This is a genomic window from Microvirga sp. GCM10011540 (genome assembly GCF_042650665.1).
Taxonomy (GTDB): Bacteria; Pseudomonadota; Alphaproteobacteria; order Rhizobiales; family Beijerinckiaceae; genus Microvirga; species Microvirga lenta.
On the sequence record NZ_JBHSBQ010000012.1, the window covers coordinates 1 to 57,671 of the forward strand.

Genomic DNA, 57,671 nt, shown 5'->3' on the forward strand with positions numbered 1-57,671 from the left:
ACGGCCAGACCGTGGCCGGGTTCCAGCAGAAGCGGGCGCAGGAGAAGGGGCTCAACCTGGTCGAGACGCTGCCGTACTCGGCCAAGTCGGTGGACCTGACGCCGGTGATCCTGCGGCTGAAGTCGGCGGGCGTGGACGTGGTGCTGCAGACCTCGTACCAGAACGACACGGTGCTGTTCTTCCGCCAGATGAAGGACCAGGGCTTCAAGCCCAAGGCGGTTATCGGTGCCGGCGGCGGTTATTCCCTCCGCGACACGGTCCAGGCGGTGGGCCCTGAGAACATGGAAGGGGCGCTGAACGTGGACTTCACCCAGTACCGCACCAATCCGGCGGCGGCCCCGGGGATCGACGCGTTCGAGAAGAAGTACCAGGCCAAGTACGGCACGCCGCCGCGCTCGGGCCACAGCCTGGCGAACTACATGGGCGCGAACGTGTTCCTGGACGCCATGGCTTCGGCCAAGGACCTGTCGGCGGATGCGATCCGCGAGGCGGTGATGAAGGTGGACGTGCCGGAGGGCACGACGCCGACCGGCTGGGGCGCCAAGTTCAACGAGCAGGGCCAGAACACGCGGGTGAGCCCGTTCCTGATGCAGTGGCAGGGGGGCGAGCTTGTGACGGTGTTCCCGGAGAAGGCGGCCGTGGCCAAGCTGAAGACGGGCGTGGGCGCGAACTGATCCCGTCCTGACCTCTGCCGGCCTCCGCCGCGCATCGCCGCGGAGGCCGCTCTCAATCACAAAAAGTGTTTCACGCCAGCGTCCCGGAGGCCTGACGATGGACGTCTTCGTACAGCTTATCCTCAACGGCATTCTGCTCGGCAGCATGTATGCCATCATCAGCGTCGGGTTGACGCTCATTTTCGGTATCGTCCGCGTCGTCAACTTCGCGCATGGCGAATTCCTGATGGTCGGCATGTATGCCGTGTATCTTCTCGCCGCGAATCTCGGGTTTCACCCCTATGTATCCGCGGTTCCCATCGTCATCCTGCTCTTTGCCATGGGTGCCCTGGTGCAGCGGTTCATCATCCAGCCGCTCCTGGGAGCAGACGAGCATATCCAGATCTTCGCGATGGTCGGTCTGTCGACCGCTCTCGTGAACCTCGCCCTGCTGATCTTCGGCGCCGACCTCTACTCGGTGAACACCCCGAGCGTGCGTCAGTCCATCGCCTTCGGCGGCTATACGCTCCTGATCGGCCAGCTGGTGATGTTCTTCTGCGCCCTCGCACTGGTCGCCGGGCTTCACTTCTTCATGCAGACGACCCCGCTCGGCCGCGCCATCCGCGCCACGGCGCAGAACCGGAACGCGGCGCTCCTCATGGGCGTCAGGGTCAATCGCATCTACATCTTCTCCTTCGGCCTCGGCGCCGCCTGCGTGGGCCTGGCCAGTGCCCTTCTGATGCCGCTCTACCCGGTGACCCCGACCATCGGCACGTACTTCGTTCTCACTGCCTTCGTGGTCGTGGTGCTTGGAGGCATGCGGAGCATGTACGGCGCGTTCGCCGGTGCGATGATCATCGGCATCGTGGACAGTCTTTCCGGCTACTACATCGCGCCGGACCTCAAGGAAGTGGTCTATTTCGCGATCTTCATCCTCATCCTGATCTTCAAGCCGACGGGCCTGTTCGGGCTCGGCCGCGGGACGGAGTGAACCCATGACCGCCAAAGCTCTTGCGACCCCGGCCGCAGCCCGTCGAAAGTCGGGCCTGCTGAGCCGCCTGACGGATCCGCGAGTCTACTGCTCGCTCCTGGCACTCTCGCTGCTCCTCATCATTCCGGTCGCCATCGACTCCCCGTTCATCGTGCACGTCTTCGTCACGATCTGCGTCTTCGCGGCCCTGTCCACGGCCTGGAACATCGTGGGCGGCTATGCCGGGCAGCTCTCGCTCGGCCACATGGTGTTCTACGGTATCGGCGGCTATACGACGGCGCTGTTGATCCAGCACTTCAGTCTGTCTCCCTGGATCGGTATGTGGGCCGGCGCGGCGCTCTCGGTGCTGGTCGGCATCGGGATCGGATACCCATGTTTCCGCCTGCGCGGACCGTTCTTCTCCCTCGCCACCATCGCGTTCCTGGAAGTGGTGCGTCTGCTCGCGATCCACTTCCATGGGGTCACGGGCGGCGCAGCCGGCTTGATCGTTCCCCTCAAGCTCGGATGGCAGTGGATGATCTTCCGGGAGAAGATCAACTATCTCTACATCGCGTTCGGACTGCTCCTCTTCGCGATGGCCGTGTCGTGGGCGATCCGCAATTCCAAGCTCGGCTTCTATCTGACCGCTGTGCGCGAGCGCGAGGACGCGGCCCTCGCGGCGGGCGTTTCCAATACGCGGGTCAAGTTGAAGGCCGTGATGATCTCCGCGGGTCTGACCTCCCTGGTCGGCTCCTTCCACGCCATGTACATCACCTTCCTCGAGCCGGCGACGATGTTCTCTCTCGCCACATCGATCGAGATCGCCATGTTCTCGCTGATCGGGGGCCTCGGCACGGTGGCGGGACCGCTCCTCGGGACAGTGCTGGTGGTGCCGCTCGCGGAGCTTGCCCGCGGCTGGCTGGGGGCTTCGGCCAACGGCCTGCACGGCTTCGTCTACGGAACGGTCCTCGTCCTCATCACGCTCACGCTGCCCGGCGGTCTCGCCGGAACGTTCGGACCATGGGTCGTGCGCTGGATCGACCGTCTGCCGGGCGGCGGCACGCGCCGGGAGGAGTACGAAGCCCCCGAAGCGCGCCCGATCACCGGCACGCCGGGAGAGCCGATCCTGACGGCGGAGAACCTCGTCATGAAGTTCGGCGGCCTGACGGCGACGGACAACGTCTCCATCACCCTCCACCGCGGCGAGATTCTCGGCATCATCGGCCCTAATGGCGCAGGTAAGACGACGATCTTCAATCAGATCTCGGGCTTCCTGAAGCCGACCTCCGGCAGTATCTCGGTCGTCGGACCCGATGGAGCCACGAGGGCGCCGGTTTCCGCCGACGAGTTCGCTCGCCTGGGCGTGGGCCGCACGTTCCAGATCGTGCAGCCCTTCGGGAAGCTGACCGTGCTCGAGAACATCATGGTGGGGGCGTTCATGCGCCATGCGAAGGTGGACGACGCCCGCGCCGCCGCCCTGAGGGTCGCACGCCTGGTCGGTCTCGAGGACATCAAGGACGTGGAGGCGCGCAATCTGCCGATCGGCGGCCTGAAGCGCCTGGAAGTCGCCCGCACCCTCGCAACGGAGCCCTCGATCCTGCTCCTGGACGAGGTCATGGCGGGCCAGAGCCAGTCCGACACGCAGCGCATGGTCCAGCTGATCCGGACCATTCGCGACAGCGGCGTCACGGTCATCGCCATCGAGCACAACATGCAGGCGATCATGAGCCTGTCCGATCGGATCGTCGTGGTGGATTCCGGGCGCGTGATCGCCCAGGGCGACCCACAGGAGGTCGTGAAGGACCGGCGCGTGATCGAGGCCTATCTCGGAGAGGATTTCGTCCATGCTCAAGGTATCTAACGTCACGGCGGGCTATGGTCGGACCGTCATTCTCCAGGATCTCTCCATCGAGGTCGGTCGGGGCGAGGTGGTCACGATCATCGGCTCCAACGGCGCCGGCAAGACGACGCTGCTGCGGACGATTTCCGGTCTCGTGAAACCCACCCGCGGCGAGATCGTCTTCGACGGAGAAAGGATCGACGGGCAGGAGCCTGCCGACATCGTCGGGCGCGGTCTCGTGATGGTTCCCGAGGCGCGCCAGCTCTTTCCGGTCATGACCGTCCGCGATAACGTCATGATGGGCTGCTACCACCCCAACGTCCGCGAGGGCGCGTCCCGGCGGTTCGAGGAGGTTCTCGACATCTTCCCGAGGGTGAGGGAGCGCCTCGATCAGCTGGCGGGCTCTCTCTCCGGCGGCGAGCAGCAGATGGTCGCCATCGCTCGCGGCCTGATGGCCTCCCCGAAGCTCCTGATGCTCGACGAGCCGTCGCTTGGACTGGCTCCCCTGATCGTGCAGCAGATGTTCGGAATCGTGGAGCGCATCTGCTCCATGGGCACCACGGTCCTTCTCGTGGAGCAGAAGGCGTTTCACGCCCTCAAGATCGCGGACCGCGCCTACGTCATCGAGAACGGCCGCATCGCCATGCAGAACACCGGGGCCGGTCTCCTGGCCGATCCTCACATCAAGACTGCGTATCTCGGAATCTAACGGACCAAAGCGGACATGCTGCATCGGAACTACATCGGCGGAGAATGGCTCGAAGGCGCCTCCGTCAACGTCAACCTCAATCCCTCCAATCTCGACGACGTCGTCGGGGAATACGCATCGGCGGATGCCGCGCAGACCGAGCAGGCCATCGAGGCCGCCCACGCGGCCTTTCCCGCTTGGGCCATGTCGAGCCCCGAGGTGCGCTCCGACGCGCTGGATCGGATCGGCACCGAGCTTCTCGCCCGGAAGGACGAACTCGGCGCTCTCCTGTCCCGCGAGGAGGGCAAGACGCTTCCCGAGGGGATCGGCGAGGTCGTCCGCGCCGGCCGCGTCTTCAAGTTCTTTGCCGGGGAGGCCCTGCGCCTGACCGGCGACCGTCTGCCTTCGGTGAGGGCAGGGGTGGACGTGGAGATCGTTCGCGAGCCGGAAGGCGTCGTGGGTCTGATCACGCCCTGGAACTTTCCCATCGCGATTCCGGCCTGGAAGATTGCCCCGGCGCTGGCCTACGGCAACACGGTGGTGTTCAAGCCGGCGGATCTCGTGCCTGGCTCCGGCTGGGCCCTGGCCGAGATCATCTCCCGGGCAGGCCTTCCGGCGGGGGTGTTCAACCTTGTGATGGGGCCGGGATCCCAGGTCGGCAACGCCATCGTGAAATCCCCGAAGGTTCGGGCGGTGAGCTTCACCGGCTCGGTGCCGGTCGGTCGCCGGCTGGCCGGAGACCTCGTGGCGCGCGGGGCCAAGATCCAGCTGGAGATGGGCGGCAAGAACCCCCTGATCGTTCTCGACGACGCCGACCTCAAGGTGGCGGTGGAATGCGCCGCCAACGGCGCCTTCTTCTCCACCGGGCAGCGTTGCACGGCTTCCTCGCGTCTCATCGTGCAGGAGGGCATCCACGACCGTTTCGTGGCGGCGCTTCGGGAGCGCATGGCGGGACTGAAGGTGGACGATGCCCTCAAGGCGGGCACGGATATCGGGCCGGTCGTGAGCCGTAACCAGCTGGAGCAGAATCTCGGCTATGTGAAGGTGGGCCAGGACGACGGAGCCAAAGTGGAAGCCGGCGGCGAAGTGCTCGAGCGCGGCACCCCGGGATATTACATGGCTCCGGCTCTCCTCACGGAGACAACCAACGAGATGCGGGTCAACCGCGAGGAAATCTTCGGGCCGGTCGCCACCGTGATCCGGGTGCGCGACTACGAGGAGGCCGTGTCGGTCGCCAACGACACGGAATTCGGTCTGTCCTCTGGTATCTGCACCACATCCCTCAAATATGCGAGCGACTTCAAGAAGCGGTCGAGCGCTGGGATGGTCATGGTCAACCTGCCGACGGCGGGCGTCGACTATCACACCCCGTTCGGCGGGCGGAAAGGCTCGTCCTACGGCCCGCGTGAGCAGGGCGCCTATGCCCGCGAGTTCTACACGGCGGTGAAAGTCGCCTACACGCTGGGGTGATGCGATGACGGAAATTACCGGACACACCAGGGTCTGGGCGATCCTGGCGGACCCGATCCACCACGTGAAGACGCCCCAGGCCCTGAACGCCCTCATGCGCAAGCGGGGTGTCGATGGTGTGCTCATCCCCATCCATGTCGGGGCGGACGATCTTTCAGGCCTCGTTTCAGGCCTCAGGACCATGCGCAACCTCGGCGGCCTCATCGTCACCGTGCCGCACAAGACGGCCATGGTGGCGCTCTGCGACGAGGTCAGCCCAGCGGCACGGGCCATCGGCGCGGTCAACACGGTTCGCCGCGAGACGGACGGCAGGCTGGTCGGGGAGATGCTCGACGGCGCCGGTTTCGTTGCGGGCCTGCGCCAGGCGGGGATCGAGCCGAAGGGGCGCAGCGCCTATCTCGCCGGTGCGGGCGGCGCGGCCAATGCGATTGCCTTCGCTCTTGCGGAAGCAGGCGTGTCCCGCCTGACGGTCGCCAACCGCACCCGGAGCAAGTGCGAGGATCTCGCGCAGCGGCTCGCAGAGGCCTATCCCGGCTTTGCGGTGGAGATCGGGTCTCCCGACCCGTCCGGACACGAGATCGTCGTCAATGCGACGTCGCTCGGCCTGCGCGAGAACGATCCGCTGCCGCTCGATGCCGACCGCCTCACGCCGGATCAGATCGTCGCCGAGATCATCATGCAGCCGGAGACGACGGCGCTGCTCGCCGCGGCGAAGGAGCGTGGATGCCGGACGCATCCGGGCGGGCCCATGCTGGCCTGCCAGCTCGAACTCATGGCGGACTTCACGGAGATGCGCCCGTGAACGGCGCGGGCAGCCTCCAGGGACGTTGTGCGCTGATTACGGGCGGCGCCTCCGGCATCGGCCTCGAAATCACGCGCGCGTTCAGGGCCCAGGGCGCCAGGATCGTTGTTTTCGACCGTGACCCCGCAGCCGGCGAGGCTCTGCGCGATTTCGACGATGTCCTGGTCGTTCAAGGCGACGTGACCGAACCGTCGGATCTCAAGGGGGCTTTCGATGCCGCCGAGGAGCGGTTCGGCGCCGTGGATGTGGCGGTGGCGAATGCCGGCGTGTCCCAGAACAGCCCGACGCTGGATCTGGACCTCGCCGCATGGCGCCGGGTGATGAGCATCAATCTTGACGGCGTCTTCCTCACCGCTCAGGAGGCCGGGCGGCGAATGATCCCACGCGGACAGGGGCGCATCCTGCTCATGGCGTCCATGTACGGTGTCGTCGCCGCGCCCGAACGGCTCGGGTACTGCGTTTCGAAGAGCGGCGTCGTCATGATGGCGAAGGCTTTGGCCGTCGAATGGGCCCGCCACGGAATCCGCGTGAACGCGATTGCACCCGGCTACGTGCGCACACCTTTCCTGGACGACCTCATCGCCCGTGGCCGCCTCGATTTGGAGAAGCTCCAGGAGCGCACGCCCATCGGACGCCTGATCGAAAGCCGCGAGGTGGCGGATATGGCGACCTTCCTCGCTTCCGACGCCTGCGGCGCCGTGACCGGGCAGGTGCTGGGCGTCGACGGCGGCTGGACCGCCTACGGATACATCTAGGAGGATCGCAATGCCGGAGCGGATCAAGCTTACCGCCGCAGCTCCCTGGATCGAGCTGAAGACCACCCGCAAGGACTGGCGCAGCGCCGATCCGGCGCTCCTCGGCGAAATGCTGACGCAGATGCATCTCATCCGCGCCTTCGAGGAAACGGTGCTCGATCTCGCCGGCGAAGGCCTGGTGCATGGCCCGGCGCACTCCTCCATCGGTCAGGAAGGCGGCGCAGTCGGCTCCATCGTCGGGTTGCGCGACAGCGATCAGATCAATGGCTCCCATCGTGGGCACCACCAGTTCCTCGCCAAGGCTCTATCCTATGCAGCCCGGGGCCTCGACCCGAAGACCGCCTTTCCTTCGGAGGTCGAGCCGGTCCTCCACCGGACGCTTGCGGAAATCCTGGGGCTGGAGCCCGGCTTCGGGCATGGCCGCGGCGGCTCCATGCATCTGCGCTGGGCGGAAGCGGGGGCCCTCGGCACCAACGCCATCGTGGGTGGCGGCGTGCCTCTCGCGGCCGGGGCCGCCATGGCCCACAAGCTTGCCGGAACGGGAGATGTGGCGGTCACCTATTTCGGGGACGGCGCCGTGAACATCGGCACGGCTCTGGAGACCATGAACCTCGCAGCGGCATGGTCCCTGCCGATGCTGTTCTTCATCGAGAACAATTTCTACGCCGTCGCGACAAGGGTCGAGGAGGTCACGCGCGAGGCCCGTCTGTCCGGACGCGGCTGCGGATTCGGGATTCCGTCCTGGCGGGTCGACGGGATGGACCCGCTGGCGGTTCACCTCGCCACCACGGAGGCCCTCCAGCTTCTACGCGAGGGGAAGGGGCCTGCGCTCATCGAGGTCGAGGTTTATCGCTTCTTCCACCAGAACGGACCGCTGCCGGGTTCCGCGTTCGGCTATCGCAGCAAGGACGAGGAGGCGGCCTGGCGCGCCCGCGACCCGCTCACCCGCGCGGCGACCGAAATGGTGGCGCGCGGTCTCCTGGAGGAGGCTGACGTGGCCGATCTTCGGGACCGGTCCAAGGCGCTCATGTCCGGCATCGCCGAGAAGCTCGTGGAGCCCCACCGCAATTCCCGCCGCGTCAGGCCGGAGCTATGGCCGGACACGGCCTTCGTCGATGTCGGCATTCGCGGCGACCTTCCCGACTTGCAGGATGCGAGGGTCGTGGAGGCGGACAGCCATGGCGGGACGACCCAGGAGCGCAAGTTCGTCGATGTCATCGCGGATGTCCTGCACCGGCGCTTCGAGACGGATTCGTCGCTGATCCTCATGGGCGAGGACATCCACCGTCTGAAAGGCGGCACCAACGGCGCCACGCGCGGGTTGGCCGCGGCCTTCCCGGGACGCGTGCTCGGAACCCCGATCAGCGAAGCCGCCTTTACGGGCTTAGCAGGCGGGCTGGCGATGGATGGCCGCTACAGGCCGATCATCGAGTTCATGTATCCCGACTTCATGTGGGTTGCCGCCGACCAGGTCTTCAATCAGATCGGCAAGGCCCGTCATATGTTCGGCGGCGATACCGACGTGCCTCTCGTGCTCCGCACCAAGATCGCCATGGGAACCGGCTACGGCTCGCAGCACTCCCTCGACCCCGCGGGTGTTTTCGCCACCTCGCCGGGCTGGCGCATCATTGCACCGTCCACGCCCTTTGACTACGTGGGCCTGATGAACGCGGCCCTCCGGTGCCGGGATCCGATTCTGGTGATCGAGCATGTCGATCTCTACCAGAGCATGGGCAGCGTACCGGCGGACGATCTCGACTATGTGATACCCCTGGGGCGGGCGCGGGTCGTTCGCCCCGGCCGGCACCTCACGGTGCTGACCTATTCCGCGATGGTCGCCAAAACCCTCGAAACGGTGGAGAAGCTCGGTCTCGATGCGGAGGTGATCGACCTTCGCAGCCTCGACCGCGCCTCCCTCGACTGGGACACCATCGGCGAGAGCATTCGCCGGACCAACAACGTGGTCATCGTCGAGCAGGGCTCCCTCGGCACCTCCTACGGCACGATGCTTGCGGACGAAATCCAGCGCCGCTATCTCGACTGGCTCGATCAGCCGGTGCAGCGCGTCCACGGCCGGGAGGCTTCGCCCACCATTTCCAAGGTGCTGGAGCGCGCCGCCTTCGCGGGGCATCAGGAAGTGGCCCGGGGCCTCGCATCCGCCATGGCCGCGAAAGGCATGCCCCTGGACCGTGCGGTTTTGGACGAGGCTTTCCGATGAGTGTTCCTGCCCCTGTTCTCGAACGTCTGCAGGGCGTTCTTGGTCCCGCCGGTCTTATCACCGAGGGGCCCGATCTCGAGCCCTTCGCCATCGACTGGCGCCGACTCTTTCCGGGCGTCCCGGCCTGTGTCGCGCGTCCCGCAACGACCGAACAGGTCGCGGCGATCGTCCGGGCCTGCCACGAAGCCGGAATCCCCATCGTTCCCCAGGGGGGAAACACGGGTCTGGCGGGTGGCGCTGTTCCGGACGCATCCGGCAGGCAGGTCGTTCTCTCCCTGACGCGGATGGCGGCGATCCGCGAGGTCGACCCGGTCGGGATGACCATCGAGGCGGAGGCCGGGTGCATCCTGAAGGTCGCACAGGATGCGGCCCTGAGGGAAAATCGCGTCCTGCCGATTAGCCTGGCGGCGGAAGGCTCCGCCACCATCGGTGGTGTCGTCGCGGCCAATGCGGGCGGCGTCAACGTTCTGCGCTACGGCATGACCCGCAGCCTCGTGCTCGGCCTCGAGGTGGTTCTGCCCGACGGCACGGTGGTCAACGGATTGCGACGTCTTCGCAAGGACAATGCCGGCTATGACTGGAAGCAGCTCTTCATCGGCAGCGAGGGCACCCTCGGAATCGTGACGGCGGCGGTCCTGCGGCTGCTGCCCAGGCCGCAGCACTCGGTCACGGCTCTCATGTCCGTGCCGGATCCGAATGCGGCGCTGCGGCTCCTGGAGCTGTCGCAGAACGAACTCGGCGACACGATCTCGGCTTTCGAGCTGATCTCGCGGACCTCCCTCCAGCTTGTGGAGAAGCACGCGGGGCTGAAGCCGCCCATCGGCGAGGGCGAGTGGTTCGTGCTGATCGAGGCCGCCTCCAGCCTGTCGGGCATGCGCGAGGCCGCGGAGACCGTGCTGGGAACGGCGCTGGAAAACGAACTGGCGCTCGATGGCGTGGTGGCGGAGTCCGGCAGCCAGGCCGCGCAGCTCTGGGCCCTGCGCGAGCACGTGACCGAGTCGGAGGCGCGGGAGGGCAAGAGCGTCAAGCACGACGTGTCGGTCCCCTTATCCGCGGCTCCGCAGTTCCTCGACGAGGCCGGAACGGCGCTCGCCGCAGGCGCACCCGGCACCCGGGTGAACGCCTTCGGGCACTTGGGCGACGGCAACATCCACTACAACGTGTTGGTAGGGGCTGAGCACGACGCGACGTCGGTGAACAGGATCGTGCACGATGTGGTGGCGCGGTTCGGCGGCAGCATTTCGGCCGAGCATGGCATCGGCCAGTACCGCGTCGGCGAACTCGCCCGGTACCGCTCCAAGGCGGAAATGGATTTGGCGGCACGCCTCAAGCGGACCCTCGATCCCGAGGGGCTGCTCAATCCCGGCAAGGTGCTTGCGTCTTCAACCGGTTCCTCCGGGCGGTCCTCGGCGCCCGACCATAACGAGTAACGTCATGGATTCCTTTGATTATGTCATTGTGGGTGGCGGCACGGCGGGTTGCGTGCTGGCAAACCGGTTGAGCGCATCCCCGCAGACCAGGGTGCTCGTGCTCGAGGCCGGAGGGCCCGATAGCGGCTTCTGGATTCCCATTCCCGCAGGCTTCAGCAAGCTCCTCACCAACGCCAAATACAATTGGCGTTTCCAGACCGAGCCCGAGGAGAACGTCCATAACCGGACGATCGTCGTGCCTCGCGGCAAGGGGCTCGGCGGGTCGACCCTGATCAACGGCATGATCTTCGTGCGCGGCCAGCCCCAGGACTACGACACCTGGGCACAGCTCGGCGCCACCGGCTGGAGCTTCGAGGACGTGCTGCCCTACTTCAAGAAGCTGGAGAACTTCGAGGACGGAGCGAGCGACCTGCGGGGGCAGGGCGGTCCCGTCAACGTCGTGCGCGTGTCCGAGCGTCCCGAGCTTTCCGAAGCCTTCATCGCGGCGGCGCAACAGGCAGGACTCCCTGCCAACCCGGATTATAACGGCGCCAGCCAGGAGGGCTTCGGCTATTATCAGGTCAACCAGCGGAAGGGCCGGCGCTGGAGCGCGGCGGATGCCTATCTGCGCCCGGCCATGTCCCGTCCGAACCTGACGGTGCAGACCAACGCCCACGTGACCCGGATCGATTTCGAGGGCCGCCGGGCCATTGGCGTGACCTACAAGATCGGGAACGAGGAGCGGACCGTCAGGGCGCGCGCCGAAGTGATCCTTACGGCAGGAGCCGTCCAGACGCCGCACCTGCTGGAACTGTCGGGTGTCGGCCAGCCGGAGGTGCTTGCAGCGGCCGGGATTCCCGTCCGGCACGCACTGCCCGGCGTCGGCAACAACTACATCGACCATTTCGCCACCCGGATGAACTGGCGGGTCAAGAAGCCGATCACGCTCAACGAGAAAACGCGTGGGTGGCGTCTCGGCATGGCCGTCGCCCAGTACTACCTGACCCGCAAGGGCATTCTCACCCTCGGCACCGGTCTCGCCCACGGTTTCGTCAAGACCAGGCCGGAACTCGAAACGCCGGACGTCCAGTACTTCTTCGTTCATGCGAGCTACGCCAATGCGGGCGAGCGAAAGCTGGATCGCCTGCCCGGCATGACCATAGGCGTGACGCAGCTGCGCCCCGAGTCGCGGGGCACGATCCACATCAAGAATCCCGACCCGCTCACGCCTCCGGCGATCCGGCCGAACTTCCTGGCGGTCCGGACGGATCAGGAAGCGCTCATCGAGGGTATGCGGATCGCCCGTCACATCATCGAGCAGCCGGCCATGGACCCGTACCGCGCCTATGAGATGAGCCCGGGCGTCGAGGTCAACACCGACGAGGAATGGCTGGACTTCGCGAGGCGCAACGGTCAGACCATCTATCACGCCATCGGGACCTGCAGCATGGGCAGGGGTCCCATGGCGGTGGTCGACGAGAGGCTGAGGGTCCGCGGACTCGACGGACTGAGGGTCGTCGACGCGTCCATCATGCCCACGATGGTTTCGGCCAACACCATGGCGGCCGTGCTGATGATCGCCGAGAAGGGGGCGGACCTCATCAAGGCCGATGCCCGGGTGGCCGCCTGATCGGCGCCGGTTTCCCGACATTCCGCTCGGCGATGGGACGTGCGATAAGCCCCGCAGCCCACCGTGACGCAAGCTTCCGGACTTAAACGGTGCGCAGACACCGGGGGAAGTCGCGACATGCTGGATGATCAAAATCTGGTGCTGAACCAGTTCTTCACGCTCTGGGCCATGCTGGATCCGTTGGGCCATCTGCCGCTCTTTCTCGGAGCGACCTCGGAACTCGAGCGCAAGGAACGGCGGCGTGCCGCCATGCTGGCGGTCTTTTTCGCATTCTGCATTCTCCTCTTCTTCGGAATCGCGGGGCAGTTCCTGCTCCACGCCATGGGGATCTCCCTCATTTCCTTCCAGATCGCTGGAGGCATCATCCTTCTGCTCTTCGCCATCTCGATGGTGCTGGGGGAGGGGCATTCGGCCGCGAAATCCGTCGACGAGCCCGCCGGGAACACCTTGAGCGTGGCCGTCTACCCCCTGGCGACGCCCATCATCGCCGGGCCGGGCGCCATGCTGGCCATCATCATCCTGACCGACAACAACCGCTTCACCCTGACCGAACAGGTCGAAACCTTCGGCGTTCTGGCCATCGTTTTGAGCGCGATGCTCGTGATTTTCACGCTCGGGGACTTCATCAGCAACATCATCGGCAAGGGCGGTACCAACATCCTGCGGCGGGTCATGGGGGTCATCCTGGCCGCCCTCTCGGTGAATCTGATCGTCAATGCCCTGGTGGAGTGGCTCCACCTGCCGGCCGTCTAAGGCAGCTCGGGCCGGGAAACCCCGGGAGTAAGGCTCGGGAAGGGCTGCCGCTCCCGTAATGGGTAGAGGATTTCTCTCCGTGGTCGCATAATTAGCCGGCAACCTGATTGCAGGATCGCCGATGGAGGACTAAGCAGAGCGATTGAGCCTTTCGCACGAACCAGAGGAATGAATGTCCGCCACCTCCGTCTTGATCCATCTCCTCGGTGAGATCGCCCTGCTGCTGTGGGGCATCAACATGGTCAATAGCGGGGTTCAACGGGCCTTCGGCAGCGATCTGCGCTGGATCCTCGGGGTCGGTCTGAGAACCCGCCTTCGGGCGTTCCTGGCCGGCGTCGGCGTGACGACGGTCCTTCAGAGCAGCACAGCCACGGCCCTGATGGTGGCCTCCTTCACGGCAGGCGGCGCGGTCGACGTCATTCCTGCCCTGGCCGTGATGCTCGGGGCGAATGTCGGCACCACGCTGATCGTCCAGGTTCTGTCCTTCGACATCACGCTGATCTTTCCGTTCCTGATCTTCGGCGGCTACATGGCCTACCGGCGCGGAACGTCCAGCAGGACCAAGGACTTGGGGCGGGTGACCATCGGCCTCGGCCTCATGCTCCTGTCGCTGCATCTCCTGTCGGAGACGATCCACCCGATCGAATCGTCGGACGTGCTCAAGAGCCTTCTGGCCGCGATCGCGCCGGACCCGCTCATTCTGGTCCTGTTGGCGGCCATTCTGGCCTGGGCGGCCCATTCCAGCGTCGCAGCGCTTCTGTTCATCATGTCCCTCGCCAGCGCCGGGGTCATCGATCCCCATTCGGCCCTCGCGATGGTTCTCGGCGCCAATCTCGGCAGCTCGCTGAACCCGCTGCTCGAGGGCACCGGAGGCGATCCGGTGAAGCTGCGCGTGCCGTTCGGGAACCTGGCGATGCGGGTGATCGGGTGCGCCCTCGCTCTGCCGCTGATCGGCCTGTTGCTGCCGTATCTGACCATGCTGGACCCCAACCCGGCCAGGATGTCGGCCAACTTCCATACGATCTTCAACCTCGCGGTGGCTGCGATCTTCATTCTGCCCCTGCCTTGGATCGCCCGCCTGCTGCTCAGGATGTTCCCGGAGCGGATTCGGGCCTCGGACCCGGGCGTGCCGCAATATCTCGACGCGGATGCGCTGGATACGCCGTCGGTCGCGCTCTCCAACGCGGCGCGCGAGGTGCTGCGCATGGCGGACACGGTCGAGACCATGCTGCGCGGCTCCCAGGATCTCTTCCATCAGGACGATATCAGCCGCGTGAGCGCGATCAGCCAGACCGACGACGTGGTGGATCGACTCTACACGGCGATCCGGCGCTATTTGAGCTCCATCAACCACGAGGCCCTGAGCGCAGCCGAGGCGAGGCGTCTTTCCGACATTCTCGCCTTCGCCATCAATCTGGAGCACGTCGGCGACATCATCGACAAGAACCTGATGGAGCTGGCCGCCAAGCGCATCAGGAACCATCTGCGGCTCCCGAAGGACAGCCTTGCCGACATCGACAGCATGCACGCCAAGCTCCTGGAGCACCTTCAGCTGGCGGCATCGGTCCTGATGTTCCAGGATCTCGGCTCCGCTCGCAGGTTGGTGGCCGAGAAGGAGCGCTTCCGCGAGATCGAGCGGACGATCACCCAGAGAAACCTCGAGCAGCTCCGCTCCGGCAAGTCGACGGGCGACACGAGCGCCTTGCAGCTCGATATCATCCGCGACCTGAAGCGGATCGAGGCCCACATCGCGGCGACCGGCCACTCGCTTCTGGAACAGAGCGGCGAGCTGAAACCCAGCCGCCTGACCTCCTGACGCGGATCAGCGCCAGCCATTCGCCCTGAGGGACTGCCAGTCCACATAACGAACCTCCTCCGGCAGACCGATGTCCCGTCGGTCATGCTCGTTCAGGTGGCTCAGATCCGTGATCATGGGCTTGTCCTTGCGGGGAGCGGGGCGGAGCCAGAGCTTCAGGCGCAGCCAAACGCTATCCACACCGCGAAGGCGGCGGACATCTTCGTGTTTCATGACAGCCTACCGATTTTCACCTTTGTCGGGGCGCGTCGGCCCTCGACGATGCAGCCTCAAGGTGCGCCTCCAGACGCGACTTGACAAAGCGAAAGCGGGAGGGCTGCCATAAGGCAGCCTTATGGATCAGCCATGTCTAAACTTCCTCCCATGAGCGCGATTCGCGCCTTCGAAGCGGCAGCCCGCCACCAGAGCTTTACCCGTGCCGCTCAGGAGCTCGGCATGACCCAGGCCGCCGTGAGCTATCAGATCAGAATGCTGGAGGACCGGATCGGCGCGCCCCTGTTCGTGCGCCTGCCGCGCCATGTCGAGCTGACCGCCAGGGGCCGCCAGCTCGCGCCGGCAGTGACCGAGGCTTTCGAAGCGCTGAGGGTGGCTTTCGCAGGGGTCGAGAACGCCGTCCAGACGGTGCTTTCGATCACGACCCTCACGACATTCGCGTCCAACTGGCTCGTGACGAGGCTGGGGCGCTTTCAGCAGCTTCACCCCAACATCGCGGTTCAGATCTCCGCCTCGTCGCAGATCGTGGACTTTGCGCAGAACGATTTCGACATCGGCATCCGCAGCGGGACCGGAGATTGGCCCGGGCTCGAGGCGCATCTTCTTTTCCCGAACCAGTTCACTCCTGTCTGCAGTCCGGACCTCCTGCGCCAGGTCGAGCTGCGGGAACCGGCGGATCTGCTGAAGCTCCCCATCCTCACGCCCAGCGATCCGTGGTGGAAGGACTGGTTCACCGCCGCAGGTCTGCCTGACGTGGATCTGTCCAACCGCCCCGACAACTCCCTCGGCGCACAGCAATTCGAGGGCATGGCGGCCATGGCGGGGCAGGGGGTCGCGATGATCAATCCCTACTTCTTCCCCAACGATCTTGCCGCCGGCCGGCTGGTCCAGCCGTTCGACCTCCTGGTCCAGGCCGACCGGAGCTACTGGCTGGTCTACCCGAAGGCGCGCAGGCGGTCGGCCAAGATCCTGGCCTTCCGCGACTGGGTGCTCAGCGAGATCGCCGGAGACATGGAGAAGGCGGGGGCACAGATGGCCGGGCAGGGGAGCGCCGGTTCCTGACGCCCCTATTCGGCGGCCTGGGCTTCCGGCGCCTTGTCCTTCAGGCGCACGAGCATGTCCAGGAGCGCGCGGTCGTGGAGCACGACCATCCGCTCCTTCTGCTTCAGCCAATGAAGGGCGTCGTCGATGGTTTCGGCATCGGCCAGTTTGGCCTCTGCGAGAGCCCTGTCCGCCTCGATCTCACCCCTCTTTCGGGGCGCGACCGGCGGAAGCATCTCCACGTGCCGATCCCTCAGATTCGGGTCGGCGTAGATTGCGCGAAGTGCGTCCTCGTCGTCGAATCCGAGGGTGGCGTTGCGAGCCTGCAATTCGTTGGCCCGCACAGCGATGGCAGGCGGCCGGTGCTCCTCCGGCGTCAGGAGCAGCCCCATGCGCTTCAGGGCAAGACCTGCTCCGAGCTGGCCGCTGAGCCAAGAGAGGGGGATCGCCAGAAGAAGGCCGAGGATCGTCGGTGACATCCAGAGGAAGAGGGAGGTGGCGATCATGAAGGCCGAGATACCCGCAAGGGCCCCCAGAACCGTGTGCGCCCGGTGGCGGCGCACGATGTCCCGCATGGGGATCGAGCCGTCGTCGCGCCGCTGGGGCTGCCAGCCGGTGTCGCGCCCGAGGAGGATCTGGAAGACCGAGCCGGACTGGATCAGCATCATGATCGGCGCCAGGAGGGCCGAGAGAACGATCTCGATGACGGAAGAGACGATCAGCCGGAAGCCGCCTCCGGATTCCCGGCGGTCCTTACCCCTCAGGAGCATCAGCAGCAGCCCGAAGAGCTTCGGTGCCAGCAGGATTCCCATGGTGAGCGCAAAGAGGGCCAAGGCGCGCTCGGGGTCGAACCGCGGCCAGATGGGATAGAGCCTGAAATCCCGGGCGAAGTATTCCGGGCGGATGTAAGTGGTCTGGAGGACCAGCGCGATACCGACGATGAGCTGGAACAGCCAGAACGGCGAGGCCAGATAGGACATGATGCCGGTGGCGAAGTGCTGGCGCGTCGCAAGCTTGAGCCCTTTTGCGGTGATCACCCGCATGTGCTGAAGGTTGCCCTGGCACCAGCGTCGGTCGCGGGCCGACAGGTCGATCAGAGAGGGCGGGCTCTCCTCGTAGGAGCCGCCGAGATCCGGCAGCATGTAGATGTCCCAGCCGGCGCGCCGCAACAGGGCCGCCTCGACGAAGTCATGGCTCAGGATGTGCCCTCCGAGCGGAGGTTTGCCGCGCAGGTCCGGCAGGCCGCCATGGGCGGCAAAGGCCTTGGTGCGGATGATCGCGTTGTGGCCCCAGTAATTGCCGTCGCGCCCCATCCAGACCGACAGTCCCATGGCGATGACCGGGCCTGTGACCCGCGCAGCGAATTGCTGCAGACGGGCGAAGAGGGTGTTCCGGTTGATGATCAGGGGCAGAGACTGAATGATGCCGGCATCGGGGTCGGCTTCCATCGCCGCCGCGAGCCGCACGATGCACTCGCCTGTCATCAGGCTGTCCGCATCGAGCACGAGCATGTGCTCGTAGTGCCCGCCCCAGCGCGAGACGAAGTCGGCGATGTTGCCCGCCTTGCGGTGATAGTTCTTGGGCCGGTGCCGGTAGAAGAAGCGGGCACCGCCCTCTCCGAGGCGCTTACGCAGGGCGAGGAAGGCCCGCTCCTCCGCGACCCACGCATCGGGCTGCGTGGTGTCGGAAAGGATGAAATAGTCGAAATGGGAGCCGAGCCCCGTGCGCTCGACCTCCTCATAGATGGCTTCGAGGGCCGCATAGGTCCGGGATGTCTGCTCGTTGTACACGGGCATGACGATGGCGGTGCGGTGGGCGAGCGCCGAGGGTAGGGCCGGCCCCTGGCGCGGCTTCCTCAGGAGAGCGAAGAACCCCAGCAACGCGCTCGTGAACGCGATCGCGATCCAGGAGAAATTGACGGTGAAGAGCGCCACGAGGGCCCACTGGAGAATCGTGGTCCGGCTGACCGACACCACCTGGTACATCTCGTAGGTGCCGTAGGCGGTCAGCAGCAATCCGCCGCCGAACACGAAGAGCCGCGCCAGCCATGTTCCCATCATAGGATGACGGTGGAGAGGGCGCCGCTCCTGAGCCGCCGACCACCGCCGAAGGTGCTGCGTCGGCATCTCCAGGTGCTTTTCAGGCGGCATCACAGGGGCGGGCCCTTCACGGCCCGCCGCATTCGAATCGGGACCTATGGTGTCCAACGATAAAGCCATGTCTCGCTAATCGGTTTCCCGCCTGCTTCAAGGATGAGGCGCATCTCACACGCGTTTTCGTTCCCGGGGTCAAGCTCGAATGCGACGCGTACCGTGTTCCGCTCCGGATAGACCCAGTTTTTGAGATCCTGGAACGTCCCGGGACTGACTGTCAGGACGGATCTAAGGTCTGCAGGCAGGTTTTCACCCAGGGTTTCGGTAGAGAAGTCCACGGCGAACCGCTGCCGGCGCCCCGCAGAGCCCCGCCCGACCCTGGTCGACGTGACCGTGGCAAGGGGAGGACGCTCCGGAGGGGTCCAACACCAGTACTGGCGGTAGGCGAAGGAGACCTCCGAGCCCGCAGCCATGGGAACTTTAGGGCGCCAATAGGTCAGAATGTTGTCGTTGATTTCCGCATCCGTCGGGATCTCGAGCAGTTGGACGCTCCCCTGTCCCCAGTCGCCGAGCGGCTCGATCCAGAGACTCGGCCGGAGTTCGAAGCGCTGGTTGTCGTCCTGGAAGGCCTCGTAGCTGCGATCCCGCTGCAGGAGCCCGAAGCCCCGGGGCGAGTTGTCGACGAAAGCGGAAATCTGGAGCGTCTCGGGATTGTGAAGGGGGCGCCAGAGCCACTCGCCTTGGCCGTTATGCATCTGAAGACCGGCGGATTCGTAGGCCGCCACCCGGATGTCGTCGGCGCTGCGGCGGTCGTTCGGCCCGTAGAAATACGTCGATCCGATCCCGCCGAGGCCCACATGCTCGAGATTGACACGGGGAAAGAGGGTCGTCTCCACGTCCACGATCGTCATGTCGCCGGGCCGGAACGTCATTCGGACGGCACCGGTGGTCGATTCGGAATCGACGACGGCATGAGCCGTGATGCTGTTGCTTCCGACTGCCGGCCTCTCGAGCCAGAAGGCCCGGAAGATCGGAAATTCCTCTCCCTTCGGATCGGCAGGCTTCAGGGTCAGCGCCCGCGCAATGGCTCCGAAGTTCTGCCCCCTGGCGCGGGCGCGGAAGAAGGTTGCGCCTTGAACCAGAGCGAAGTCGAAGGGCGTTCCGTCACCCGAGGTGGCGACGAGCCGGAAGCCCGAGAAGCCGATATCCCCGAGATTGTTCGGCGGGTTGGGCTGGCCGTAATCGAACTGCGACGGATCGTAGCCGACCCTGCGGACCGCCCCGTCCTCGACGAGGTAGAGGTCGACCGCGTTGGTGAAGACGAATCCCCGATGCAGCGGCTCGACGGCGATTCCCCGCGCCTCGTTGCCCCAGATCGGCGGCTGCCGCGACTTGATCGCGATATACTGTTCATAGGTCAGGTTCGAGAAGAAATCCGGCAGGTCGTTCGGCGGCTGCACGAATGGCTTTTTCGCCAGCTGCCGCGCCAGATCGACGACCGCCGCAGGATCGAAGCGCTGATTGTCCCCCATTCTTGCAAAGATCGTAGCCTGCGGCGTCTGCGCGCGCAGGTTAGGCGAAAAGCCAAGGGCGGCGACCGACACGCCGATATAGGCCAGCATGTCGCGCCGGCGGGGATGGGACGGGGAGGATGCCCCCAGCAGAACCGGCACAGCGAAACTCTTGTGTGAACGAGGCTGATAAAGCCAAACAATAGGAACCCGTATACATATCTGCAATCATGAGCGCGAAGTAAACGAGCAGAGGGCGCAATCTGCCCCTGCCCAGATGAACGATTGCCGAATTACCCACTCTGAGCTAGCTGCTCTCGAAACCGCCACCGGACCGATACACTATGACCTCTTCTCCCACGTCCCAGACGGCTTCCCCCCGTAGCTGCCTCGCCATCGTCCTGGCGGCAGGCGAAGGCACGCGGATGAAATCCGACAAGCCGAAGGTCCTGCATGAGATCGCCAATCGGACTCTGGTGAGTCACGTGGTCGCTACCGTCGTGGCGGCCGGCGCCACCGAGGTCGCCGTGGTGGTCGGCCCCGACAGGGACGATGTCGCAAGGGAAGCGCAAAAGATCATGCCGGCGGCCGGAATCTTCGTGCAGCGCGAGCGGCTCGGAACGGGCCATGCGGTGCTGAGCGCAAGGCCGGCGCTGGAAAAGAAGCCGGACGACATCATCGTGGTCTATGCGGATACGCCCCTCGTCAGCGTCGAGACGCTCGAGCGGCTGCGGAGCCCCCTCGCATCCGGAGCGTCGGTGGTGGCTCTCGGGTTCGAGGCGAAGGATCCGACCGGCTATGGCCGCTTCATCATGGCGGGCGATCAGATCCTCGACATCCGCGAGCACAAGGATGCCACCGAGGCGGAGCGGGCGATCTCCCTCTGCAATGGCGGGCTGATGGCCATCCGCGGCGATGTGGCGCTGACCCTTCTCGAAAGGGTCGGCAACAGCAATGCAAAGGGCGAATACTATCTCACGGATATCGTCGCCATCGCTCGCGAGCTCGGACATGCGACGGCTGCCGTCGTTGTCGCGGAGGAGGAGGTGCACGGGGTGAACGACCGCGCCCAGCTCGCGGCCGCCGAACGCATGATCCAGGACCGGCTGCGCCAGGCCGCCATGGCCTCGGGGGTGACCCTGATCGCTCCGGAGACCGTCTTCCTGAGCCACGATACCAAGCTCGGACGGGACGTGGTCGTCGAACCGCATGTGGTCTTCGGCCCCGGAGTCGTGGTGGAGGACCGCGTCGTGATCCACAGCTTCAGCCATCTGGAGGGAGCCCGCATCGCCTCGGGCGCCGCCGTCGGCCCCTATGCGCGCCTCCGTCCGGGCGCTTCCCTCGGCCCCAAGGCTAAGGTCGGCAACTTCGTCGAGATCAAGAACACCGAGCTCGGGGCAGGCGCCAAGGTCAGCCACCTGACCTATCTCGGCGACGCCAGTGTGGGGGCGGAGGTCAACATCGGCGCCGGCACAATCACCTGCAACTACGATGGCTTCGGCAAGTACAGGACCGAGATCGGGGAGGGAGCCTTCGTGGGGTCGAATTCCTCCCTCGTGGCGCCCATCCGGATCGGAAAGGGCGCCTTCGTGGGGTCGGGCTCCGTCATCACGGAGGACGTGCCCGACGATGCTCTCGGCCTCGGCCGCGGGCGTCAGGTCGTGAAGGAAGAGTGGGCAAGCGCCTTCCGCGAAAAAGCCCTGGCGGCGAAACAGAAGTGATACGAGGTGTCACAATCGGTCACGCAAGTTGATTTGAGAGGCCGTTGAAGCCTCGCTAGCAGAGCCACAAGCTTAACGTTCAGCAGTTGTAAGAAGGGCGCCTCGCAGTATGTGCGGAATCGTTGGAATCGTCGGCAAGACCCCCGTCGCGGCACAGATCGTCGAAGCGCTCAGGAGGCTGGAATACCGGGGTTACGATTCCGCGGGCGTCGCGACCCTCGAGGACGGCCGGCTCGACCGGCGGAGGGCCGAAGGGAAGCTGCGCAACCTCGAGGTCAAGCTCTCCCAGGCGCCGCTCTCCGGCATCATCGGGATCGGGCATACCCGGTGGGCGACCCACGGCAAGCCGAACGAGACCAACGCCCACCCCCATGCGACGGACAAGCTGGCCGTCGTCCACAACGGCATCATCGAGAACTTCCGCGAGCTGAAGACCGGGCTGGAGGCCAAGGGCGTCCGGTTCGAGACCGAAACGGATACCGAGGTCGTGGCCCAGCTGGTCACCTATGAAATGCGCCAGGGACGTCCGCCCGTCGAGGCGGTTGCGGTGACGCTTCCGCGCCTGCGTGGCGCCTTCGCCCTGGGCTTCCTGTTCTCCGGCGAGGACGACCTCCTGATCGGCGCCCGCCACGGCGCACCGCTTGCCCTGGGCTACGGCAACGGAGAGATGTATCTCGGTTCGGATGCGCTGGCTCTGGCGCCCTTCACCGACGAAATCACCTATCTGGAGGACGGGGACTGGGCGATCCTGCACCGGACGGGAGCCGATATCCGCGATGAGAGCGGACAGAGGGTGCAAAGGCCGCGCCACAGGATCCCTACCGGCTCCTTCATGGCCGACAAGGGCAATCACCGCCACTTCATGGTCAAGGAAATCCACGAGCAGCCGGAGGTCGTCGGCCGGACCCTCGCTCACTACGTGGATTTCAGCGCCGGACGCGTCGCTCTGCCCTTCGACCTGCCCTTCGACTTCAAGGATCTGAAGCGCCTGTCGATTTCCGCCTGCGGTACGGCCTATCTGGCGGGGCTGATCTCGAAATACTGGTTCGAGCGCCTGGCGCGCATTCCCGTCGAAATCGACGTGGCGTCCGAGTTCCGCTACCGCGAGGCCCCTCTCGAGCCGGGCAGCCTGGCGCTTTTCGTGTCCCAGTCCGGCGAGACTGCCGATACGCTGGCTTCGCTGCGCTATGCCTCCGCCGAGAAGCAGCACACGCTTTCCGTCGTCAACGTACCGACCTCCACCATGGCCCGCGAAAGCGCCGTAGTGGCGCCGACGCTGGCGGGCGTCGAGGTCGGCGTGGCCTCCACCAAGGCCTTCACCTGCCAGCTCTCCGTGCTCCTGTCCCTCGCCATCGCGGCGGGACGGGCGCGCGGCACCCTGAGCGCGGAGGAGGAAAAGGAACTCGTCGATGCCCTGATCGGCGTGCCGGGGCTCATGAGCGAGGCCATGAAGCGCGAACACCAGATCGAGCTTCTGTCCCGCGAGCTATCGAAGGCCAAGGACGTTCTCTATCTCGGCCGCGGCACGTCCTACCCCCTCGCCCTGGAAGGGGCGCTGAAGCTCAAGGAAATCTCCTACATCCACGCCGAAGGCTATGCAGCCGGCGAGCTGAAGCACGGACCCATCGCTCTCATCGACGAGACGATGCCGGTCATCGTCATCGCGCCTCACGATGCGATCTTCGAGAAGACCGTCTCCAACATGCAGGAGGTCGCCGCTCGCGGCGGGCGCATCATCCTGATCACCGACGAGAAGGGTGCCCTGGAGACCGATCTCGACACCATGGCGACCATCGTGATGCCCTCGGCTCACCCGATCGTCGCGCCGATCGTCCACTCGGTTCCGATCCAGCTGCTGGCCTACCACACGGCGGTCTTCATGGGCAAAGACGTGGACCAGCCGCGCAACCTGGCGAAGTCGGTGACGGTGGAGTGAGGATCAGCCCGCCCGCAACAGCCTGATCGCCGAGTCCCGCTCGAACAGGTAGAGCAGGACCCGCAAAGCCTTGCCCCGGTCGCTGACGAGATCGGGGTCGCGGTCGACGATGAGGCGCGCATCGTCGCGCGCCGCCCCCAGGAGGTCGCCGTCGGCTTCCAGGCGGGCGAGCTTGAAGCCCGGCGCGCCCGACTGGCGGGTGCCGAGCACCTCGCCTTCGCCGCGCAGGCGCAGGTCCTCCTCGGCGATCCGGAAGCCGTCCTCGGTCTGGCGCATCATTTCGAGGCGCGCCTGCGCCACCTGTCCGAGCGGCCCCTTGTAGATCAGGAGGCAGGTGGAGGACCGTGAGCCGCGTCCCACGCGCCCGCGCAGCTGATGCAGCTGGGCGAGGCCGAACCTCTCGGCGTGTTCGATCACCATGATGGTCGCGTTCGGCACGTCCACCCCGACCTCGATCACGGTGGTCGAGACGAGGATCTTCGTTTCCCCACGCGAGAAACGCTCCATCGCGGCGTCCTTGTCCCGCCCGGCCATCTTGCCATGCACGAGGCCGACCTCGTCCCCGAAAACCGACCGCAGCTGCTCGTGACGCTCCTCGGCGGCAGCCAGATCGACCGTTTCGGATTCGCCCACGAGGGGGCAGACCCAGTACACCTGATCGCCGTTGGCGATGGCGCGCCCCATGGCGCCGATCACCTCGTCCAGGCGCTCGATGGAGATCAGCTTGGTCGCGATGGGCTTGCGCCCTGCCGGCTTCTCGCTGAGCACCGAGACGTCCATGTCGCCGAAATAGGTCAGGGCCAGGGTTCGGGGGATCGGGGTTGCGGTCATGACGAGGATGTCGACGGCCTCGCCCTTGGAGCCGAGGGCCAGGCGCTGATGCACGCCGAACCGGTGCTGTTCGTCCACAACGGCGATGCCGAGATCGTTGAAGGCGACGCCCTCCTGGAACAGGGCATGGGTGCCGACCGCGATATCGATGCTGCCATCCGCCAGCCCCGCGAGAACCGCCTTGCGGGCCGAGCCCTTCTCGCGCCCCGTCAGCAGGGCCATCGTGAGGCCCGCCTCCTGCGCCAGGGGAGCGATCCGCTCATAATGCTGGCGCGCCAGAATCTCGGTCGGGGCCATGAGAGCCGCCTGCCGCCCGGCCTCGATGGCGCTCGCCATGGCGAGAAGGCCGACCACCGTCTTGCCGGAGCCGACATCCCCCTGGAGCAGGCGCAGCATCTTCTTGTCGGCCACCAGATCGCGGCGGATGTCCTCGACGGCGCTCGCCTGGGAGGCGGTGAGGCCGAAGGGCAGGGAGCGCTTGATCTTCTCGACGAGACGGCCATCGCCCGCATTCACCCGGCCCGGCAGGCGGCGCATCCGGCTGCGCACGAGGGTGAGGGCGAGTTGGGATGCAAGGAGTTCGTCATAGGCCAGACGCCGACGGGCGGGAGACTTGGCGAGAGCCTCCTCGGAGACCTGCGCGGCGCTACCCGGCTTGTGAATGGCGTGAAGGGCAGCGGAGAAATCGGGAAGCCCGTTGCGGTCGAGCCAGGCCGGGTCCTGCCACTCGGGCAGATGAGGCACTCTTTCGAGCGCCGCCCCGACATAGCGCGCGACCATGCGCGAGGAGAGGCCCTCGGTCAGCCCGTAGACGGCTTCGACCGCTGGCAGGTCCGCAATTCCCTTTTCGTCCAGGATACGGTCCGGATGCACCATCTGGCGCATGGATTCCCAGAGTTCGATCTTGCCCGAGACGTAGCGGCGCTCGCCCACCGGCAGCAGCTTTTCGAGCCGGGCCTTCTGGCCGTTGAAGAACACGAGGGTCACGTCGCCGGTCTCGTCCTCGACCAGGATCCGATACGGCGCCCGGCGGCCGGGAGGAGGGGGGCGATGCGCGACGACGGTCACGGAAAGCGTCACCGGTTCCCCGACGGGGGCATCCGCGATGGAGCCCTTCATCTCGCGTGAGACGCCGCCGCTGGGCAGATGAAACAGGAGATCCATCACCCGCGTCGGACGTCCCTGCTCCCCGAGCAGGCGGTCGAGCAGGGGCGCGATCTTGGGTCCGACCCCGGGAAGGGTGTTCGCCGGGGCAAAGAGCGGGTCGAGAATGGAAGGGCGCAAAGACATTCTTATGGGTGGCAAGACGGTTGGAGATGGTTATATAGCGGCCAAGCCGCCTTGAGGCGACGCTATTCATGAACAAATGGAGAATCTTCATGAGCGGAACCACGCGCACGAGCGCCGACCTCGATGTCCGCCGGCGGCAGATCCTGTACCGCGCCTGGCATCGCGGCATGCGGGAGATGGACCTGATCATGGGCCGCTTCGCCGACGCGGAGATCGGAACCCTGACCGACGATGAGCTCACCGAGTTCGAACGGCTGATCGAGGTGCCCGACCGCGACCTGCTCGGCTGGATCACGGGCGAGATTCCGACGCCCGAGAACTACGATACGCCTCTCTTCCGGCGCCTGAAGGGGTTCCACACCCACACCTCGCCGATCCACGTTTGATCCGACCGACCGTTCACGCCGACTGAACCGGGCCGAACGGCCCGCGTTTCCTTTCATCGATTCGACGATTTCCATCATGAAGCCTGCATTGATCCGTGCCTTGGACGCCCTGAAGAAGGGCCAGAGCCTGACGCTTTCCAGCGCGCCGGACGGGTTCGACGCACTCGCGGTCGCCGATCTGGCGCGCGGGCTGTCGGGCCATGTGGAAGGGCCTGCGGTTCTGGTCCATGTGGCGCGGGACGGCCAGCGGCAGCAGAACTTCGCCAACGCTCTCGGCTTCATCGCACCGGAAATCGAGATCCTTCCCTTCCCGGCCTGGGACTGCCAGCCCTACGACCGGGTGTCGCCGAACACCGCCGTCACGGCGCAGCGGATGACCACCCTGGCGCGGCTCGCCCGCTCCAAGACCTCCGAGGAAAAGCCGCGCATCCTCTCGACGACGGTCAACGCTCTCGTCCAGCGCGTGCCGCCCCGGGCGAGAATCGCAGCGGAGACCTTTTCGGCCGCGCCCGGCAACGTGGTCGACACCACCCTGCTGGTGAACTGGCTCGAGACCAACGGCTTCCTGCGGACCGGCACCGTCCGGGATACGGGCGAATACGCCGTGCGCGGCGGCATCATCGATCTCTATCCGGCCGGCCTGCCGAACCCCGTCCGCCTCGACTTCTTCGGCGACGCCCTGGAATCGATCCGGTCCTTCGATCCGGAAACCCAGCGCACCGTCGGCACCCTCCGGTCCCTCGACCTCGTGCCCATGAGCGAGGTCCAGCTCACCACGGAAACGATCAAGCGCTTCCGCCAGGCCTATGTGGCGGCCTTCGGCGCCCCTCGTCGGGACGACCGGCTCTACGAGGCGATCAGCGAAGGGCGGCGCTATCCGGGTCTGGAGCACTGGCTGCCTCTGTTCCACGACCACCTCGACACGCTGCTCGACTACGTGCCGGGCATTCCGGTGGTCTTCGATGCCCTCGCGGACGACGCGGCGGCCGAACGGCTGGCGCAGGTGAAGGATTACTACGACGCCCGGCAGGAGGGCATGGGCCAGAACCAGCCCGGCGTCGCGCCGTATCGCCCCCTGCCGCCGGACGCGCTCTATTTCGCCCCCGGAGAATGGGCGGAACGCACGGCTTCCGTGCCGCTCGCCCGCCTGACACCTTTTGCCCAGCCCGAGACGGAAAGCCGCCTCGTGATCGACTGCGAGGCGCGGCGAGGGCGCAACTTCATCGCCGAGCGGGCCGACGAGAACGCCAATGTCTTCGAGGCCGTGGTTCGCCATATCCGCGGCCTTCAGGGTTCGGGACGCCGCGTGATCCTCGGGGCCTGGTCGGAAGGCTCGCGGGAACGGCTCTGCCATGTCCTGCAGGACCACGATCTGCGGCAGACCCGGCCGATCTCGCGCCTCTCCGAGGCCATGGCCTATCCGCGCAACGAGACGCCCGTCGGCATCTGGCCCCTGGAAGCCGGCTTCGAGACCGGCGATCTCGCGGTCATCAGCGAACAGGACGTTCTCGGCGACCGGCTCGTGCGCCAGAAGCGCAAGTCCAAGCGCCCGCAGGACTTCTTGACCGAGGTCGCGGCCCTGACCCCGGGCGATCTGGTGGTGCATGTGGATCACGGCATCGGCCGCTTCGAAGGCCTGAAGACCATCGAGGCCGCGGGGGCGCCGCATGACTGCCTGGAACTCCACTATGCCGGCGGCGACCGCCTGTTCCTGCCTGTCGAGAACATCGAGCTCCTGACCCGCTACGGATCGGAAGAGACCGAGGTCCAGCTTGACAAGCTCGGCGGCGGCGCCTGGCAGGCGCGCAAGGCGCGCATGAAGCAGCGCATCCGTGAGATGGCGGGCGCCCTGATGAAGATCGCCGCCGCGCGCATCCTGAAGGATGCGCCGCGCCTCGTGCCGCCGGAAGGGCTCTACGACGAGTTCGCGGCCCGCTTCCCCTATGACGAGACCGAGGACCAGCAGAACGCCATCGACGCGGTTCTCGACGATCTCGGCACCGGCCGCCCCATGGACCGGCTCGTCTGCGGCGACGTGGGCTTCGGCAAGACCGAGGTGGCCCTGCGCGCCGCCTTCGTGGCGGCCATGAGCGGCAAGCAGGTGGCAGTCGTCGTGCCGACCACGCTCCTGTCGCGCCAGCACTACAAGACCTTCACGGAACGCTTCCGTGGCCTGCCGCTCAACGTGGCGCAGGCTTCCCGTTTCGTGCCCGCGGCCGAAATGAAGAAGGTGAAGGAAGGGCTGGCGGACGGCTCCGTCGACATCGTCGTCGGCACGCACGCGCTGCTCGGCAAGACGATCAAGTTCAAGGATCTCGGCCTCATCATCATCGACGAGGAGCAGCATTTCGGCGTCAGCCACAAGGAGCGCCTGAAGGAGCTGCGTGCCGAGGTCCATGTGCTGACCCTCTCCGCGACCCCGATCCCGCGCACCCTGCAGCTGGCGCTGACCGGCGTGCGCGAACTCTCGCTCATCACGACCCCGCCGGTGGACCGCCTCGCGGTCCGAACCTTCATCACGCCCTTCGACCCGCTCCTCATCCGCGAGGCGCTGCTGCGCGAGCGCTACAGGGGCGGGCAGGCGTTCTATGTCGTGCCGCGCCTCGACGATCTCGGCGAGGTCAAGGCCTTCCTCGACAAGGAGGTGCCGGAGGCGAAGGTGGCCGTGGCCCATGGACAGATGGCCGCCGGCCAGCTCGAGGACATCATGACCGCCTTCTACGAGGGCAAGTACGACGTCCTTCTCTCCACCACCATCGTGGAATCCGGCCTCGACATCCCGACCGCGAACACCCTCATCGTCCACAGGGCCGATATGTTCGGACTGTCCCAGCTCTACCAGCTGCGCGGACGGGTCGGTCGCTCCAAAACCCGCGCCTACGCCCTGTTCTCGGTGCCGGCCAACAAGCCCCTGACCGTGCAGGCGGAACGGCGCCTCAAGGTCCTCCAGACCCTCGACACGCTCGGAGCGGGCTTCCAGCTCGCATCGCACGACCTCGACATCCGCGGCGCCGGCAACCTGCTGGGCGAGGAGCAGTCGGGGCACATCAAGGAAGTCGGCTACGAGCTCTACCAGCAGATGCTGGAGGAGGCCGTGGCCCAGCTCAAGGCCGGCATCGAGGAGCCCGCCGAGGACCAGTGGTCGCCCACGATCCAGGTAGGCGCGCCGGTGATGATCCCGGAGAGCTATGTCTCCGACCTCCAGCTCCGCCTCGGCCTCTATCGCCGTCTCTCCACCCTTGAGACCGACGCGGAGATCGACGCTTTCGGGGCCGAAATGATCGACCGGTTCGGGCCGCTCCCGTCGGAGGTCGACCAGCTTCTCAAGATCATGGCGATCAAGGTGCTCTGCCGCCGCGCCAACGTGGAGAAGGTCGATGGCGGACCGAAGGGCATCATCGTCTCGTTCCGCGACAACGCCTTCGCCAACCCGAACGGGCTCGTCGCCTACGTGGCCGAGCAGGCCTCCTTCGCGAAGGTGCGCCCGGACATGAAGATCGTCTTCATCCGCGACGTGGAAACGCCGGACGAGCGCATCAAGGCCACCACGGCCATCCTGCGCAACCTGGTCCGGATCGCGGAAAAGAAGGCCGCCTGACGGTGGAAGCCTGGGCCGTCGTCGAGAACGGCGTCGTGACCGGAAGCCACGATGCCGGGCAGATGGTTCCCTGGTGGAGCTTCACGAAGACGGTTCTTGCCGCCGGAGCGCTCGTCCTCGTCCGCGACGGCCTCGCCTCCCTGGACGAGCCTTTGCCCGGTAAGCCCTACACCCTCCGGCAACTCCTCCAGCACCGGTCCGGCCTGGGGAACTACGGTGGGGTCGCGGCCTATCATGATGCCGTCGCCAAGGGGGAAGAGCCCTGGCCCGTGACGATGCTGCTGGATCGGGTCGAAGCCGAACGGCTGCGTTATCGTCCTGGGGAGGGGTGGGAATACTCGAATATCGGCTATCTCTTCGTGCGCCGGTTCATCGAGACCCTCAGCGGGGAGGACATGGACGGCGCCCTGCGCCGCCTCGTCCTTCGGCCGCTCGGAATCGAGCGCGCAAGGGTGGCGCGAGACCGGTCGGACCTCGCCGGCGTCGTCATGGGAGAAGCGCACAGCTACCACCCGGGTTGGGTCTATCATGGATTGCTGGTCGGGCCGGCGGAGGAGGCGGCTATCCTGCTCGACGACCTTCTCAGGGGCGTATTGCTGCCGCCCGACCTGCTGGCCGAGATGTTGCGGGTGTTTCCGCTCCAGGGGCCCATACCGGGACGGCCATGGCAGATTCCCGGCTACGGGCTTGGTCTCACGAGCGGCGAGACCACTGCGGGGGGAAGGGTCGCGGGGCATACCGGAGGCGGTCCCGGCAGCACGATTGCCGTCTATGGCGACCTGTCGGCGCGCCCTCTCCGGACGGCAGCCTTCTTTGCGACGGATGAGGATCAGGCGAAGACGGAGGCCGGGGCCTTCCGTCTTCTCGGGGTATGAAGGCTAGAGATCGGGCGCCGCGACGGCGCGGGTTCCGAGCTGGTTCTGGAGCATCGTCGTGGCTCCGCTGATGCCGCCGGCGACGATGATGGGGATCTTGTCCGAGTCGATGGATTTCCGGAGCCGGTTGGCAAGTTCCAGGAAGCGGCGGCGCTCCGCCCAGTCCGCGTCGCGGGGCATCTGCAGAACGACCGCGACCGGGCTCGGCATCATGGCCAGAACCTCTTCCGTGGCCTCGAGGGGGGCGGTCACGCTGGCATAACCCATCCCCGCCAATTCGGCCGAAAGAGCACTGTCGGGAGCGCGTTCGCCGTTGTCGACGACGAGCACCTGCTGAAAACTTGTCATAGCGATACCTTACGGGAAGGCGGTACGGCATAGATTGAGGTCATGCTCGACAACGCCTTCGGCAGGTATTTGTTTCATCCTGCACCTGAATGGAAGCTCAACGGTTTCCGTTAGGACCTTTCGCGCGCCACTTCAATGGGGTGCGCGCCACCAGGTGTCGATGGAGGCCCCGAAGAGGGGGATCGTGGCGGGCCTCTTCAGGCTGCTGTCATAGGCAAGCCATTGCTCTCCAACATAAAACAGCGGAACCACGTAGAAGCCCGACAGCAGGAGGCGGTCGAGCGCCCGCACCGTGGAGACGAAGTCCTCACGGCTTCTCGCCTCGAGAAGAGCCTCGATCATGCGGTCGATGGCCGGTGATGCGGCCCCGGCATAGTTCAGGGAACCGCTCCTTTCGGCCGCGCCGGAACTCCAGCGGTTACGCTGCTCGTTGCCGGGGGAGGCGGAGGCCGGCCAGACCCACTGCACCATGTCGAAATCGAACTGGGCCAGCCGGCGCCAGTACTGCACGTCGTCCACCAGCCGCACCCGCGCCTGGATTCCGACGCGACCGAGGGACTGGGAGAAGTTCAGGGCAAGGCGCTCCTGCTGACGGGAATTGACCAGCATCTCGAACGCAAAGGGCTCGCCGGTGGCCTGTTTGCGCAGCATGCCGCCGTCGAGCGTCCATCCCGCCTCGCCGAGGAGGGCGAGCGCGTGGCGCGCCGTGTCGCGGTCGCGTCCCGAGCCGTCGGAGGAGGGCGGAGCCCACCGTCCCTCCAGGATGTCCTCCCGGACGGCGCCGGGATAAGGCGCGAGAAGCTCCCTCTCCCGCCCGCCCGCCGGACGTCCGGCCGAGGACAGGTCGGACCCCGCGAAGTAGCTGTCGGACCGCGTGAGCAGGCTGAAATACAGGTTGCGGTTCACCCACTCGAAATCGAACAGGTAACCGAGCGCCTCCCGGACCTTCGGATCGCTGAAATGCGGCCTGCGGGTATTGAAGACGAAGCCGTTCATGCCCTTGGGCAGGCGGATGGGCACGCCCTCGCGGGCAATGCGGCCGGACCGGACCGCGGGGATGTCGTAACCCGTGGCCCAGCGGCTGGCGTCTCCCTCAATCCGGAAATCATAAAGTCCCGCTTTGAAAGCCTCGAACAAGCTGTTGGCATCGCGATAGAAATCGTAGCGGATCTCGTCGAAGTTGTAGAGGCCGCGCGTGACGGGCAGGTCGTTGCCCCAGTAATCGGCCCGGCGTTTGAGGACGACCCGCTCACCGGGTCTCACCTCGGAAATGGCGTAGGGCCCCGACCCGAGCGGGGGCGTGAGGGTCGTCCTGTCGAACGTCTCCGGATCGGTCGCATGGGCGGCGAAGATCGGCATCATCGCGATGATCAGGGGCAGTTCCCGGTCGTTGGAACCGGAGAGGTCGAACCGGATCCGCTGGGGGCTCTCGATATACACCGCCTTCACCTGGCCGAAGCTCGAGCGATGGAACGGCTTCCCGTGCTTCTTCAGGAGCTCGAAGGTGAAGCGCACGTCCTCCGCCGTCAGAGGATGGCCGTCGGAAAACCGGGCCCTGGGATCGAGATTGAAGGTGATCGAGCTGCGGTCGTCCGGCATCTCCGCCGAGCGGGCGACCAGCCCGTAGAGGGTGAACGGCTCGTCCTGAGAGCGAATCATCAGGCTCTGGAGCACGTAGCGGGGAACCACGTCCGGCGCGACGCCGAGGACGATGAGGGGATTGAGGCTGTCGAAGGTGCCCTGGAGCGCCAGCACGATTCGCCCGCCCTTCGAAGCATCCGGGTCGGCATAGGGCAGGTGAGGGAAGTCCGGTTCGAGGGCGGGTTCCCCATGCATGGCGATACCATGCCGCAGCGCCTCGGCCGCCGCAGCCGGGCACAGCCCCAGGCCCACCCCTGCAGCGAGCGCGAGAATCCGAAGGAAATGTCTCAGTTTGCGGCCCATGGCGCCCCTGGCAGAACACAGCGCTTTCCGGGACTGGATATTATAAAGAAAGTTGCCCCGGGCGACTGGAAACATACCTCATGAAAGGTTAAAGGAGCGCCACACGTCATGTCTTCGCCTTAATCGGCAAAGATTCAACCGTTCCAAGATGGTGACGAACAAAGCCGGGTTAAACGGCTGTTTCATGACCCGACCTTTCGACTGAAGAGGATCAACGACATGTCAATCGCGACACGCCTCGCGAGCCTGGGGGGCACCCGCGGTCTGGCGACAGCCATGGCCCTTCTCCTGGCTGCACCCGCTCTCGCGCAAACCGCTCCGGCGCAGCGCCCGGCCGCTCCGGCCCAGCAGGGCCAGCAGGCTCCTCAGGCACAGCAGGCCCAGCAGACCGGCCCGATGGTCGTTCAGGTGAAGGCCGAGCCGTCCCAGCCGGAATGGACCAAGGTTTGCGGCAAGGATCAGGCCAACAACGCCGAGATCTGCTACACCACCCGCGACTTCGTGTCGGATCAGGGTCAGCCGGTGCTCGCCATGGCGCTCTATGACGTCAAGGGCGCGCAGCCGCAGAAGATCGTCCGTTTCGTGATGCCGCTCGGCCTGCTCCTGCAGCCCGGCCTCCGCTTCACGGTCGACCAGGGTCAGCCGACCCCGGGCCGGTACGTGATGTGCCTTCCGAACGGCTGCTTCGCCGAAGCCCAGGTCAAGGACGACTTCGTCGCCGCCCTCAAGAAGGGTGCCAACCTGAACGTCAGCGTCCAGAACCAGATGGGCCGCGAGATCACCTTCGCCGTTCCGGCTGCCGGCTTCGCCAAGGCTTTCGACGGCCCGCCGATCGACCCGAAGGTTCTCCAGGAGCAGCAGAAGAAGCTCCAGGAAGAGCTCGAGAAGCGCTCCGAGGAGCTCCGCAAGCAGCTCAGCAGCGGCGCCGGCGCTGGTGCCGCTCCGGCTGCCGGAGCCCCGGCTGCGCCGGCCGCTCCGAAGCCGTAAGCAATCGCCTCAAGAGGCAAAAAGAAACGCCGGGCTTCTCGCCCGGCGTTTTCGTTTGTTCCTGCCGTCTTCAGTTCGCAAGGGTCGGATGCGCCCGATAGATGCCGTTTTTGTCCCGGACGAACATCTCCTTGATGAGAGGATTGCGCAGCGGTTCGTCGGAATGGTCGGGAAGCAGATTCTGCTCTGAAACGTAGGCGATGTATTCGGTTTCCGCGTTCTCGGCGAAGAGGTGATAGAATGGCTGGTCCTTGTGAGGCCTGATTTCCTCCGGGATCGAAAGCCACCATTCCTCGGTGTTGTCGAATTCCGGATCCACATCGAAGATCAGCCCCCTGAACTCGAAGTGTCGATGCCGCACCACCTGGCCGATCGCGAATTTTGCTGAACTCGCTTTCATGATCGTAACTCCTTGATCGGAATATAGAGACGGCGGCTGGAAACTCCAAACGCGGCCCTCGTCACGATCAGGAGAGCCGGTCCGAGGGATGCGTTCCGGGACTGCCGGGCTTCCCGCAGGCGGGATTGCCGCGCGGGTCGAAGCTTGTCAGAAGGAGCCTCCTGTGACTGCCGCCCGGAGGCCGCGATGTCCGACCTGATCGGGCTCTTCAACCTGCTCGCCCCTTTCTTCGGGCTGATCGGCCTCGGCTTCTATTGCGGCAAGTTCGTCAAGCAGCCGGAATCCGGGCTCGCCTGGATGCAGTTCTTCGTCATCTACATCGCCCTGCCGTGCCTGTTCTTCCGGCTGATCGCCGACAAGCCGCTGGACCAGCTGACCAACTGGCCTTTCATTGCGGCCACGACCCTGGCCACCCTTTGCGCCTTCGCGCTCTCGTTCGCCACCGGCTGGCGGCACACGAAGGACCTGCCGCAATCGGTCATGCAGGGGGTCGCCGGGTCCTATTCCAACATCGGCTATATGGGGCCGCCCCTGGTCCTGGCGGCCATCGGCCAGGCGGCCAGCGCGCCGGTCGTCCTCATCTTCGTGTTCGACAACCTGCTGCTGTTCTCCCTCATTCCGCTGCTGATGTCCGTGGCCGGTGTCGAGAAGCTCAGCCTGGGAGCCACGATCCGCCGGATCGTCTGGCGCATCCTCACCCATCCCTTCAACGTGGCGACGGCCCTCGGAGTGGCGGCGAGCTACCTCCATCTCACCCTGCCGGGGCCGGTGAACCAGATCGTCACCTGGCTCTCCGGGGCGGCCGCTCCCTGTGCCTTGTTCATCCTCGGGGTCACCGTCGCGATGCGGCCGCTGCTGCGCATTCCCGGCGAGGTGCCGATCCTCGTCCTGATCAAGCTGGTCCTGCACCCGATCCTGGTCTGGGTCCTGCTCTCCGCCGTGGGCGATTTCGGCGCGACCTGGACCTATGCCGCGCTGACCATGGCGGCGCTTCCGCCCGCCCTGAACATCTTCGTGATCTCGACCCAGTACAATGTGGGCGTCGAGCGCGCCTCGGCCTGCGTCCTGATCGGCACGCTCGTCTCGATGGTGACGCTGACCGGGCTGCTCTACCTCGTCAGCACCGGCATTCTGCCCTACGACCTCTTCCCTTAACCCGCCGGTTCGGCCTGCATCAGGCGTGGAGCCCCGACCTGGGGAAGCACGCCTTCGCGCATCACGGCCCGCCGTAAGGGGCCGATGTTGCTGAGCGCCAGCAATCCCGCGCCCCTGAGGAAGTCGGCCGGGATGAGGCCCGTCAGCAGCGTCCGGTTGAGGCTGTCGACGGCCGCCGTGCGCAGGCGGACATCCAGGTCCCGGCCGCGCTGGTAGCGCCGCAGGGTCTCGTCCGCCCCGGGATCGTGTCCTTCGTCGCCGGCATCCACCACCGCATCGCGCAGGGCGGCCACGTCGCGGAAGCCCAGGTTGAGCCCCTGGGCGCCGATGGGCGGGAACACGTGCGCAGCCTCGCCCACAAGGGCCAGCCGGGCGGAATAGTAGCGCGAGACCGAAAGACCGCTCATCGGCACGAGGCCGCGCGGCCCGTCTATCCGCATCGCGCCGAGTAGGGATTGGGCCTGCGCCTCGATCCTACGCGCCAGCGCCGCATCGTCGAGCGCGGCCAGGCGCTGAGCCTCCTCGGAGCGGGTGACCCAGACCAGGCTCGAACGGCGGCCGGGGAGGGGAACCAGGGTGAAGGGCCCGTGGCGGGTGTGGAACTCGGTCGAGGCTTCCCGGTGGTCCCTGTCATGGGAGAGGATCGCCGTCACGGCCGATTGGGGATAGGACCAGGTCCTGACCTCGATCCCGGCGATCTGTCGGAGCTTGGAGTTCCTCCCGTCGCCGGCCACCACGAGGCGCGCCTTCACCTCCCCGCCATCCTGCAGCGACACGACGGCGTAGTCGGCGGCGGCCCGGAAGCCATCGGCGTGGCGGGGGATCATCGTCAGCGGCTCGTGTCGCCCGGCGACCGCGGCGAGCCTCTCCACGAGAGTGGCGTTCTCGACATTCCAGCCGAAGGCATCGAGCCCGATCTCCCCGGACGTGAAGGAGACCGGCGGCGGCCGGAACAGGCTGCCGGTATCGTCGACGATCCGCATGGTCTCGAGCGGCGCGGCCTCGCGTCTGAGCTCCGGCCAGGCGCCCAGGGCGTCCAGAAACCGGATCGACCCGTTGAGGAGCGCCACCGTACGGCCGTCCCTGCGGGTGTCCAGGCTTCCGATCAGGGCCGTCCGATAGCCGTCCCGGGCGAAGGCGAGGGCGGCGCTCAGGCCGACGGCCCCAGCGCCGACGATGGCGATGTCATGGATCTCTTCGCTCAAGACGTCCCTCACGACCAAATGTTGCCGACCGGTTGCAGACTCACAATAAACGATGCATTCGCCATTGCCGACCGGTGCGGCCCGTCCCTATGATCGTTCCGCACAGGCAGTCATCAACGGATCTGTCGCTTCCGCCAACCCTTCAAGTCAGAGTCGCAGTGCGTGCAGGCAGACGTTTCACCCACGGAACCTCCCCTCGTCGAGCTGAGAGGGATCAGCAAGCGCTACGGCGAACTTCTGGCCAATGACGGGATCGATCTGAGGATCGAGCCGGGGGAGATCCACGCGCTCCTGGGCGAGAACGGCGCCGGCAAGTCCACCCTGGTCAAGATCCTCTATGGGGTGATCGAACCGACCGCGGGCGAAATCCTCTGGGAAGGCCGCCCCGTTTCCATCGCCTCGCCGGTCGAGGCGAGGGCGCTCGGCATCGGGATGGTGTTTCAGCACTTCTCCCTTTTCGACGAGCTGACGGTTGCCGAGAACATCGCGGTCGCGCTTTCCAGCGATTGGAGCCTCGCCACCGTCAGGAGCAGGCTCGGCGACATCAGCCGGGCCTACGGCCTCGCCCTCGAGCCGGACCGGGCAGTGTGGACCCTCTCGGCGGGCGAGCGGCAGCGCATCGAGATCGTGCGGTGCCTCTTGCAGAATCCACGCCTTCTCATCCTCGACGAGCCGACTTCGGTGCTCACGCCGCAGGAGGCCGAGCACCTCTTCGTCACCCTGGACAAGCTCTCCGCCGACGGCTGCTCCATCCTCTACATCTCCCATAAGCTGGAGGAGGTGCGCCGCCTTTGCCGGCGGGCCACCATCCTGAGGGGCGGCCGCGTCGTGGGAGCCATCGACCCGCGCGAGCGCAGCGCCCGCGAGATCGCGGCTCTCATGGTCGGGAACGAGGTCGGGGAGGTCCGCACCGGCACGGCCCATGCGCCCAAGGGGGAGATGCTGCGCGTCACGAACCTGACCCTGCCTCCGGCAGGTCTCCACGGTCAGGCGCTGCACGGCATCGGTCTGGTGGCCCATGCGGGCGAAATCGTCGGCATTGCCGGCGTCGCCGGCAACGGCCAGAGCGAGCTTTTCGCGGCGCTGTCCGGAGAGCGCCCGACCGAGAGTGCGGACACCATCGCCATCGACGGAAGGCCCTGCGGCACCGCCGGCGTCGATGCCCGTCGCCGCCTGGGCGCAGCCTTCGTGCCGGAAGAGCGGCTCGGCCACGCGGCGGCCCCCACCCACCGCCTGAGCGAGAACACGCTGATTTCGCACGCGGCGGCGGAGGTGAGCCGCTCGGGCTTCATCCTCGTGAACGCCGCCAGGCGCCTGGCCGGGGCCATCGTCAAGAGCTTCGACGTACGCACGCCCGAAGGCGACCCGCAGGCGCGCAAGCTGTCGGGCGGCAACCTCCAGAAGTTCGTCATCGGCCGAGAGATCATCCGGCGCCCACGCCTCCTGATCGTCGACCAGCCGACCTGGGGCGTGGATGCGGGCGCCGCCCGCCTCATCCGTCAGGCGCTGGTGGACCTCGCCCGGGAGGGCAGCGCGGTCGTGGTCATCAGCCAGGACCTCGACGAGCTGTTCGAGGTGGCGGACCGCATGGCCGTCATTCATCACGGGCGGCTGAGCGCCCTGAGACCCATCAGCGAATGGACGAAGGAAGCCGTAGGCCTCGAAATGCTTGGAGTATCCCAGTCCCAGGGGGCGGCTCATGCGGTTTGAGCTGACGCCCCGGACGAGCGTATCCCCTGTCCTCAGGGCGCTTGCGCCTGTTGCGGCCTTTATCACCGCGTTCCTGATCGCAGGTTTCGTCATCTGGCTGATGGGCCGCTCGCCCGTCGCCGCCTTCGAGGTCTACGTCACCCAGCCTCTGAGCGATTCCTGGGCTTTGCAGGAATTGCTCGTGAAGGCGACGCCTCTGGCCCTCATCGCCATCGGTCTCGCCTATTGCTTCCGCGCCAATTTCTGGAACATCGGGGCCGAAGGCCAGTACGTCATGGGAGCCGTGCTCGGAAGCTGGCTCGCGCTCACGACCCACGGCACGGAGGCGGGATTCTGGGTGCTCCCCGCGATGCTCGCGCTCGGCATGGTCGGCGGCGCCGCCTACGGGCTGATCCCCGCCTTCCTGAAGACCCGCTTCGGCGTCAGCGAGATTCTGACCAGTCTCATGCTGGTCTACGTGGCGCAGCTGACCCTCGACTATCTGGTGCGCGGTCCCTGGCGCGACCCGCAGGGCTTCAATTTCCCGCAATCGGTCACGTTCGATCCGGCCGCGACCCTGCCGCCGGTGATGGAGGCCAGCCGGGTGCATTACGGGACGGTCTTCGCGGTCATCGCCGTCCTCGTCACCGCGGTCGTGCTGGGGCGCACGCTGTTCGGCTATCGCCTCCGGCTCACCGGCGATGCTCCGCGCGCGGCCCATTTCGCCGGCTTCAGCGCCCGGACGACGACCATGGCGGTCTTCGCCATCTCGGGCGGTCTCGCGGGTCTGGCCGGAATCGGCGAGGTGTCGGGGCAGATCGGCCAGCTCCAGCCGTCGATCTCCCCCGGTTACGGCTTCACCGCCATCACCGTGGCCTTCCTCGGGAGGCTCAACCCCATCGGAATCCTGGTCGCCGCGCTGGTCGTGGCGCTGACCTTCATCGGCGGGGAGAGCGCGCAGATCATGCTGAAGCTGCCGCTGGACCTGACCCAGGCCTTCCAGGGCATCCTGCTCCTGTGCGTGCTCGCAGCCGATGCGCTCGTCAGCTACCGCGTCCGTCTCGTCACCCGGGGAGGGGGCAAATGACCACCTTCGAAGCCATTCTGCTGACGATCGTCACCGCCTCGACACCTCTCCTCATCGCCGCTCTGGGAGAGCTGGTAACGGAGCGCTCCGGCGTCCTCAACCTCGGGGTCGAGGGCATGATGGCCATGGGGGCCGCCTGCAGCTTCGCCGCGGCCGTCACTTTCGACTCCACGCTCCTGGGCGTTGCGGCGGGCATCGTGGCCGGCGCCCTCATGGCGGCGCTCTTTGCCCTCGTGGTCCTGGGCTTCGCCGCGAACCAAGTCGGCTCGGGTCTTGCCTTGACCATTCTCGGGCTGGGTCTGGCCGGCCTCATCGGCGCCCCCTTCGTGGGCGCACGTCGCGACCCGGTGCCTCCTGTGGACATTCCGGTTCTTAGCGATCTGCCCGTGATCGGCCGCCTCTTTTTTGAGCAGGATCTGTTCGTCTACGCGTCCATCGCCCTCACGATTTTCGTGGCCTACTACCTGAACAGGACCCGCTCCGGCCTGATGCTCCGCTCCATCGGCGAGAACCACGGCTCCGCCCACGGTCTCGGCCTTCCGGTCTGGCGGGTGCGCTTCCTGGCAATCCTGTTCGGCGGCGCCTGCTCGGGTCTCGCGGGGGCGTATCTCGCCCTCGTCTATACCCGCTTCTGGTCTCCGGGAATGACCGCAGGCCGCGGCTGGATCGCCCTGGCACTCGTCGTCTTCGCCGCCTGGAGGCCCGGCTGGGCGCTGATCGGCGCCTACATCTTCGGGGCTGCGACCGTGCTTCAGCTGCACGCCCAGGCCGCCCAGTTCGGCGTCCCTTCGCAGGTGCTGTCGGCGGTGCCCTACGTGGCCACGATCCTTGCCCTGCTGCTCCTGTCCATCCGGCGCGGCCGGGCTATCGGAGCGCCCGGATCCCTGGGCTTGCCATTCGTGCCTGACCGGTAATCAATGTGATGATATTGTGAGCATCCGGATACTTGCCAGGAATGCCTGGACCTGCAACGGATGATCGGAACCTAACCCTAGGGGAGTAAATATGTTTTCACGGAGTCTCATCGGCATCGCGGTCGGGGCGGCAGCCCTGGCGGTGGTCTCGGGCGGCGCGGTTGCGCAGCCGAAGGACAAGATCAAGGTCGGCTTCATCTATGTCGGTCCGGTGGGCGACCACGGCTGGAGCTATCAGCACGATGTGGGTCGCCAGGCCATCGAGAAGGCCCTGGGCGACAAGGTCGAAACCACCTTTGTGGAAAGCGTGCCGGAGGCCGATTCCGAGCGCGCCATCGAGCAGCTCGCCCGTACCGGCCACGACCTGGTCTTCACGACCTCGTTCGGCTTCATGGAGCCGACCCTGAAGGTCGCCAAGCGTTATCCCAAGGTCAAGTTCGAGCACGCGACCGGCTTCAAGCGCGCCCCGAACGTGTCCACCTATGCCGCCAAGTTCCACGAGGGCCGCTACATCATCGGTCAGATCGCGGGCAAGATGTCCAAGACCGGCACCATCGGCTATGTGGGCGCCTTCCCGATCCCCGAGGTGGTGGCGGGCATCAACGCCTATTTCCTCGGCGCTCAGTCCGTGAACCCGAACATCAAGCTCAAGGTGGTCTGGGCGAATTCCTGGTACGATCCCGCCAAGGAGGCCGACGCGGCCAAGGCGCTCCTCGATCAGGGCGTGGACGTGATCGCCCAGCACACGGACAGCCCGGCCCCGCTGCAGGCGGCAGAGGCGCGCGGCAAGCTGGGCTTCGGTCAGGCTTCCGACATGGAGCGCTTCGCCCCGAAGGCGCAGCTCACCGCCATCATCGACGACTGGTCGAAGTACTATGTGGACCGCGCCAAGGCGGTTCTCGACGGGACCTGGAAGTCTCAGGACACCTGGGGCGGCCTGGATGCCGGCATGGTCGTCATGGCTCCCTACAAGAACATGCCCGACGACGTGAAGAAGATGGCCGAGGAGACCGAGGCCGCGATCAAGTCCGGCACGCTCAACCCGTTCAAGTGCCCCATCGTGAAGCAGGACGGCACCGAGGTGGAGTGCAAGGGCAACGGCGCCCTTTCGGACGAGCAGATTCTCGGCATGAACTTCTACGTGAGGGGCATCGACGACACGCTGCCGCAATAAGCGTCGGTTCCGCGCATACGGGAGGCGGCCGAGTGATCGGCCGCCTTTTTTCTTGTCCCGAATCCGGCCATCCTGGCGCCGCAACCGCAGACCGGCAGAAGGTGAGATGACCAGCGAGACGACGTTGACGCCGACCGAGACCGACATCCTCATCGTGACCGACGTTCAGTACGATTTCCTGCCCGGCGGCGCTCTCGCCGTTCCGGACGGGGACGCGGTGATCGCTCCCATCAACCGGCTGGCGCAGGCATTCCGCCATGTTCTGCTGACGCAGGACTGGCACCCTCCGGGCCACACCTCCTTCGCGTCGAGCCATCCGGGCAGGAAGCCCTTCGAGGTGATCGAGCTGGATTACGGCCCGCAGGTTCTCTGGCCGGATCACTGTATCCAGGCCACGCCGGGCGCCGAGATTTCACGGGATCTCCATATCCCGCACGCCCAGCTCGTCATCCGGAAAGGCTACGATCCGAAGATCGACAGCTATTCGGGCTTCATCGAGGCCGACCGGAAGACCTCGACGGGATTGGCCGGCTATCTGAAGGAGAGGGGCTTCCGGCGCGTCTTCTGCACGGGCCTCGCCCTCGATTTCTGCGTTCACTGGACGGCGCTGGACGCGAAGGCCGCCGGTTTCGACACCTACGTGATCGAGGACGCCTCGCGGGCCATCGACACGAACGGGTCCCTGGCCCGCGCCCGGGACGACCTGAGAACTGCCGAGGTCCACACCATACGGAGCTCCCAGATCGTCACGGTATGACGGGGGCGGCGGTCAGACGGCCGTTCCGTGCAGGTCGTACTCGTCCGAGCGCTCGATCCTGACGTCCACTATCTCGCCAGCCTTCAGCGGCCGGCTGGCCGCCACGTAGACAACGCCGTCGATCTCGGGAGCGTCGTACTTGGTCCGCCCGGTGGCGACGGTCGCCCCCGGCTCGTCGATGATGACCGGCAGGGTCTTGCCGACGCGGCCCTTGAGCAGCTTGGCGCTGACCTTCTGCTGGGTCTGCATGAAGCGGTGCCAGCGCTCCTCCTTCACCTCCGGGGGAACCGGATTGGCGATGTCGTTGGCGGGTGCGCCCTGGACCGGCTCGTACTGGAAGCAGCCGGCGCGGTCGATCTTCGCGTCCTTCAGCCATTGCATCAGGAAATCCACGTCCTCTTCCGTCTCGCCGGGGAAGCCGACGATGAAGGTGGAGCGGATCGCGAGGTCCGGGCAGATCTCGCGCCATTTCCTAATGCGCTCCAGGGTCTTCTCCTGGTTGCCGGGGCGGCGCATGGATTTCAGAACACTCGGCGAGGCGTGCTGGAAGGGGATGTCGAGGTAGGGCAGGATCTTGCCCTCCGCCATGAGCGGGATGACCTCGTCCACATGCGGATAGGGATAGACGTAGTGCATCCGGACCCACATGCCGAGGTCGCCCAGTTCCTTGGCGAGTTCATAGAACCGGGTGCGGACCTCGCGGTCCTTCCACAGGCTCGGCTGGTACTTGATGTCGAGGCCGTAGGCGCTGGTATCCTGCGAAATGACCAGGAGCTCCCTGACGCCGGCCCGGGCCAGCTTCTCCGCCTCGCGCAGCACGTCGCCGATGGGGCGGCTGACGAGATCGCCGCGCAGCTTGGGAATGATGCAGAAGGTGCAGCGGTTGTTGCAGCCCTCCGAGATCTTCAAGTAAGCGTAATGGCGCGGCGTGAGCTTCACGCCCTGGGGCGGCACCAGATCGACGAACGGGTCGTGCGCGGGCGGGGCGGCCTTGTGAACCGCCGTGACCACGGACTCGTAGGCCTGAGGGCCGGTGATCGCGAGGACGTTGGGGAATTGGTCGCGGATCTGCTCCGGTTCGGCCCCCATGCAGCCGGTCACGATGACCTTGCCGTTCTCGGCCATGGCCTCGCCGATGGCCTCGAGCGACTCGGCCTTGGCGCTGTCCAGGAAGCCGCAGGTGTTGACGATGACCACATCGGCCCCGTCGTGTTTCTTGGTCAGCTCGTAGCCCTGGGCACGCAACTGGGTGATGATGCGCTCGGAATCGACAAGGGCCTTCGGGCAGCCCAGGGACACGAACGAGACTTTCGGCGCGGGAGCATTCATCCGCCAAATCCACTCTAAAAAGCTTGTACTGAGATCCGCAAGGCGCCCGCCTAAGGCCGCATCGGCGCGAAATCATGGCGGAGAGGGTGGGATTCGAACCCACGGTAGGCTTGCACCTACGGCGGTTTTCAAGACCGCTGCCTTAAACCACTCGGCCACCTCTCCGGAGATGATGTGGCCTGCTCGCGCAGGCCTTCGCTCTCATGGTTGGAGGCTGTCTAAGGCCGCAGGCCCAGTCCCGTCAACTCACAGCATCTTCATCCCGTGGCGGACGAGGCGAACGGCCCGGGTCGCAGTGGCCGGAGCCAAATTGCCGCGCCGGCGGAAGACGTGGTTAAGGCAGCCCTCATGGAGGAGCGCTACAGATCAACGCCGAGCTGCAACGGTTCTCGCCAAACCTTTGATTCGACAGAACAATTCGCCCACGGCTGCCGCATGAGCCGGAAACAGGAAGTGCGAGGGAATCCGGCCCATGTCGTCAGCCGGCCTGGCCGTAACGCAGGGACGTTTCCTCAGGCGATAAATCAACGGATACGAACAAGCCACGGATTAACCTTGACAATAATGTATTCGAAATAAAATATCGCTTTCCCAAGCGTGACCATTGACAAGCGCTGCCGTTTAACTTCTTTTTAAGCACCAGAAAGCACTCTGGCGGGAAGTTTCGGACAGACTCCGGGCCGCCGCAGAAGTGCGGGTGAGGGGATGCAAGACGACATGCATTGGAATCGCACCGGTTCGACGGAGCTGATGGCGCGCGCCGCCTCGTTCAATCATTTGGCTCTTCTTCGTATCGCAGGCGTTACCGCCATTGCGCTGACCGTGGCCAATTGCTCCTCCAACGTCCGTGGTGGAATCGATCCCAAATACGGCGTCGCCCCGAGCCCGAAGGTCGTTGCGGACGGAAAGCCCGTTCCGAAGGGCGGCGGACGCCGGATGGTGGGCAAGCCCTATACCGTGGCGGGCCGCACCTACATGCCCAAGGAAAATCCCGAATATGAGCGGGAAGGACTGGCGTCTTGGTACGGCCCGAACTTCCATGGCCGCATGACCGCCAATGGCGAGATCTTCGACCGCGATTCGATTGCCGCCGCCCATACGACGATGCCGCTGCCGAGCTATGCCCGCGTGACGAACATGCAGAACGGTCACTCGATGATCGTCCGCGTGAACGACCGCGGCCCCTTCCACGGCAACCGCATCATCGACGTCTCCGAACGGGCGGCGATGGCCCTCGGCTTCAAGCGCCAGGGCACCGCACGGGTGAAAGTGGAGTATGTCGGCCGCGCCTCGACCAACGGCAGCGACGACCGGATTCTCCTGGCGAGCCTCCGGACCGACGGCATGCCGGCGACGCTGACCAACACGGCCCCGACCATGATCGCCGAGGCGACCCCGCGGCCGAACGCCCCCCGGCAGACCATTCCTCTGCGCAGCTACGAGCCTGCCGACGGAGCGGACGAAACGCCCCGCGCTCCGTCCGCGGCACCGCAGACCCTCGCCTCCGCCGGCGCTGCCCGGGCCCCGATGGCAGGTTCGGTCCCGCTTCCGCCGGAGCGGCCCTTCGATCTGGGGACCATCCCCAGCGCCGCCACGCCGGTCCCCGTGGCCAGCCTCGGCTCGCAGGCGCTGCCGCCTTCGCGCCCGGTCCTGGCCGGCCTCTACTACACGGCGCCGGCAGCCTCGAAGCCCGGTTTCCAGAAGAGCAACGGCTTCAGCACGCTCGATCAATCGCGGTTCGTGCGCTGACACACGGAGGAGGGCGTCCACAGGGCATCCTCCGCTCCGGCGTTGATTTGTGCTTGACGCGCCACAGATTCCCTCTCTCCTAACGGAAGAGCTTGGAATTCTTTACGATGCGTCAATTTCATATCCGTCAGATAGCGATCACCTTGGGTCTTCTGTTCAGCGCGATGACCCTGGCGGCCGGTTTGCCGCAGGCCGCGCGGGCTCAGAACTTCCAGACGCTTGCACCGACCGCCGTCCTGATCGATGCGGATTCGGAGGCCGTGCTGTTCGAGAAGAACGCGGACGAGCTGGTGGCGCCCGCGAGCATGGCCAAGATCATGACGGTCGAGATCGTCTTCAACGAGTTGAAGAACGGCCGGCTGACCATGGACACCGAGTTCACCGTCTCGGAGAACGCTTGGCGCACGGGCGGGGCGGCCTCGGGCGGGTCCGCCATGTTCGCCAAGGTCAACAGCAGCGTTCGGGTAGAAGACCTTCTGCGCGGAATCATCGTGCAGTCCGGTAACGATGCCGCGATCGCCATCGCCGAGGGTCTTTCGGGAACGGAGGAGAACTTCGCCCGCCGCATGAACCAGAGGGCGAAGGAACTGGGCCTGACACAATCGACCTTCCGCAACGCCACCGGCTATGGGCACCCCGAACAGAAGGTGACGGTCAGGGAGTTGGCGAAGCTCGCGCTTCACATCATCGAGACCTATCCCGACCTCTACCAGATCTTCGCGGAACGCGAGTTCACCTGGAACAAGATCCGCCAGCAGAACCGCAATCCTCTGCTCGCCATGGACATCGGCGCGGACGGCCTCAAGACCGGCCACATCAACGAATCCGGCTACGGCCTCGTCGCCTCCGCCGTTCAGAACGGGCAGCGCCTCATCCTCGCGGTCAACGGCCTCAAGAGCTCCAAGGATCGTGCCAACGAGACCCGCAAGCTCCTGGAATGGGGCTTCCGCGCCTTCGAGTCGCGTCAGCTCTTCGACAAGGGCCAAGTGGTTGGGGAAATTCCCGTTTACGGCGGCGACCGGCGCTCGCTGCCGCTTGTCGCCAAGAAGCCGGTTCGGGTACTCGTCAATCGCGGTGAAGAGGAGCGGGTCACCGCCCGAATCGTCTATACGGGACCGTTGAAGGCTCCGATCCAGAAGGGAACCGAAGTGGCCCGTATCCAGGTCGACCGCGGCGACACCAGGGCTCTCGAGATGCCCCTCTATGCCGATGGCGACGTCCAGGTGGGCACCCTCAGCCAGCGCGCGCTGGACGGGCTCCTGGAGATGAGCACGGGCTGGGTCCGCCGCGCGTTTTCGAGTGTTGTCGATAATATTTGATGGCCGGCTATTTCATCACATTCGAAGGCGGGGAGGGGGCCGGAAAGTCGACGCAGATCGACCGGCTCCGCCGCCGGCTGGAACAGCTCTCCCACCCCGTCGTCGTCACCCGCGAGCCGGGGGGCTCCGCCTATGCCGAGCAGATCCGCTCCTTCATCCTGAGCGGACAGGCCAAGCGGCTCGGCCCCTTCGCGGAAGCCCTGCTTTTCGCAGCTGCCCGCATCGACCACCTCGACAAGACCATCGAGCCCGCCCTCAAGAGCGGAACCCATGTGCTGTGCGACCGCTTCGCCGATTCCACGCGCGCCTATCAGGGCGCCCTCGGCGATCTTGATTCCGGCCTGATCGACAGCCTGGAGAGAGTCACCCTGAAAGGGGTCAGCCCCAATCTCACCTTCATTCTGGACGTGCCGGCCGAGGTCGGCCTGTCCCGGGCCAGCGCCAGGCGTGCCGGTAAAGGGGAGGGCGCGGACCGCTTCGAGGAGGAGGACCTCTCGTTCCATCAGGCGCTCCGGCAGGCTTTCCTCACCATCGCCCGGGCCTACCCGGACCGCTGTGTCGTGATCCACGCGGACCGCCCCGCCGACGAGGTCGAGGAGATCATCTGGTCGAGCGTGAGCGAGCGCCTCCCGAAGCTCGCCAGGAACATCACGAGGCCGCTCGATGTCGCGTAACGAGGCCGAGGCCGTCGAGCCCGATCAGCTCGAAGGCGCTCCCCATCCGAGAGAGCAGTTCGCCTTCTACGGGCACCGCGAAGGCGAGGGGGCATTCATCGAGGGCCTCCGCAGCGGACGTCTGCATCATGCGTGGCTGATCGGCGGCCCCCAGGGAATCGGCAAGGCGACCCTCGCCTACCGGGTGGCCCGCACCGTTCTCGATCCGGGCCGGAGCGGCAATCCGAACCTCGCAAACCTGGACGTGGCGCGCGATACGGGAGTCTCGCGCCAGGTCGCGGCCATGTCGCACCCCAATCTGGCGGTGCTTCGCCGGGCTCCTGCAACAGACAAGAAGGCTGCCTCCGCGACCATTCCCGTGGATGCGGTGCGCCGGGCGCTGAACATGTTCGGCTCGACTGCCGCCGATGGCGGCTACCGGGTCTGCATCGTCGACAGCGCCGAGGACCTGACGATCTCGAGCGCCAACGCCCTGCTCAAGATGATCGAGGAGCCTCCGCCGCGCTCCCTGTTCCTGATCGTCAGCCACGCCCCTCAGCGCGTGCTTCCCACCATCCGCTCGCGCTGCCGCCGCCTCCTGCTGCGCCCGCTGGAGGACGGCGACATCCGGTCCGTCATCGCCTCCCTCGGATCCCCCTGGACCGAGGTCCCCGGAGAGGTGGTCGATCAGGCCCTGCGGTACGGGGAGGGCTCCGTCCGCCGGACGCTCGAATTGCTGGATGCCGACAAGGTGTCCTTCATCGACCAGATCCAGAGGCTCCTCGCCGGTCTGCCCAGGACCGACACCAGGCAGGTCCATGCCCTTGCCGAAGCTCTTTCGAAGCGGGATGCGGAAGACAGCTACGAGCTCTCCCTGGAAACCGTCCAGCGTTGGGTGACCGACAGGCTGCGCGAGAATGCGGGCCTCGGCGCCGCGCGCCTTGCGCCTTTGGTGGAGGTGTGTGAGAAGATCGCCCGCATGGCGCGCGAGATCGACGTGTTCAACCTCGATCGCCGGCCTTTCATTCTTTCGCTGTTCGACGATCTTGCCGACGCGGTTCGGCGAACGGCGTAAGCCGCAGCAGCAGGCGGGTACAGGCGCGTTTCAAGGGTAACGACTTTAGGGTTTCCACATGGCCGACAAGCAGAAATTCTACATCACCACGGCCATCTCCTATCCGAACGGGGCTCCCCATATCGGACATGCCTACGAGATCGTCGCGTCCGACGCGATCGCCCGCTTCAAGCGCATCGACGGGTTCGACGTGTTCTTCATGACCGGCACCGACGAGCACGGCCTGAAGATCCAGCAGACCGCCGACCGGAACGGGACGACCCCGAAGGCCTTCGTCGACGAGATGGCCGCCAAGTTCAAGGCCATGGCCGACCGGCTCAACTGCTCCTACGACCGGTTCATCCGCACGACCGATCCCGACCATCTGCCGTCGACTCACGAGCTGTGGCGGCGCATGGAGGAGTCCGGGGATATCTATCTGTCGAAATATTCCGGCTGGTACTCCGTGCGGGACGAGGCCTATTACGACGAGAGCGAGCTGACCAAGCAGCCCGATGGAAGCTGGCGCGCCCCGACCGGCACGCCTGTCGAATGGATCGAGGAGGAGAGCTATTTCTTCCGCCTCTCCGCCTATCAGGACCGGCTGCTCGAACACTACAAGGCCAACCCGGATTTCATCGGGCCCGATACCCGTCGCAACGAGATCGTCAGCTTCGTGCGCTCCGGCCTGCAGGATCTTTCGATCAGCCGCACGACCTTCAACTGGGGCCTGCCGGTCCCCGGCGCCCCGAAGCACGTCATGTACGTCTGGGTGGATGCCCTCAACAACTACGTGACCGGTTGCGGCTTCCCGGACGAGAGCAATCCGCGCTGGCACTACTGGCCGGCGGATGTGCACATCATCGGCAAGGACATCGTCCGCTTCCACACGGTCTACTGGCCCGCCTTCCTCATGTCCGCGGGCCTGCCCCTGCCCAAGCGCGTCTTCGGGCACGGCTTCCTGTTCAACCGCGGGGAGAAGATGTCCAAGTCCGTCGGCAACGTGATCGATCCGTTCGAGCTTGCCGACACCTACGGCGTCGATCAGCTTCGCTATTTCTTCATGCGCGAGGTGCCCTTCGGGCAGGACGGAAACTACTCGCATGAGGCCATCGTCAACCGCATCAATGCGGATCTGGCGAACGACCTCGGCAACCTGGCGCAGCGCTCGCTTTCGATGATCGCCAAGAACTGCGAAGCGTCCGTGCCGAGCCCGGGCGACTTCACCCAGGCCGACCGCGACATGCTCTGGCTCGCGGACGGGCTGCCGGGGAAGGCGAGGGCGGCCATGAAGGACTTCGCCGTCCACTCGGCCCTGTCGGAAATCTGGTCGGTCGTTGCGGAGGCCAACCGGTACTTCGCCTCCCAGGAGCCCTGGGTCCTGCGCAAGAGCGACCCCGCCCGCATGGCGACGGTGCTCTACGTCACGGCCGAGGTTCTGCGAGCCGTCGGCATCCTGGCCCAGCCCTTCGTGCCCGAGGCCGCGGCCAAGCTGCTCGATCTGCTGGCGGTGGCGCCGGAGGACAGGGTCGTCGCCATGGTCGGGCCGGACAACCGGCTGGCCGCCGGAACGGCGCTCCCGCAACCTGCGCCGATCTTTCCGCGTTACATCGAGGCGGAGGCGTCCTGAACGCTTCCGCTTTGACGGACCTTCGGGTCTTCGGCGGAAGCGGAATATGTTCACCACCTTCATGTTCGCGACCGGGATCGAGAACAGCATCCCGACCATCAACAACGGCCGCACGCGCATCGACCAGATGGAGAAGTGCGGCCATTACGAGCACTGGAGGACCGATTTCGAGCTCCTCAAGGAGCTCGATCTGGAGGTCCTGCGCTATGGTCCGCCCCTCCACACCACCTTCGTGGGCCCCGGCCGCTACGACTGGTCCTTCGCGGACATGACGTTCGGTGAGATCGGGCGCCGCAACATCATTCCCATCGTCGACCTCTGCCATTTCGGCGTTCCCGACTGGATCGGCAACTTCCAGAACCCTGACTTTCCGGAGCTTTTCGCCGCCTACGCAGAGGATTTCGCCCGCCGGTTCCCCTGGGTGCAGCTCTACACCCCCATCAACGAGATGTTCATCTGCGCCACGTTCTCGGCGGCCTATGGCTGGTGGAACGAGCAGATGCGGAGTGACCGGGCTTTCGTCACGGCCCTCAAGCACCTGGTCAAGGGCAATGTCCTGGCCATGGAACGCATCCTGAAGGTCCGGCCGGACGCCATCTTCATCCAGAGCGAATCGACCGAGTACTTCCACGCCGAGAACCCGGCGGCCATCAAGCCCGCGGAGATCATGAACGCGAGGCGTTTCCTGTCGCTCGACCTCAATTACGGCCGCCGCGTCGACTCCGAGATGTACGAGTTCCTCATGGACAACGGCATGACCCGGGACGAGTACCATTTCTTCCTGACGCGCTCGTCCCTGCGCCATCACTGCATCATGGGAAACGACTACTACGTCACAAACGAGCATCGGGTGAAGGCGGACGGCACGACCACCGCCTCCGGCGACGTCTTCGGTTACGACGAGATCACCCGGCAGTACTACGACCGCTACAAGCTGCCGGTCATGCACACCGAGACGAACCTCATGGAGGGTCCTCGCGGTGACGAGGCGGTGAACTGGCTTTGGAAGCAATGGGCCAACGTCCTGCGGGTCCGCAATACCGGCGTGCCCATCGTCGGGTTCACCTGGTACTCGCTGACGGACCAGATGGACTGGGATGTCGCCCTGCGGGAGGAAAACAACCGGGTCACGCCGGTCGGGCTTTACGATCTCGATCGCAACATCCGCCCTGTGGGCCGCTGCTACAAGCAGCTGATCGAGGATTGGTGCGACGTCCTTCCGGCGCAGAGCGTCTGCCTCACGGTGCCCGTGGCGCGGCCTCAGGATTACGACGAGCCGCCCATCCGCCGCCACCAGGAGAGAATGCGCCGGATGCGGCAGCACGAAGCCAAGGACGATTCTCAACAGGCATCCGCCACCGGATGAGCCCCTCGGTAGACGAGGGGACCCGAACGGCTTTATGGGTGGATTTCCTCTACAAGGCGTCGGAAGAGGAGGGCGCCTTCCATCATGTTGATCGACAGCCACTGCCATCTCGACTTCCCTGACCTCCAGACCCGCCTCCCCGATGTGCTCGCCGCCGCCGCGGACGCGGGCATCGGCCGGATGGTGTCGATCTCGACCCATGTCTCGCGGTTCGAGACCTACCGGGCTCTTTCGGAAGCGCATCCGAGCGTCTTCTTCACGGTCGGAACGCATCCCCACAACGCCGCCCTTGAGCCGGACGTGCCGGCGGAACGGCTGGTGGAACTCTCGGCCCATTCCCGCTGCGTCGCCATCGGAGAGGCCGGTCTCGACTACTATTACGACAAGAGCCCGCGGGACGTGCAGCAGCAGGTTTTCCGCGCGCATATCGCTGCGTCCCGGCAAACGGGACTGCCGCTTGTCATCCACGCACGGGACGCCGACGAGGACATGATCCGGATCGTCTCCGAGGAGATGGGGCGAGGGCGCTTCACAGCCGTGCTCCATTGCTTCTCGTCAGGTGCGAAACTGGCTGAGGTCGGGGTCGAACTGGGGCTCTACGTGTCCTTCTCGGGCATTCTGACCTTCAAGAACTCGGAGGAAATCCGCCGCATCGCCGCCTCGGTGCCCAAGGACCGGCTGCTCGTCGAGACCGACGCGCCCTACCTCGCGCCCGTGCCGTTCCGGGGCAAGACCAACGAGCCCGCCTATGTGGCTCATACGGCCCGGGTGCTGGCGGAGGTCGTGGGCGTAACGGAGGCCGAGATCGCCGACATCACCACCGCCAATTTCTACCGGCTCTTCTCCAAGGCGGCCGAGGCAGACAGGCAAGCGGCGGCATGACCTTGCGACTGACGATCCTCGGCTGCGGATCCTCCGGCGGCGTGCCCCGCGTCGGCGCCGGCTGGGGCGCCTGCGACCCGACGAACCCGAAGAACCGGCGCCGGCGCTGCTCGGTTCTCGTCGAGAGGATCGGCCAGGATGGAACGACGAGCGTTCTGGTGGACACGTCGCCAGACCTCCGGGAACAGCTCCTGGATGCGGACGTGAAGCGCCTGGATGCGGTGCTGTTCACACACGAACATGCCGATCATGTGCACGGCATCGACGATCTCCGCCCGCTGGTCATCGCCATGCGCCGGAGGATGCCGATCTACGCCGGCCGCATGACGAGCGAGCTGATGATGATGCGGTTCGGCTACTGCTTCGAGACGCCGCCGGGAAGCGGCTATCCGCCCATTCTCGAGGCCCATCGTCTCGACGAGGATGTCGAGACGGTGATCTCCGGACCGGGCGGACGGGTCCATGCCGTGCCGTTCAGGATGATCCATGGCGACATCGACGTCTTCGGCTTCCGTTTCGGGAACATCGCCTATGCCCCGGACGTGAGCGAGATGCCCGAGGCCAGCATGCGCCATCTGGAGGGCCTCGACGTTCTGATCCTGGACGCACTGCGCTACACGCCGCATCCAACGCACTTTTCCGTCTCGGAGGCGCTCAGCCTCATCGAGCAGGTCAAGCCGAAGCGCGCCATCCTGACGAACCTGCACACGGATCTGGACTACGAGACGCTCCGCAGCGAACTGCCGCCGCACATCGAGCCGGCCTATGACGGCCTGCGGGTCGACGTGGATTCGTGCAGATAGGCCGGGATGTTCCGGCGGACGCGCCGGGCTCCTGAAACCGAGGACCGCCTTTATGAAAGGCCGGATCTAGACAAGTCCTTCCTGCCGCACATCAATTTTAGTTCCATAATATATCTTATGCGAATTACGTATAGAGGCGCGGGCACCTCTGCCCTGGAAGCCCGAGCGGTCCGGCATCTCGCATCGCAAGCCACCTGACCAGGACGAACTGCGGATCCGTTCCCGCCCAATCGAACCGACCTGCCCTTCGCTGCAGACAAGCTTGCACGCGACCAAGGCGAATTCGCTGGCGTTGAGCTGGGAACCGATCCCGGCGCTCACATGGCCTTGACGCCGACGGCGCCGGTCCGCTGGGCTTGCTCCCGCTCCGCACATGGAACTTGCCGAGCGCACGATATGTCGATAAGTCTCGACATATGGAATCAGAAGCAGTCATCCTGTCCCTTGCCGCCCTGGCCCAGTCCACGCGCCTCGAAGTTTTCCGGCTCCTCGTGAAGCACGAGCCCGGTGGGCTTCAGGCCGGCGACATTGCCCGCCAGCTCGCCGTTCCGCACAACACGATGTCGTCCCATCTGGGAATATTATCCCGGGCGGGGCTCGTCCGCTCACTGCGCCAGGGCCGCTCGATCATCTACCGGGCCGATCTGGCTCGTTTCCGGGAAGTGGCGACCTTTCTCCTCAAGGATTGCTGTGGCGGGCACCCGACAGTGTGCGCCCCGCTGATGGAAGACCTCATACCCTGCTGCCCTCCGAAGGAGCCTGCCGATGGCTGATCGCGTCTACAACGTCCTTTTCCTCTGCACGGCCAATTCGGCCCGTTCCGTTCTCGCGGAGGCTATTCTGAACCAGTTGGGCGAAGGACGTTTTCGCGCCTACAGCGCCGGCAGCCAGCCGCGCGGAACGGTCAATCCGTACGCCATCAACCTCCTGCGCAATCTCGGGCATGATGTTTCGGCTTTGCGCTCGAAGAGCTGGGACGAGTTCGCCGAGCCGGGCGCCCCGGTCATGGATTTCGTGTTCACCGTCTGCGACAGCGCTGCCAATGAAGCCTGCCCGGTGTGGCCAGGCCGCCCGGCCACCGCCCATTGGGGCATTCCCGACCCAGCCGCGGTTACAGGGTCGGAGGCCCAGATCGCCCTCGCCTTCGACGAGGCCTATCGCATGCTCCGGCGACGGATCGAGCTGTTCCTGGCGCTTCCCATCAGCTCCATCGACCATCTCGCGCTTCAGGAGAAACTGCGGGAGATCGGAAAGTCCGGCGCGGGCGCGGATAACGGTGCGCCCGCGGACATCGCGGCGAATGGGTGAGGAAGGACCATGTCCGTTTTCGAACGATATCTGACCCTCTGGGTCGCCCTCTGCATCGTCGCCGGCATTGCACTCGGCCATGCGTTCCCAGACCTGTTCCAAGCCGTCGGTGGACTGGAGATCGCCCGGGTCAATCTCCCTGTCGCGGCTCTGATCTGGCTCATGATCGTGCCGATGCTGATCAAGATCGACTTCGCCTCGTTGGGACGGGTCCGGGAGCACTGGCGCGGGATCGGCGTCACCCTCTTCATCAACTGGGCCGTGAAGCCGTTCTCGATGGCCGCACTGGCATGGCTCTTCGTCGGCTATCTGTTCAGGCCCTATCTGCCTGCGGACCAGATCAATTCCTACATCGCCGGGCTGATCATCCTGGCGGCGGCGCCATGTACGGCCATGGTGTTCGTGTGGAGCCATTTGACCAGGGGCGAGCCGCACTTCACCCTGAGTCAGGTGGCCTTGAACGATGTGGTGATGGTCGTCGCCTTCGCGCCGATCGTCGGCCTCCTGCTCGGCCTGTCCGCCATCACCGTTCCGTGGGACACGCTCGTCCTCTCGGTGGTGCTGTACATCGTCATTCCCGTGGTGCTGGCGCAGTTCCTGAGAGGGCGCCTCCTGGCGAGGGGCGGTGAAGCCGCCCTCGCCGGCCTGCTCCGCGTTCTGCAGCCGCTGTCGCTCGTCGCTCTTCTTGCGACCCTGGTGCTGCTCTTCGGCTTCCAGGGCGAGCAGATCCTGGCCCAGCCGATCGTCATCGCATTGCTGGCCGTGCCGATCCTGATCCAGGTCTATTTCAACTCGGGTCTCGCCTATCTGCTGAACCGCATCGCGGGCGAGCAGCACTGCGTCGCGGGCCCCTCTGCGCTGATCGGCGCGAGCAACTTCTTCGAGCTTGCGGTTGCGGCGGCGATCAGCCTGTTCGGCTTCAACTCGGGGGCCGCCCTCGCAACGGTGGTAGGGGTTCTGATCGAGGTCCCGGTCATGCTCTCGGTCGTATGGATCGTGAACCGCAGCCAGGGCTGGTACGAGCGCGGCCACGCTCACGCAAGCGCTCTTCGAAGCGCCGATCCTGCCCGCGACACCGCATGAAAAACCCGGCGCAAGGGACCTGCGCCGGGTCACGACCAATATCAGCACCGAGGGCAGGGCATCGTGAGCAATGCGCCCTGCCCTTCGATGCCGTCAGGCACGGAGCTTACTGCAGCGTCGCCGCAGCACGACGGCGGCGCGGCGCAGGCGCGGCAGCGGCTGCCGGCACAGCGGCAACGGCCTTCGGCTTCGCCGTGCGGCCCTTCTTCTTTGCCGGCTCGGCAGCCACTTCAAGCGCCGCAGCCGGGGTCTCGTCGAGGCTTGCCAGCTCGAGCTTGGCCATCTGCCAATGCTCTTCGGCGCGACCGTCAACACGGCCCTCCTGCTCCCAAATGTGATAAGCCCGCTCGCGGATCTTCTGCTCTAGATCGATCATCGTTGTGTCCTCGCTGGTCTCTGGCCTGACGTGTGATAGGTCGAAGCTCGGAATCGTCAGAAATTGCTTCGGCCTTTCTGTCAATTGGGAAAGCAGTGACTGATCCTGTCAAGCTTCTGCTTTATCGCGCGAATGTGACCTTTCTTCCGCAGCATTCTAATATAATTTCCTGATGTCTCCATAAAATCCTAGCGGCATCACTGCTACGCTTTTTGCATCGTTGCGGAACACCTGCGGCGGCTGGCGGTTGTAACTTGACCAATCTCCCACATGGTCGATTTGCGAATGAACAACCCAATGGGCAGCCGGTTTGAGCCTTCAGGCACTCCCCCGCAACGCCGGCCAAGCTCCATGAAGTCCTCCACCAAGGCTCGAGCCGCGGAGAATGAAAGGCTCGATCGGGTGGAACTCGCCCGAGGCAATCCGTCGGGCAGGCTGGTCGTGGTGTCGAACCGGGTCCCGCTTCCCACGAAGGACGGAACCTCCAGTGCCGGCGGCCTGGCGGTCGCCCTGGAGGGCGCTCTCAAGCAGCAGGGCGGATTGTGGTTCGGCTGGTCGGGCAGGACGGTCGACCGGGCAGAGAACATGCCTCACATCGTCGAGGCAGGAAACATCACCTTCGCCGTGCTGGACGTGCTGAAGAAGGATTTCGACCTTTTCTACACCGGCTTCGCCAACCGGGTCCTCTGGCCGATCTGCCACTACCGCCTTGATCTCCTGCAGATCGACCGAAGCCAGACCGAGGGCTACTTCCGGGTGAATCGGACCTTTGCCGAGGCCTTGGCGCCCCTCCTGAACGCAGACGATACGATCTGGATTCACGACTATCACTTCATCCCACTGGCAGCGGAACTCCGCCGGCTCGGGTGCCGCAACCGCATCGGCTTCTTTCTCCACATCCCCTGGCCGCCATCTGACGTCGCGAGCGCCCTGCCCTCGTACGAGCGGCTGTTGAACGGCCTCGCTTCCTACGATGTCGTCGGGTTCCACACTCCGCAGGACGCCGAGAACTTCCGGCAGTGCCTGATGCGCGAGAGGATCGGGTTTCCGGTCGGGAACGGCGAGTATCAGGTGGATTCCCACCGGTTCAAGATCGGCTCCTTCCCGGTCGGGATCGAGACGGATGCCTTCGCCCAGACCGCAGCGAGCGCCGAGCGGAACCCGGTGGTGCGGCGCATGCGCGCCAGCATGGGCAACCGCGACCTGATCATCGGCGTCGATCGTCTCGACTATTCCAAAGGCATCAAGCAGCGGATCGAGGCCTTCGCGTGCTGCGTTCGCTCGAATCCCGAACTGCGCAACCGCGTCGTCTACCTCCAGGTCACGCCGAAATCCCGTTCGGACGTGCCCGAATACAAGAAGATGCAGCACGAGATCGCCGAGCAGGCCGGCTGGACCAACGGCAATCTGGGCGAAGTGGATTGGACGCCGATCCGCTACCTGAACAAGACCATCGGCCACACCCAGCTCGCGGGCCTCTACCGCATGGCCCGGGTCGGCCTCGTCACCCCGCTTCGTGACGGCATGAACCTCGTGGCCAAGGAATTCGTCGCGTCTCAGGATCCGGACGATCCCGGCGTGCTCGTTCTGTCTCGCTTCGCCGGGGCCATGCATGAGCTCGATGCCGCGCTCCTCGTGAATCCCTACGACACCGAAGCAACCGCCGCAGCCATCGCGCGGGCGGTCGAGATGCCGATCGAGGAACGCAAGGAGCGCTGGAACGCCCTGATGATCCGGCTGCGCTCGAACGGAATCGACAACTGGTGCCGAAGCTTCCTGACTGCCCTTTGCGACGACCTGCCCGCTGTACCGGAAGGCGACAGGGGCGGCAGCGGCCGGCCTCGCAACCGGGTCGCCCATGCTCCGGGTTGACGACGGATCGCCACTTCCGCTCGGGGCCACATGGGATGGAAAGGGCGTCAACTTCTCGCTCTTCTCTGCCCATGCCACTGCTGTGGAG

General features: G+C 65.6%; 48 protein-coding genes and 1 tRNA gene (1 of these 49 running past the window's edge). 38 read left to right on the plus strand and 11 right to left on the minus strand.

Annotated elements, in window-relative coordinates; translation table 11 throughout:
- From ACFOYU_RS05045 to ACFOYU_RS05100, 12 genes are all read left to right on the plus strand, one after another.
- Positions 1-674 (plus strand): ABC transporter substrate-binding protein (locus tag ACFOYU_RS05045; protein WP_377032703.1); only part of this gene is annotated, 674 nt, incomplete at its 5' end.
- A 97-nt stretch (positions 675-771) separates the two neighbouring features.
- Positions 772-1,644, plus strand: coding sequence for a branched-chain amino acid ABC transporter permease (locus tag ACFOYU_RS05050; protein ID WP_226742435.1), 873 nt, complete (start codon positions 772-774; stop codon positions 1,642-1,644).
- A 4-nt stretch (positions 1,645-1,648) separates the two neighbouring features.
- Positions 1,649-3,484 carry an ATP-binding cassette domain-containing protein gene (locus tag ACFOYU_RS05055; RefSeq protein WP_377032704.1) on the plus strand — a complete coding sequence of 612 codons (1,836 nt, stop codon included), beginning with the start codon at positions 1,649-1,651 and terminating at the stop codon, positions 3,482-3,484.
- Positions 3,468-4,172 (plus strand): ABC transporter ATP-binding protein, encoded by a 705-nt coding sequence (locus ACFOYU_RS05060; RefSeq protein WP_226742433.1) that lies wholly within the window; start codon positions 3,468-3,470, stop codon positions 4,170-4,172. The genes ACFOYU_RS05055 and ACFOYU_RS05060 overlap by 17 nt, the downstream gene beginning before the upstream one ends.
- Before the next feature lie 15 nt (positions 4,173-4,187).
- On the plus strand, positions 4,188-5,621 hold the full coding sequence (locus tag ACFOYU_RS05065; RefSeq protein WP_377032705.1) for an aldehyde dehydrogenase family protein: 1,434 nt from the start codon (positions 4,188-4,190) through the stop codon (positions 5,619-5,621).
- A 4-nt stretch (positions 5,622-5,625) separates the two neighbouring features.
- A complete protein-coding gene (locus tag ACFOYU_RS05070) occupies positions 5,626-6,423 on the plus strand; it encodes a shikimate dehydrogenase family protein (RefSeq protein WP_377032706.1) in 798 nt (265 codons plus the stop codon).
- Positions 6,420-7,178 (plus strand): SDR family NAD(P)-dependent oxidoreductase, encoded by a 759-nt coding sequence (locus ACFOYU_RS05075; RefSeq protein WP_226742430.1) that lies wholly within the window; start codon positions 6,420-6,422, stop codon positions 7,176-7,178. The genes ACFOYU_RS05070 and ACFOYU_RS05075 overlap by 4 nt, the downstream gene beginning before the upstream one ends.
- A 10-nt stretch (positions 7,179-7,188) precedes the next feature.
- Positions 7,189-9,396 (plus strand): thiamine pyrophosphate-dependent enzyme, encoded by a 2,208-nt coding sequence (locus ACFOYU_RS05080; RefSeq protein WP_226742429.1) that lies wholly within the window; start codon positions 7,189-7,191, stop codon positions 9,394-9,396.
- Entirely contained in the window at positions 9,393-10,826 is a 1,434-nt protein-coding gene (locus ACFOYU_RS05085) for an FAD-binding oxidoreductase (RefSeq protein WP_377032707.1), read from the plus strand. The genes ACFOYU_RS05080 and ACFOYU_RS05085 overlap by 4 nt, the downstream gene beginning before the upstream one ends.
- Positions 10,827-10,830: 4 nt before the next feature.
- Positions 10,831-12,435 carry a GMC family oxidoreductase gene (locus tag ACFOYU_RS05090; RefSeq protein WP_377032708.1) on the plus strand — a complete coding sequence of 535 codons (1,605 nt, stop codon included), beginning with the start codon at positions 10,831-10,833 and terminating at the stop codon, positions 12,433-12,435.
- A gap of 117 nt (positions 12,436-12,552) precedes the next feature.
- On the plus strand, positions 12,553-13,188 hold the full coding sequence (locus ACFOYU_RS05095; RefSeq protein WP_377032709.1) for a MarC family protein: 636 nt from the start codon (positions 12,553-12,555) through the stop codon (positions 13,186-13,188).
- A 172-nt stretch (positions 13,189-13,360) separates the two neighbouring features.
- Positions 13,361-15,004, plus strand: coding sequence for a Na/Pi cotransporter family protein (locus tag ACFOYU_RS05100; RefSeq protein WP_377032710.1), 1,644 nt, complete (start codon positions 13,361-13,363; stop codon positions 15,002-15,004).
- A 6-nt stretch (positions 15,005-15,010) separates the two neighbouring features.
- Here the strand turns inward: ACFOYU_RS05100 and ACFOYU_RS05105 are convergent, their stop codons facing one another.
- Positions 15,011-15,217, minus strand: coding sequence for a hypothetical protein (locus ACFOYU_RS05105; protein WP_226742424.1), 207 nt, complete (start codon positions 15,215-15,217; stop codon positions 15,011-15,013).
- A gap of 132 nt (positions 15,218-15,349) precedes the next feature.
- Here ACFOYU_RS05105 and gcvA point away from each other — a divergent pair, with 132 nt between their 5' ends.
- Complete coding sequence (gene gcvA, locus ACFOYU_RS05110; RefSeq protein ID WP_226742423.1) at positions 15,350-16,279, plus strand: transcriptional regulator GcvA; 930 nt, start codon at positions 15,350-15,352, stop codon at positions 16,277-16,279.
- A gap of 5 nt (positions 16,280-16,284) precedes the next feature.
- Here gcvA and mdoH read toward each other — a convergent pair whose 3' ends face one another.
- Positions 16,285-18,477, minus strand: a complete 2,193-nt coding sequence (mdoH, locus tag ACFOYU_RS05115; protein ID WP_377032711.1) for a glucans biosynthesis glucosyltransferase MdoH — start codon at positions 18,475-18,477, stop codon at positions 16,285-16,287.
- The gene (locus ACFOYU_RS05120; protein WP_226742421.1) at positions 18,453-20,024 is read right to left on the minus strand and encodes a glucan biosynthesis protein; all 1,572 of its coding nucleotides are present in this window, start codon (positions 20,022-20,024) and stop codon (positions 18,453-18,455) included. The genes mdoH and ACFOYU_RS05120 overlap by 25 nt, the downstream gene beginning before the upstream one ends.
- A gap of 182 nt (positions 20,025-20,206) precedes the next feature.
- Between ACFOYU_RS05120 and glmU the strand changes: the two genes are divergently transcribed.
- Positions 20,207-21,583 carry a bifunctional UDP-N-acetylglucosamine diphosphorylase/glucosamine-1-phosphate N-acetyltransferase GlmU gene (gene glmU / locus ACFOYU_RS05125; protein ID WP_226742420.1) on the plus strand — a complete coding sequence of 459 codons (1,377 nt, stop codon included), beginning with the start codon at positions 20,207-20,209 and terminating at the stop codon, positions 21,581-21,583.
- Between the two features lie 109 nt (positions 21,584-21,692).
- Entirely contained in the window at positions 21,693-23,519 is a 1,827-nt protein-coding gene (gene glmS, locus ACFOYU_RS05130) for a glutamine--fructose-6-phosphate transaminase (isomerizing) (RefSeq protein WP_226742419.1), read from the plus strand.
- 3 nt (positions 23,520-23,522) lie between these two features.
- On the opposite strand, the gene recG is transcribed toward glmS, so the two are convergent.
- On the minus strand, positions 23,523-25,640 hold the full coding sequence (gene recG / locus ACFOYU_RS05135) for an ATP-dependent DNA helicase RecG (RefSeq protein ID WP_377032712.1): 2,118 nt from the start codon (positions 25,638-25,640) through the stop codon (positions 23,523-23,525).
- An 89-nt stretch (positions 25,641-25,729) separates the two neighbouring features.
- On the opposite strand from recG, the gene ACFOYU_RS05140 reads away from it, so the two are divergent.
- From ACFOYU_RS05140 to ACFOYU_RS05150, 3 genes are all read left to right on the plus strand, one after another.
- Positions 25,730-26,026 carry a succinate dehydrogenase assembly factor 2 gene (locus tag ACFOYU_RS05140; RefSeq protein ID WP_226742417.1) on the plus strand — a complete coding sequence of 99 codons (297 nt, stop codon included), beginning with the start codon at positions 25,730-25,732 and terminating at the stop codon, positions 26,024-26,026.
- A gap of 76 nt (positions 26,027-26,102) precedes the next feature.
- Positions 26,103-29,624: a transcription-repair coupling factor gene (mfd, locus tag ACFOYU_RS05145; protein ID WP_377032713.1), complete on the plus strand. Its 3,522-nt coding sequence runs from the start codon at positions 26,103-26,105 to the stop codon at positions 29,622-29,624.
- 2 nt (positions 29,625-29,626) lie between these two features.
- Complete coding sequence (locus ACFOYU_RS05150; RefSeq protein WP_377032714.1) at positions 29,627-30,499, plus strand: serine hydrolase domain-containing protein; 873 nt, start codon at positions 29,627-29,629, stop codon at positions 30,497-30,499.
- Between the two features lie 3 nt (positions 30,500-30,502).
- Here ACFOYU_RS05150 and ACFOYU_RS05155 read toward each other — a convergent pair whose 3' ends face one another.
- Entirely contained in the window at positions 30,503-30,847 is a 345-nt protein-coding gene (locus tag ACFOYU_RS05155) for a hypothetical protein (protein WP_226742414.1), read from the minus strand.
- A 132-nt stretch (positions 30,848-30,979) separates the two neighbouring features.
- Entirely contained in the window at positions 30,980-32,791 is a 1,812-nt protein-coding gene (locus ACFOYU_RS05160; RefSeq protein ID WP_377032715.1) for an extracellular solute-binding protein, read from the minus strand.
- A 219-nt stretch (positions 32,792-33,010) separates the two neighbouring features.
- Between ACFOYU_RS05160 and ACFOYU_RS05165 the strand changes: the two genes are divergently transcribed.
- A complete protein-coding gene (locus ACFOYU_RS05165) occupies positions 33,011-33,778 on the plus strand; it encodes an invasion associated locus B family protein (protein WP_377032716.1) in 768 nt (255 codons plus the stop codon).
- 70 nt (positions 33,779-33,848) lie between these two features.
- Here ACFOYU_RS05165 and hspQ read toward each other — a convergent pair whose 3' ends face one another.
- Positions 33,849-34,181 carry a heat shock protein HspQ gene (hspQ, locus tag ACFOYU_RS05170; protein WP_226742472.1) on the minus strand — a complete coding sequence of 111 codons (333 nt, stop codon included), beginning with the start codon at positions 34,179-34,181 and terminating at the stop codon, positions 33,849-33,851.
- 183 nt (positions 34,182-34,364) lie between these two features.
- On the opposite strand from hspQ, the gene ACFOYU_RS05175 reads away from it, so the two are divergent.
- On the plus strand, positions 34,365-35,333 hold the full coding sequence (locus tag ACFOYU_RS05175) for an AEC family transporter (protein WP_377032717.1): 969 nt from the start codon (positions 34,365-34,367) through the stop codon (positions 35,331-35,333).
- On the opposite strand, the gene ACFOYU_RS05180 is transcribed toward ACFOYU_RS05175, so the two are convergent.
- The gene (locus tag ACFOYU_RS05180) at positions 35,330-36,538 is read right to left on the minus strand and encodes a UbiH/UbiF family hydroxylase (RefSeq protein ID WP_377032718.1); all 1,209 of its coding nucleotides are present in this window, start codon (positions 36,536-36,538) and stop codon (positions 35,330-35,332) included. The two genes, ACFOYU_RS05175 and ACFOYU_RS05180, sit on opposite strands and share 4 nt — an antisense overlap.
- A gap of 162 nt (positions 36,539-36,700) precedes the next feature.
- On the opposite strand from ACFOYU_RS05180, the gene ACFOYU_RS05185 reads away from it, so the two are divergent.
- The 5 genes from ACFOYU_RS05185 (at position 36,701) to ACFOYU_RS05205 (ending at position 42,159) form a co-directional block, all read left to right on the plus strand.
- The gene (locus ACFOYU_RS05185) at positions 36,701-38,248 is read left to right on the plus strand and encodes an ABC transporter ATP-binding protein (protein ID WP_377032719.1); all 1,548 of its coding nucleotides are present in this window, start codon (positions 36,701-36,703) and stop codon (positions 38,246-38,248) included.
- On the plus strand, positions 38,238-39,314 hold the full coding sequence (locus ACFOYU_RS05190; protein ID WP_377032720.1) for an ABC transporter permease: 1,077 nt from the start codon (positions 38,238-38,240) through the stop codon (positions 39,312-39,314). The genes ACFOYU_RS05185 and ACFOYU_RS05190 overlap by 11 nt, the downstream gene beginning before the upstream one ends.
- Positions 39,311-40,228, plus strand: a complete 918-nt coding sequence (locus ACFOYU_RS05195) for an ABC transporter permease (protein ID WP_377032721.1) — start codon at positions 39,311-39,313, stop codon at positions 40,226-40,228. The genes ACFOYU_RS05190 and ACFOYU_RS05195 overlap by 4 nt, the downstream gene beginning before the upstream one ends.
- Positions 40,229-40,319: 91 nt before the next feature.
- A complete protein-coding gene (locus tag ACFOYU_RS05200) occupies positions 40,320-41,402 on the plus strand; it encodes a BMP family ABC transporter substrate-binding protein (RefSeq protein WP_377032722.1) in 1,083 nt (360 codons plus the stop codon).
- 106 nt (positions 41,403-41,508) lie between these two features.
- Positions 41,509-42,159 carry a nicotinamidase gene (locus tag ACFOYU_RS05205; protein ID WP_377032723.1) on the plus strand — a complete coding sequence of 217 codons (651 nt, stop codon included), beginning with the start codon at positions 41,509-41,511 and terminating at the stop codon, positions 42,157-42,159.
- Positions 42,160-42,171: 12 nt separating this feature from the next.
- On the opposite strand, the gene rimO is transcribed toward ACFOYU_RS05205, so the two are convergent.
- Positions 42,172-43,488, minus strand: a complete 1,317-nt coding sequence (rimO, locus tag ACFOYU_RS05210) for a 30S ribosomal protein S12 methylthiotransferase RimO (protein WP_377032724.1) — start codon at positions 43,486-43,488, stop codon at positions 42,172-42,174.
- A 75-nt stretch (positions 43,489-43,563) separates the two neighbouring features.
- Positions 43,564-43,653: transfer RNA gene (locus ACFOYU_RS05215), tRNA-Ser, on the minus strand.
- A gap of 552 nt (positions 43,654-44,205) precedes the next feature.
- On the opposite strand from ACFOYU_RS05215, the gene ACFOYU_RS05220 reads away from it, so the two are divergent.
- The 11 genes from ACFOYU_RS05220 to arsB all read left to right on the plus strand — a co-directional run bounded on the left by ACFOYU_RS05220 (position 44,206) and on the right by arsB (position 55,335).
- On the plus strand, positions 44,206-45,237 hold the full coding sequence (locus tag ACFOYU_RS05220; protein ID WP_319004871.1) for a septal ring lytic transglycosylase RlpA family protein: 1,032 nt from the start codon (positions 44,206-44,208) through the stop codon (positions 45,235-45,237).
- Between the two features lie 107 nt (positions 45,238-45,344).
- Positions 45,345-46,556, plus strand: a complete 1,212-nt coding sequence (locus ACFOYU_RS05225; protein ID WP_377032725.1) for a D-alanyl-D-alanine carboxypeptidase family protein — start codon at positions 45,345-45,347, stop codon at positions 46,554-46,556.
- Positions 46,556-47,230: a dTMP kinase gene (gene tmk / locus ACFOYU_RS05230; protein WP_377032726.1), complete on the plus strand. Its 675-nt coding sequence runs from the start codon at positions 46,556-46,558 to the stop codon at positions 47,228-47,230. Before ACFOYU_RS05225 ends, tmk begins: the two co-directional genes overlap by 1 nt.
- Positions 47,220-48,284, plus strand: a complete 1,065-nt coding sequence (locus ACFOYU_RS05235) for a DNA polymerase III subunit delta' (protein ID WP_377032727.1) — start codon at positions 47,220-47,222, stop codon at positions 48,282-48,284. The genes tmk and ACFOYU_RS05235 overlap by 11 nt, the downstream gene beginning before the upstream one ends.
- Before the next feature lie 58 nt (positions 48,285-48,342).
- Positions 48,343-49,893 (plus strand): methionine--tRNA ligase, encoded by a 1,551-nt coding sequence (metG, locus tag ACFOYU_RS05240; RefSeq protein ID WP_377032728.1) that lies wholly within the window; start codon positions 48,343-48,345, stop codon positions 49,891-49,893.
- Positions 49,894-49,939: 46 nt separating this feature from the next.
- Complete coding sequence (locus ACFOYU_RS05245) at positions 49,940-51,259, plus strand: family 1 glycosylhydrolase (protein WP_377032729.1); 1,320 nt, start codon at positions 49,940-49,942, stop codon at positions 51,257-51,259.
- Positions 51,260-51,343: 84 nt separating this feature from the next.
- Positions 51,344-52,141, plus strand: coding sequence for a TatD family hydrolase (locus ACFOYU_RS05250; RefSeq protein WP_377032730.1), 798 nt, complete (start codon positions 51,344-51,346; stop codon positions 52,139-52,141).
- Positions 52,138-52,944: an MBL fold metallo-hydrolase gene (locus ACFOYU_RS05255; protein WP_377032731.1), complete on the plus strand. Its 807-nt coding sequence runs from the start codon at positions 52,138-52,140 to the stop codon at positions 52,942-52,944. The genes ACFOYU_RS05250 and ACFOYU_RS05255 overlap by 4 nt, the downstream gene beginning before the upstream one ends.
- 416 nt (positions 52,945-53,360) lie before the next feature.
- Positions 53,361-53,717 (plus strand): ArsR/SmtB family transcription factor, encoded by a 357-nt coding sequence (locus tag ACFOYU_RS05260; protein WP_377032732.1) that lies wholly within the window; start codon positions 53,361-53,363, stop codon positions 53,715-53,717.
- Positions 53,710-54,252: an arsenate reductase ArsC gene (locus tag ACFOYU_RS05265; protein WP_377032733.1), complete on the plus strand. Its 543-nt coding sequence runs from the start codon at positions 53,710-53,712 to the stop codon at positions 54,250-54,252. Before ACFOYU_RS05260 ends, ACFOYU_RS05265 begins: the two co-directional genes overlap by 8 nt.
- Before the next feature lie 9 nt (positions 54,253-54,261).
- Positions 54,262-55,335, plus strand: coding sequence for an ACR3 family arsenite efflux transporter (gene arsB, locus ACFOYU_RS05270; RefSeq protein WP_377032734.1), 1,074 nt, complete (start codon positions 54,262-54,264; stop codon positions 55,333-55,335).
- A gap of 106 nt (positions 55,336-55,441) precedes the next feature.
- Here the strand turns inward: arsB and ACFOYU_RS05275 are convergent, their stop codons facing one another.
- Positions 55,442-55,711: a DUF2934 domain-containing protein gene (locus tag ACFOYU_RS05275; protein ID WP_226742393.1), complete on the minus strand. Its 270-nt coding sequence runs from the start codon at positions 55,709-55,711 to the stop codon at positions 55,442-55,444.
- Positions 55,712-56,062: 351 nt separating this feature from the next.
- Between ACFOYU_RS05275 and otsA the strand changes: the two genes are divergently transcribed.
- On the plus strand, positions 56,063-57,583 hold the full coding sequence (otsA, locus tag ACFOYU_RS05280) for an alpha,alpha-trehalose-phosphate synthase (UDP-forming) (protein WP_377032735.1): 1,521 nt from the start codon (positions 56,063-56,065) through the stop codon (positions 57,581-57,583).
- Positions 57,570-57,671, plus strand: partial view of a glycogen debranching protein GlgX gene (gene glgX, locus ACFOYU_RS05285; RefSeq protein ID WP_377032736.1) — the 5' portion only. It continues 1,986 nt past the right edge of the window; 102 of the gene's 2,088 nt are visible here — the first part of the coding sequence; its start codon is at positions 57,570-57,572; the stop codon falls past the right edge of the window. The genes otsA and glgX overlap by 14 nt, the downstream gene beginning before the upstream one ends.

Bases quoted from the DNA above. Each gene is read 5' to 3' on its own strand.
- ACFOYU_RS05155 (WP_226742414.1), bottom strand. From the start codon at position 30,847: ATGACAAGTTTTCAGCAGGTGCTCGTCGTCGACAACGGCGAACGCGCT.
- ACFOYU_RS05190 (WP_377032720.1), top strand. From the start codon at position 38,238: ATGCGGTTTGAGCTGACGCCCCGGACGAGCGTATCCCCTGTCCTCAGG.
- glmS (WP_226742419.1), top strand. From the start codon at position 21,693: ATGTGCGGAATCGTTGGAATCGTCGGCAAGACCCCCGTCGCGGCACAG.
- ACFOYU_RS05220 (WP_319004871.1), top strand. From the start codon at position 44,206: ATGCATTGGAATCGCACCGGTTCGACGGAGCTGATGGCGCGCGCCGCC.
- ACFOYU_RS05245 (WP_377032729.1), top strand. From the start codon at position 49,940: ATGTTCACCACCTTCATGTTCGCGACCGGGATCGAGAACAGCATCCCG.
- ACFOYU_RS05065 (WP_377032705.1), top strand. From the start codon at position 4,188: ATGCTGCATCGGAACTACATCGGCGGAGAATGGCTCGAAGGCGCCTCC.
- recG (WP_377032712.1), bottom strand. From the start codon at position 25,640: ATGTCTTTGCGCCCTTCCATTCTCGACCCGCTCTTTGCCCCGGCGAAC.
- otsA (WP_377032735.1), top strand. From the start codon at position 56,063: ATGAAGTCCTCCACCAAGGCTCGAGCCGCGGAGAATGAAAGGCTCGAT.
- ACFOYU_RS05225 (WP_377032725.1), top strand. From the start codon at position 45,345: ATGCGTCAATTTCATATCCGTCAGATAGCGATCACCTTGGGTCTTCTG.
- ACFOYU_RS05200 (WP_377032722.1), top strand. From the start codon at position 40,320: ATGTTTTCACGGAGTCTCATCGGCATCGCGGTCGGGGCGGCAGCCCTG.
- rimO (WP_377032724.1), bottom strand. From the start codon at position 43,488: ATGAATGCTCCCGCGCCGAAAGTCTCGTTCGTGTCCCTGGGCTGCCCG.
- ACFOYU_RS05050 (WP_226742435.1), top strand. From the start codon at position 772: ATGGACGTCTTCGTACAGCTTATCCTCAACGGCATTCTGCTCGGCAGC.
- ACFOYU_RS05070 (WP_377032706.1), top strand. From the start codon at position 5,626: ATGACGGAAATTACCGGACACACCAGGGTCTGGGCGATCCTGGCGGAC.
- mfd (WP_377032713.1), top strand. From the start codon at position 26,103: ATGAAGCCTGCATTGATCCGTGCCTTGGACGCCCTGAAGAAGGGCCAG.
- ACFOYU_RS05275 (WP_226742393.1), bottom strand. From the start codon at position 55,711: ATGATCGATCTAGAGCAGAAGATCCGCGAGCGGGCTTATCACATTTGG.
- ACFOYU_RS05060 (WP_226742433.1), top strand. From the start codon at position 3,468: ATGCTCAAGGTATCTAACGTCACGGCGGGCTATGGTCGGACCGTCATT.
- ACFOYU_RS05105 (WP_226742424.1), bottom strand. From the start codon at position 15,217: ATGAAACACGAAGATGTCCGCCGCCTTCGCGGTGTGGATAGCGTTTGG.
- ACFOYU_RS05255 (WP_377032731.1), top strand. From the start codon at position 52,138: ATGACCTTGCGACTGACGATCCTCGGCTGCGGATCCTCCGGCGGCGTG.
- ACFOYU_RS05080 (WP_226742429.1), top strand. From the start codon at position 7,189: ATGCCGGAGCGGATCAAGCTTACCGCCGCAGCTCCCTGGATCGAGCTG.
- ACFOYU_RS05250 (WP_377032730.1), top strand. From the start codon at position 51,344: ATGTTGATCGACAGCCACTGCCATCTCGACTTCCCTGACCTCCAGACC.
- ACFOYU_RS05140 (WP_226742417.1), top strand. From the start codon at position 25,730: ATGAGCGGAACCACGCGCACGAGCGCCGACCTCGATGTCCGCCGGCGG.
- ACFOYU_RS05100 (WP_377032710.1), top strand. From the start codon at position 13,361: ATGTCCGCCACCTCCGTCTTGATCCATCTCCTCGGTGAGATCGCCCTG.
- ACFOYU_RS05235 (WP_377032727.1), top strand. From the start codon at position 47,220: ATGTCGCGTAACGAGGCCGAGGCCGTCGAGCCCGATCAGCTCGAAGGC.
- arsB (WP_377032734.1), top strand. From the start codon at position 54,262: ATGTCCGTTTTCGAACGATATCTGACCCTCTGGGTCGCCCTCTGCATC.
- glmU (WP_226742420.1), top strand. From the start codon at position 20,207: ATGACCTCTTCTCCCACGTCCCAGACGGCTTCCCCCCGTAGCTGCCTC.
- metG (WP_377032728.1), top strand. From the start codon at position 48,343: ATGGCCGACAAGCAGAAATTCTACATCACCACGGCCATCTCCTATCCG.
- ACFOYU_RS05175 (WP_377032717.1), top strand. From the start codon at position 34,365: ATGTCCGACCTGATCGGGCTCTTCAACCTGCTCGCCCCTTTCTTCGGG.
- ACFOYU_RS05090 (WP_377032708.1), top strand. From the start codon at position 10,831: ATGGATTCCTTTGATTATGTCATTGTGGGTGGCGGCACGGCGGGTTGC.
- ACFOYU_RS05195 (WP_377032721.1), top strand. From the start codon at position 39,311: ATGACCACCTTCGAAGCCATTCTGCTGACGATCGTCACCGCCTCGACA.
- mdoH (WP_377032711.1), bottom strand. From the start codon at position 18,477: ATGGCTTTATCGTTGGACACCATAGGTCCCGATTCGAATGCGGCGGGC.
- ACFOYU_RS05085 (WP_377032707.1), top strand. From the start codon at position 9,393: ATGAGTGTTCCTGCCCCTGTTCTCGAACGTCTGCAGGGCGTTCTTGGT.
- ACFOYU_RS05095 (WP_377032709.1), top strand. From the start codon at position 12,553: ATGCTGGATGATCAAAATCTGGTGCTGAACCAGTTCTTCACGCTCTGG.
- ACFOYU_RS05260 (WP_377032732.1), top strand. From the start codon at position 53,361: ATGGAATCAGAAGCAGTCATCCTGTCCCTTGCCGCCCTGGCCCAGTCC.
- ACFOYU_RS05160 (WP_377032715.1), bottom strand. From the start codon at position 32,791: ATGGGCCGCAAACTGAGACATTTCCTTCGGATTCTCGCGCTCGCTGCA.
- tmk (WP_377032726.1), top strand. From the start codon at position 46,556: ATGGCCGGCTATTTCATCACATTCGAAGGCGGGGAGGGGGCCGGAAAG.
- gcvA (WP_226742423.1), top strand. From the start codon at position 15,350: ATGTCTAAACTTCCTCCCATGAGCGCGATTCGCGCCTTCGAAGCGGCA.
- ACFOYU_RS05205 (WP_377032723.1), top strand. From the start codon at position 41,509: ATGACCAGCGAGACGACGTTGACGCCGACCGAGACCGACATCCTCATC.
- ACFOYU_RS05165 (WP_377032716.1), top strand. From the start codon at position 33,011: ATGTCAATCGCGACACGCCTCGCGAGCCTGGGGGGCACCCGCGGTCTG.
- ACFOYU_RS05265 (WP_377032733.1), top strand. From the start codon at position 53,710: ATGGCTGATCGCGTCTACAACGTCCTTTTCCTCTGCACGGCCAATTCG.
- ACFOYU_RS05055 (WP_377032704.1), top strand. From the start codon at position 1,649: ATGACCGCCAAAGCTCTTGCGACCCCGGCCGCAGCCCGTCGAAAGTCG.